Raw genomic sequence first — 44,764 nt, 5'->3', positions numbered from 1 at the left:
CCGCCGGCCGCCCGCCGGCCGCCCGCCGGCCGCCGGCCGCCCGCGCCGCGGCCAGGGCCTCGGATACCCAACGGGATCCATTGAGTTTGTCCCGGTAACCGGTGCGATGACCGGAGAGCCTCCACCAAGACCCCGCGATGACGTGCATTTTGTTACGTTCCGTCTTCGCAAAATCACTCCCAATACCCTTCAGAATCCGTTTTCATGGATCTCGTGACTCCCACACCGGCTCCGTGCCTGCCGACCGGCGCCCCACCCGGCCACGCCACCCTGCGCTGGGTCGAGGGCTGTCTCGGCAAGGGCGCCGAGGTGCGGATGGTCCGGCCGCTGCCCGGCGGCACCGCGCACGCCAACCACGCGCTCGTCGTCGAGACGCCGTCCGGCAGCGCGCACCGGCTCGTGCTGCGCCGCTGGACCGGCCGCGACACCGGCCTGGACGCGGGCCCCGGCCGCCGCTCCTACGGCGACACCGAGTTCTCCCCCGAGCGCGAGATCGCCGCGCTCGCGCTGCTCGCGGGCTGCGAGATCCCGACCCCCGAACTCGTCGCCGCCGACCCGTCCGGCGCGTACTGCGACGTCCCGGCGCTGCTGATCACCCGGCTGGTCGGCCACCCGCCCCGGCCGTCCCCCGACGACCTGCCCGAGTACCTCATCCAGCTCGCCGCCGCGCTGCTGCCGGTGCACGCGCTGAACGGCGCGTCCACGATGCCGCCGTACGTCCCCTACAACCGGCTCGACCTGCGGCTGCCGCCCAAGCACGCGCTCCGCCCGCGGCTGTGGGAGCGGGCCTTCGAGATCGCCGCCGGGCCCGCACCCGAGGCGCCCGCCCGGTTCGTCCACCGCGACTACCACCCCGACAACACGCTGTGGTCCTACGGCAAGCTGACCGGCGTCGTCGACTGGTCGGACGCCTCGTCCGGGCCGGTCGCCGTCGACGTCGCGCGCATGCGCCGCGGCCTCGCGCTGCGCTACGGCGTGCCCGTCGCCGACCGCTTCCTCGCCGCGTTCGACCAGGTCTCCGGCGGCCACGGGCACGACCCGTACTGGGACGTCCGCTGCCTGCTCGACCTGCTCCCCGAGGACGACGGCCGCATCCTCGACGAGGCAAAGGTCCCCCTCTTCGAGGACTACCTGGAGTCTCTGATCAGCCGCTGCTAGCCGACCCCACATGGGCGTCGCGATCGCGAGCGAAGCCAAGTTCGAGCTTGCGAGAACTTGATCGCGCAGCGAGCCCTGGGCGAGCCGGAGCGATGCAGCGATCGCACGCAGCGCCCGCCGAAGGGAAGGCGCCCTAGCGCCTGACCGCCAAGGGCACTGCCATCAGCGCAGCGTGACGGTCTCGATCGGGAGGCTGGAGTCGGCGGGGAGTTCCAGGTCGGACGGGGCGAGGCCGGAGGCGACGAGCTCGGAGCCGAGGGCGGCGACCATCGCGCCGTTGTCGGTGCACAGCTTCGGGCGCGGGACGCGCAGCCGGACGCCGGCGGCCTCGCAGCGCTCGGCGGCCAGGGCGCGCAGCCGGGAGTTCGCCGCGACGCCGCCGCCGATCAGCAGGTCGTGGACGCCGTTGTCCTTGCAGACCTTGAGGGCCTTCTGGGTGAGGACGTCCACGACGGCCTCCTGGAAGGACGCGGCGACGTCCGGGACCGGGACGGCCTCCCCCGCGCGCTCCTTCGCCTCGACCCAGCGGGCCACGGCGGTCTTCAGGCCGGAGAACGAGAAGTCGTAGGTGCCGTCCTTGTACTTGCCGCGCGGGAACGCGATCGCGGCGGGGTCGCCCTCGCGCGCCATCCGGTCGATCACCGGGCCGCCCGGGAAGCCGAGGCCGAGGACGCGCGCGACCTTGTCGAACGCCTCGCCCGCCGCGTCGTCGACGGTGCTGCCGAGCGAGCGGACGTCGCCCGCCACGTCCGGCACGAGCAGCAGCGAGGAGTGTCCGCCGGACACCAGCATCGCCACGCACGGCTTCGGCAGCGGGCCGTGCTCCAGCTGGTCGACGCAGACGTGCGCGGCGAGGTGGTTGACGCCGTACAGCGGCTTGCCGAGCGACAGCGCGTACGCCTTGGCGGCGGCGACGCCGACCATGAGCGCGCCGGGCAGGCCCGGGCCGGCGGTGACGGCGAACGCGTCGATGTCGTTGAACGTCACGCCCGCCTCGTTGAGGGCCCGCTCGACGGTCGGGCCCATCGCCTCCAGGTGGGCGCGGGACGCGACCTCGGGCACCACGCCGCCGAAGCGGGCGTGCTGCTCGACGCTGGAGGCGATCGCGTCGGCCAGCAGCGTGTGGCCGCGGACGATGCCGACGCCGGTCTCGTCGCACGAGGTCTCGATGCCGAGGACCAGCGGCTCTTCGCGGATCATTCGTTCCCCCTGGTGAAGCCCACCGGGCGGCGCTCCAGGCGGCGGCACATCACGACCGCGTCCACGTCGGCGGGCTGGTAGTAGCGCTTGCGGACGCCGACCTCGAAGAACCCGAACCGCTCGTAGAGCCGGCGGGCGGGCGGGTTGTCGGCGCGGACCTCCAGGAACACCGCCTCGGCGTTGCGGCGGGACGCCTCGTCGATCAGCGCGGTGAGCAGCGCCGCGCCGATCCCGGCGCCGCGGCGGTCGGCGCGGACCCCGATCGTCTGCACGTCGGCCTGCCCGCCGGCGGCGGCGAGGCCCGCGTAGCCGACGATCTCGCCGCCGGGCTCCTCGGCGACGACGTAGTGCCGGGTGCCGGGCTGCCCCGCGAGCTCCTCGGCGAGCATCTGCGGGCTCCACGCGTCGTCGGGGAACATCACCTGCTCCAGCAGGTGGACGGCGGGCAGGTCGGCCGGGGTCATCCCGCGCAGGACGACGCCGGTCACCATGTCGTTCACCGCGGTGTCACCTTCTTGCGCGGGCCGGGCTCCGTCGCGTCGGGCCTGCGCAGGTAGAGCGGCTCGGGCGGGAGCAGGTCGGGGCCCTTCTCGCCGGCGAGCCGCGCGACGGCCAGCTCCGCGATCGCGGACGCGGTCGGCAGCAGCGGCTCGTGGCCGCCCTCCCCGAGCACCTCCGCGTACAGGGCGGCGCCCTCACCGATGACGGGCAGCCCCTCCGGCGCGCCTTCGAGAACGTCGGACGCGGGGCCCACCGCAGGCTCGGTGGCGCGCGCGCGGGACGAGTCGTACCGCGCCCAGTACACCTCCTTGCGGCGGGCGTCCGTGGCGACGGCGAAGGGCTCGTCGCGTCCGGACGCCCAGGCGATCGCGTCGAGGGTGCAGACGCCGTGCACCGGGACGCCCAGGGACGCGCCCATGGCGCGCGCCGTGACCAGCCCGACCCGCAGGCCCGTGTAGGGGCCGGGGCCGACGCCGACGGCGATCGCGCTCAGGGTGTCGGGCGCCGCACCGGCCTCCGCCAGCACGGACTTGATCGCCGGGGTGAGCAGCTCGGTGTGCCGGCGCCGGTCGACCGCCTCGGCGCCGCCACGGCGCCGCGCGCCCTCGCCGGGTGTCCACTCATGAAGCGCCACCGTGATCGCGGCGGTCGCGGTGTCGAAAGCCAAGACCAGCACGGGTTGTAAGCCTAGTCCAGACTCGGACCCGGACAGGGCCCCATCTCGGACGACGCCGTCCGCAGGCCCGGGCGGAGGCCGCTCAGGCCTTGTCGAGCGCCTGCAGGACGGTCTTGGCCGCCTCGGTGGCGCCGTCCCCGGCGTCCTTGGACGACAGCGGGTCGCCGCTGTCGGAACCGGAGTAGTGGATCGTGATCAGGACGTTCGCGAGCCGCACGTTGGTGATCGCCTCGCCGGAGCCCTGCCCCTTGTCGACGCTGTAGACCAGGTAGCCCTCGTCGCCGACGCCCTTGAGGTCGCTCTTCTCGGTGAGCTTCTGGCCGCCGAGCAGCGACTTGCCGGACTCGTCGGCGCCGCGCTCGGAGGCGATCGTGCTCTGCGCGACGGCCGTCGGGGTCTGGCCGGACGTCCCGGCGATCGCGCGCAGCTCCACGGTGAGCTGGCGCTTGTCGTCGCCCGCGTAGGCGCCCCAGACGCAGCCGTTCTGCTGCTCGTTGTTCTGGTAGTTGTCGGCCGGGTTCTGCTCGGCGCCGGGGGCGAGCCGGTTGATCAGGTCGCCGCCGACGACGGAGCAGGAGTCGGGCACCTCGGTGCGCTCGCCGCTCGCGGTCGGGGAGCTGTCGGCGGCGCCGCCGACGGCCTTGCCCGTCTCGTGCTCGGAGCCGCCGCCGACGCCGTTCAGGATGACGAAGACGGCGAGCGCGCAGGCCGCCACGGCACCGCCCGCGGCCAGCAGGATCGCGCCGCGCCGCCCGCCGCGGCGCTCGCGGGCGACCCGGTGGCTGCCGCTGCCCGAGCGGTAGCCGCCGCTGCCGCCGGTCCGGTAGCCGCCGCTGCCGGACGCGTGGCCGCCGCCGCCCGATGCGTATTCGCCGCTGCCCGACGCGTAGCCGCCACTGCCGGAGGCATAGCCCCCGCTGCCTGTGCCGTAGCCGCCGCTGCCGGAGCGCCGTCCGCCGATCTCGGTGTCGTAGTCGCCGCTACCGGTCCGGTAGTCGCCGCTGTCCGCCTCGTAGCGGTCCCGCCGCGAGTAGCCGCCGCTGTCGGCCGGGTAGTTGCCGCTTCCGGACCCGGTCTCGTAGCTGCCGCCCGTCCGGTAGTCGCCGATCGGGTAGCTCCCGCTCTCGGACGGGTAGCCGCCCGAGGGGTAGCGGCCGCTTCCGGACGAGTAGGCGCCGCCGCTGGTCGAGTACCGTCCCGTCTCCGGCGGCCGGCCGCCGCTCTCGGAGGGGTAGGCGCCGCTCTCGGACGCCGGGTAGCCGCCGGTCGTCGAGTACCGGCCGCTACCGGCGGGTTGCCCGCCGCCCTGGACCGGGTAGCCGCCGGTCGAGGACTCGCCTGCCGGGTAGCCCCCGGCCGGGTAGCCGCCCGTGGAGTAGGCGCCCGTGGAGTACGCGCCGGAGCCGAGCTCGGACGGGTAGCCGCCGGAGCCGCTGTCGAGGCCCCCGGCGCCCGCCTGATGGCCGCCCGTGCCCGAGGCACTGCGGCCGTCCTGTCCCGGGTACGGCTCGTATCCGCCGTCCCCCGTACGGTTCTCGCCACTGCGATGGCTGCCACTCACCGGATCCCACTCCTGCTGTGAGGAAATCTCTGATTTGTCGCGAAGGTGAGGTTCGTTCCGGCAAAGAGTACGACATCTCACAGCAAAGTAGTCCGGCGGCACTTACCGAATATCGGAGAAGATCTCCGTTCCTTCTCAGAGCAGGTCGGCGGGCAGGTCGCGCCAGCGATCACCGACCCCTTCGATCCTTACTTCGCGCGTCTCGCCGGGCCCCTCCCCGCGCGAAATGATCACTTCCAGCCGGTCGTCGGCAAGGCCCTCCGCGAGCCCTTCTCCCCATTCCACGATCGTCACCGATTCCGCCACCGAGGCGTCCAGATCGAGATCGTCCAACTCGGCGAAACCGCCCAGCCGGTAGGCGTCCACGTGCACCAGCGGCGGCCCGCCCGCCAGCGACGGGTGCACCCGCGCGATGACGAACGTCGGCGACGTGATCGGCCCGCGGACCTTCAGCCCCTCGCCGATCCCCTGCGTCAGCGTCGTCTTGCCCGCGCCGAGGTGCCCCGTCATCACCAGCAGGTCGCCGGCCCGCAGCAGGCCGGCCAGCCGGATCCCCAGCTCGCGCATGTCCCGGTCGGTCGGGACGGTCACGGTCATGCCGTTCGCGCGCGCTCCGGCCGGGCGGCCGTCCGCCCGGTTCGCTTCGCTCATGCCGTGCGCTCCTCCTCGTGCTCGTCGCGGCCGGGACGGACGCGCTCCACCAGCCGGCGCAGCCCCCCGGTGACCACGCCCGGGTACTCCAGCGGCAGCACGTGCCCGGCCTCGTCCACCTCTACCAGTTCGGCGTCCGGCAGCGCCGCCGCGATGCGGCGGCCGTGCTCCGGCGGGGTCAGCCGGTCCTGCCCGCCCACCAGCACCAGCGCGGGCACCCGGCCCAGCGTCTCCAGCGCGTCCAGCTTGTCGTGCACCATCAGCGCCGGATAGAACTCCGCGATCACGTCGATCGGCGTCGCCCTGATCATCTGCTCCAGGAAGTCCACCACCGTCGGGCTGACGTGCTTGTCGGCGAACGCCATCTTCCGGGTGACGACGAACGCCAGGTCGGCGCCCAGCCCGCGCGCCCGGTCCACCAGGTCGGCGCGCCGGCCGAGGCCGCGCAGCGTGCGCGGCGCCAGCGGCCGGACGACCTTCGCCAGCAGCAGCGGCAGCCCCAGCGTCATCTCCGCGAGGTCCCCGCAGGAGGTGTTCACCAGCGCCACGCCGACCACCCGCGGCCCGAACAGCTCCGGGTGCGCGTCCGCCAGCGCCATGATCGACATGCCGCCCATCGAGTGCCCGACGAGGATCACCGGCCCCTGCGGGACCGTCGCCTCCAGCACCGCGTACAGGTCCTCGCCGGTCTGCTCGATCGTCGCGTCCGCCGGGTCGCTGCGCCCGGACCGGCCGTGGCTGCGCTGGTCCCAGAACACCGTCCGCAGCCGTCCGCGCAGGTCGCGGCGCTGGTAGTGCCAGGAGTCGCGGTTCAGGCAGTAGCCGTGGCAGAACACCACGGTGAGATCGGCGTCGTCCGGGCCGTCCACCTCGGCGTGCAGCTCCAGGCCGTCGCTCGCGCGGACGGTCAGCTCCCGGCCGCGCAGCTCGCCGAACGGCTCGCCCGCGTCCGGGTCGGGACGCAGCCGCACCCGGCCCACCGCCAGGTGCCGCAGCCCGACCGCCGCGCCCACCCCCGCCGCGCCGACGCCCGCGACGACCCCGGCCACGCCGATCCGCCGCTTGTTCCTCGCGTCCATGCTCACGCCCCCCGCCGCCCCCGGTACGCCCTCGGCACCCGGGACCCGATGCGGGTGACGATCTCATACGAGATGGTGCCGAGCGCCTCCGCCCATTCCTGCGCGGTCGGCTCGCCCCGGTCGCCCGGCCCGAACAGCACGATCTCCTCCCCCGGCGCCAGCTCGTCGTCCCCGAGGTCGATGACGAACTGGTCCATGCAGACCCGCCCGGCGATCGTCCGGCGGCGCCCGGCCGCGAGGACCTCCAGCACGTTCGACCCGTGCCGCGGGATCCCGTCCCCGTATCCGGCGGGCACCACCGCCAGGTTCGTCTCCCGCGCCGTGAAGTAGGTGTGCCCGTAGGACACGCCGCTGCCCGCCGGCACCCGCTTGACCAGCGCCGCGTCGGCGACCAGCGTCATCGCGGGCCGCAGTCCGAAGGTACCGAGGGACGGCACCGGCGTCAGCCCGTACGTCGCGATACCCGGCCGTACGAGGTCGAAGCGCGCCTCCGGCAGCGTCAGCGCCGCCGCCGAGTTCGCCAGATGCCGGACTTCGAGCTGTGCGCCCGCCTTCTCCGCGTGCTCCACCATCTCGGTGAAGGCACCGATCTGCGTGCCGATGGACGGATGGCCCGGCTCGTCCGCGCAGGCGAAGTGCGACATCGCCCCGACCACCCGCAGGTGCCCGGCCGCCTCCGCCTTCAGCGCGGCGTCCACCAGGTCATGCCAGTCCTGCCCGCGCGCCCCGCCCCGCGTCATGCCCGTGTCGGCCTTCAGGTGCACCCGGGCGGGGCGGCCGGCCCGTTCCGCCGCCTGGACCAGCTCGTCCACCAGCCACAACGCGCCCACGGTCAGGTCGACGTCGCGCGCCACGGCCTGCTCGTACGGCTCGCCGGGCACGCCCAGGCACACCAGCGTCCGGACGTCCACACCCGCGTCCCGCAGCGCCAGCGCCTCCGCCAGCTTCGCGACGCCCAGCCACGTCGCGCCCCCGGCGAGCGCCGCGCGCCCCGCCTCCACCAGGCCGTGCCCGTACGCCTCCGCCTTCACCATCGCCATCACCTCGGCGCCGCCCGCACGCTCGCGCAGCAGCCCGACGTTCCCCGCAATGGCCCCCAGATCGACCCGCGCCTCCGCTGGAACCCTCATGCCTGCAAGTCTGCCCTCCCCGGCCCGGTGCGTGGCGCAGGTGCCCGGTCAGGGCAGGCTGCGGAACGCCTCGGGAAGGGCGGCGACGACGTCCTGGGCACTGATCGGGGCCTCGGCGGCGTCGGGGTGGGGCGCGGACGCCAGGCGGGCGGCGAGGCCGTGCAGGTAGGCGCCGGCGGCGGCCGCGTCCAGCGCGGGCAGGCCCCCGGCGAGCAGGGCGCCGATCAGCCCGGACAGGACGTCGCCGGTGCCGGCGGTGGCCAGCCGCGGGGTGCCGGTCGGGTTCACGCGGACCGGACGGTCCTGCTCGGCGATCAGCGTCGTCGAGCCCTTGAGCAGCACGGTCGCGGACAGTTCGGCGGCGGCGCGGCGGACGTGCTCCAGGCGGCGCGCCTCGATGTCCTCGCGCGGCGCGCCGATGAGCCGGGAAAGCTCGCCCGCGTGCGGGGTGAGGACGGTCGGCGCGGGGCGCAGCAGCAGGTCGCGGCGGCGGGCGAGGACGGTGAGGCCGTCGGCGTCGACCAGCACGGGCACGTCGGTGGACAGCACGGCCTCCAGCAGCGACTCGGCGGCGTCGCCGGTGCCGAGCCCGGGCCCGGCGACCCAGGCCTGCACGCGTCCGATGCGTTCGAGGACCTTCGCGTCGTGCGTTCCGGGCTCGATCACCGTGGTGACGACCTCGGGCCAGTGCTGCCGGACGAGCTCGACGGGGTGCGCGACGGACGCGAAGCGGACCATTCCGGCGCCGCCGTGGACGGCGCCGCCGGTGCTGAGGACGGCGGCCCCGGTGTACTCGTCGCCGCCGGCGAGGACGCCGACGACGCCGCGCCGGTACTTGTCGGACTCGGGGCCCGGTTCGGGCGGCCGGACGTCGGCGGGGCGGGCGGCGACCACGTCGGGGTCGGGCAGGTCGTCGCCGAGCCCGATGTCGACCAGCTCGACGACGCCGCAGTGCGACGCGCCGGGGTCGATGAGCAGGCCGGGCTTGTGGGTGCCGAAGGTGACGGTGACGTCGGCGTGGACCGCCTCGCCCGCCACCTCGCCGGTGCCGGCGTCGACGCCGCTCGGGACGTCGCAGGCGATGACGAGCCCGGGCGCCTCGGACGCGAGCGCGGCGAGCCGGGCGTGGGGTTCGCGGAGGGCGCCGGTGCCGCCGATGCCGGTGAGCCCGTCCACGATGAGGTCCGCGCCGGCGATCGCGTCCGCCGGATCGCCGGCCGCCGGCCGCCCGCCCGCGGCGAGCAGCGCGGCGAATCCGCCCTCGTGGATCTTGGAGCCGGCCTGGACCACGTGCACCCGCGCGCCGCGGCGCGCGAGCCGGGCGCCCGCGTACAGGGCGTCGCCGCCGTTGTCGCCGCCGCCCACCAGCAGGACGACGCGGGACCCGTAGACGGCGGGCAGGACGCGGGCGCAGACGGACGCCAGCCCGGCGGCGGCGCGCTGCATCAGCGCGCCCTCGGGCAGCCTCGCCATCAGCGCCCGCTCCGCCGCCCGCACCTTGCCGACCCCGTGCGCGTACCTCATCCGCCGCTCCCCAAGCGCGCCGTCCCGACGATCACAAGCCTTAGCCTGCCACGCACGGGCCTTCCGTAACCGGACGGAGCCGCACGGCAATCGCGCAATGGGCGCTTCCGCCCGGCCCGGTTCATGGTGCCCTGCACGAAAGGTGGGTTAGCGTGTGATTTCGCGGAACTCTCAGTGCGGCGCGGCCGCGGAAAAACCCGTAAAATGATCAGCCAACGTGCAGCGCCGGGCGGCTCCGATGCGGCACACTGCGACGGGGCCGCTCCCCGGACGTGAAGGGGGTCGGAACGGTGGTCGCGTCTCGGGGTGCGTCCGGGGACATGAGCCCGTTCCGGGGTCCCACCGTCCGGCAGCGCCGGCTCGCCGCCGAACTCCGGCGGCTCAGGGAACAGAAGGGACTCACCGGAGACGATGTCGCCGAGCGGCTGGCCTGGTCGACCGCCAAGGTGAGCCGGCTGGAGAACGCGCGTACCGGCGCGAAGATCGACGACATCCACGCGCTCATCGACCTTTACGATATCGCCGATTCCCACCGATCCGAGCTGATCGCCCTCGCACACGATGCGGCCGAGAAGGGCTGGTGGGAGGGTTACCGGGAACTGCCCGGCGGCTACTCCGCACTGATCGCACTGGAAGACGAAGCGAACAAGATCACGCAATGGGAGACCTACATCGTTCCGGGCCTCCTGCAAACCGAGGCGTACGCACGGGCGACGATCTCCGGGCTGCATCTTTTCGACACCGTTCCGCCGCGGGAGATCGACCGAAGGGTCGAGGTACGGACGCGCCGCCAGGGGATCCTGCACAGAGCAGAACCCGTCGAATACACCGTCCTGCTGGACGAGTCCGTGCTGCAGCGCCTCGTCGGCGATCCCGCGGTCATGCGAGCGCAGCTCGACCATCTCTGCGCGATCGCGGAACTGCCGAACGTGACTCTGCGCGTGCTGCGGCTGGACATCGCCCATCCTCTGATGGAGGCGTCGTTCCAGCTGCTGGAGTTCGACCCGGTTCACGACGTCGTCTTTCCGGACATGGTTCACACGGAAAGTCTCACGGTCAGCCAGTTCATCGACGAGAAGATCACGCACATGTATCGGCTCGCGTTCGAGGGAATGGCACGGGTCGCGCTCGGCACCGCCGAGTCCATCGAATTCATCGCGCGGGCGCGGGCCGTCTGGCGTTGACACCGCATACCGCGGTGCATAGTCCAGGAAAGGCCACCACGTGTCCTCGTTCGAAATGACGACCGAATCCATCGCGGCCGCGGCCACCGGCTGGCGCAAGGGCTCGCGCTGCGCGGGCAACGGCGCCTGCGTCGAGGTCGGCGCGCTCCGCGGCGGCGCGGTCGCCGCCCGCGACGCCTACGACGGCGACGCGGGTCCGGTGCTGACGTTCTCCGCCGCGCAGTGGCGGGCGTTCACCACCGCCGCGAAGGCCGGCCGGTACGACCTGGCCGGCTGACCCGGGGGACCCGGGCAGGAGGATCGAGGGCCCGCGTCGGCGACCGCCGGGGCGGGCCGTCATTGCGCCGGGGCCGCGGCCGGCGGGCGGCCGGCGGAACGGCACCGCGGGCGGCCGGCTGATCATCGGCATTTCCATGGAACCTTGTTACCTTGTTCTTGGCATCGGCAGCGTCGCCGTGAACAGAATGCGTCCCCGATTCGGGAGCCAGGATGAGTTTCCATGCCATGCCGTGCCCGCGCTGGAGGAAGAGCAGTCGGTGCGGGGCGAACGGCACCTGCGTCGAAGTGGCCGGACACGACGACGGAATCGTCTTCGTACGCGACGGTGGAGCCGACGATACGTGTCTGGACTTCACCGCCGGGGAATGGCGTCGGTTCGTCGCCGCGGTCCGGCGGGGAACCTTCGACTTGCACTGAAACTTGCATTTACTGAGATTCTCAGAAAACCGGATGGCACCGTTCCGCGCGTCCAACGCCGGGCGCGCGAACGCAAAGGGCGGAGGAGGCGATCGCCTCCTCCGCCCTTTGGCGACGGCTACTCGACCGTGACGGACTTGGCGAGGTTGCGCGGCTGGTCGACGTCGTGGCCCTTCGCGGTGGCCAGTTCGCACGCGAACACCTGCAGCGGGACGGTCGTCACGAGCGGCTGCAGCAGCGTCGGGACGGCCGGGACGCTGATCAGCGTGTCCGCGTACGGCTGCACCGACTCGTCGCCCTCCTCCGCGATCACGATGGTGCGGGCACCGCGGGCGCGGATCTCCTGGATGTTGGAGACGATCTTGTCGTGCAGGACGTCCCGGGCGCGCGGCGGGACGACCACCACGACCGGCAGGCCCTGCTCGATCAGCGCGATCGGGCCGTGCTTCAGCTCGCCCGCCGCGAACCCCTCGGCGTGCATGTACGCCAGCTCCTTGAGCTTCAGCGCGCCTTCGAGCGCCACCGGGAAGCCGACGTGCCGGCCGAGGAACAGCACGCACCGCTCGTCCGCCAGGGACCGGGCCAGCTCGCGGACCGGCTCCATGGTCTCCAGGACCTTGTCGACCTTCTCCGGCATCCGCTCCAGCAGCTGCACCATCGCGAACACCTCGTCGCCCCACTTGGTGCCGCGCACCTGCGCGAGGTAGAGCGCGATCAGGTACACCGCGACGAGCTGGGTCAGGAACGCCTTGGTCGAGGCGACCGCGATCTCCGGCCCCGCGTGCGTGTAGAGCACGCCGTCGCACTCGCGCGGCAGCGTCGAGCCGTTGACGTTGCAGATGCCGAGCAGCTTGGCCTTCTGCTCGCGGGCGTGCCGGACCGCCATCAGCGCGTCCATCGTCTCGCCGGACTGGGAGATCGCGATGACCAGCGTCGTCGGCGACAGGATCGAGTCCCGGTAGCGGAACTCGCTGGCCAGCTCCACCTCGCAGGGCAGCCCGGCCCAGTGCTCGATCGCGTACTTGGCGATCAGCCCGGCGTGGTACGACGTGCCGCACGCCACGATGATGATCTTGTCGACCTCGCGGAGCTCCCGGTCCGAGATGCGCATCTCGTCCAGGTGCAGGCGCCCGTCCGCGCCGATCCGGCCGAGCAGCGTGTCGGCGACGGCGCGCGGCTGCTCGGCGATCTCCTTGAGCATGAAGTAGTCGTAGCCGCCCTTCTCCGCGGCCGACACGTCCCAGTCGACGTGGTACTCCTTCACGTCGGCGGGCCGGCCTTCGAAGTCGGTGACCGTCACCCCGCCCGACCGCAGCTCCACGACCTGGTCCTGGCCGAGCTCGATCGCGTCCCGGGTGTGCTCGATGAACGCCGCGACGTCGCTGGCGAGGAAGTTCTCGCCCTGCCCGACGCCGACCACCAGCGGGGAGTTGCGGCGCGCCCCGACGACCAGGTCGGCGTCGCCGGTGTGCACGGCGACCAGCGTGAACGCGCCCTGCAGCCGGCGGCACACCCGGCGCATCGCCTCCGCGAGGCCGCCCTGGGCGTTGCCGTCCACCGCGGCCAGCTCGTTCTCCAGCAGGTGCGCGACGGCCTCGGTGTCGGTGTCGGACTTCAGCTTGTGCCCGCCGTCCTCCAGCTCGGCGCGCAGCTCGGCGAAGTTCTCGATGATCCCGTTGTGGATCACCGCGACGGTGCCGGTGCAGTCGGTGTGCGGGTGCGCGTTGCGGTCGTTCGGCGGCCCGTGCGTCGCCCACCGCGTGTGCCCCATGCCGAGCGTCCCGGCGGGCGGCGGCTCCTCGGCGAGCGCCTCCCGCAGGTTCACCAGCTTGCCCGCCCGCTTCGCCGTCGCCAGCCGTCCGTCGGCCAGCACGGCCACCCCGGCCGAGTCGTAGCCGCGGTACTCCAGCCTGGCCAGCCCGTCGACGACGACGTCGAGAGCGGGCCGGCCGCCTACGTACCCCACGATTCCGCACATGGCGGCAACTCTATTCGGTGTGCCCCACCGGACCTACCTGCCAGGGGCGCCGAGGGGTGGCGCTAGGTTGGACGCCCGGTGAAAACCCGGAGACCGGCCTGAACGAACGATTACCGTTCAGGCCATGACGAGCGGATGGGACAGCGTGCCGACCCCTTACGTGGAACTCTCCCGCGAGGCCTGGCGGGCCATGCGCGAGAACACCCCGCTGCCCCTCACCCCCGGTGAGCTGGACGCCCTGCGCGGCCTGCGGGACCCGATCGACATCACCGAGGTCGAGGAGGTCTACCTGCCGCTGTCGCGGCTGCTGAACCTGTTCTTCCAGTCCGACGGGCGGCTGCGCGACACCGTCAGCGGTTTCCTCGGCGGCGAGGTCGCCCCCACCCCGTTCATCATCGGCGTCGCGGGCAGCGTCGCGGTCGGCAAGTCCACCACGTCGCGGCTGCTGCGCACCCTGCTGGCCCGCTGGCCCGAGCACCCGAGCGTGGAGCTCGTCACGACCGACAGTTTCCTGTATCCGAACGCGATCCTTAACGAGCGCGGGATCATGGAAAGGAAGGGTTTCCCCGAGTCCTACGACCGGCGCGCGCTGGTCCGGTTCGTCTCGTCGATCAAGGCGGGCGCCGAGTCGGCGGAGATCCCCGTCTACTCCCATCTGGAGTACGACATCGTCCCGGACGCGACGCAGACCGTCCGGCGGCCCGACATCCTGATCGTCGAGGGCCTCAACGTGCTGCAGGCGCCGCCGCCCGGCACCCTCGGCGTGTCCGACTTCTTCGACTTCTCGATCTACGTGGACGCCCGGGTCGAGGACATCATGCAGTGGTACGTCGAGCGGCTGTTCGCGCTGCGCCGCACCGCGTTCACCGATCCCCGCTCGTACTTCCACAAGTACGCCCACGAGCTGGACGAGGACGAGACCGCCGCGTTCGCCAAGCGGGTCTGGCGGGACGTCAACGAGATCAACCTCGTGTCCAACATCCTGCCGACCCGCGCCCGCGCCACCCTCGTCCTGCACAAGGACCGCGACCACGCCGTCCAGCGCGTCCGCCTACGCCGGATCTGACACAGGCGGATCCGACACGGCCGGATCTGACACGGCCGGATCCGGCACGGCAGGACCCTGCACCGCCGGGCCCGGCGCCGCCGGCGGCTGAGCGGCGGCGGCCGCCAGCCGGACGGCCTGGGCCTCCTGGGCCCGCGTGAGGCGCCACACCACCAGCGCGCCGAGGACGGCGGCCGCGGCCCCGTCCACCGCGACCGGCAGGTAGAGCTCGAGCCGGTCCTTGATCTGCGAGCTCGTGCCGGTGAGGTCCAGGTCCGCCACCCGGGCGCCGATCAGGTAGATGACCCAGGTCGCCCACCAGGCGTTGACCAGCCCGAGCGACGTGCCCGGGGCGCTGGTGCGCCACACGGTCCCGACGATGGCGCGCGGGACCCGGAAGTTGAGGATCGGCACGATCCAGCCGAAGATCACCCATGGCCGGCCCCAGCCGTCCGGCAGGTCGATGACGTCGGCGTTGGTGCGCGCCCGCCAGAGCCAGACGATCACCGCGACCGCGGTCAGCAGGGTCAGCGCGATATGGGCGAGGGCTCCGAGCATCAGCCCGTCGCGCAGCTCGCGGGTCTGCGACGTGAGGCCGCCCGGGTCCAGGAGCATCAGCGTCCAGAGGCCGACCCCGGCCATGACCAGCAGCAATGCCGCGTTCGCGGCCAGCCCGGCGATCGCCAGGCCCGCCGCGGTGCGCGGCGGCTTGATGATCTCGGGCGCGTGAGTGTACGAGTACATGTCGCCTCCGCGGAAAACCGAAACCCGATCTTTTCGGAAGCCCCCGGTCCGCGGAAGCGAACGGTGATCACAACACGGTGACGGCCGGTTCAGGCCACCCGAGCTCGTAGTACCGCAGCTCGTCGTCCTCGGCGACCAGCCGCATCCCCGCCGCGGCCATGACGCGCTGGGACGCGACGTTGCCGCGGTCGGTGTCGCCCTTCACCCGGGCGGCGCCGGCGGCACGGGCGAAGCGGAGCAGCTCCCGGAGCGTCTCGGCGGCGTACCCGTGTCCCCGCGCCGCCTCGATGAGCCCGTACCCGATCGTGACGGCGCCCTCGTCGTCCGGTGCCCCGTGGAAGCCCGCCCCGCCGATGGCCCGCCCGTCGGCCCGTACCCGGACCTCGAACGCGCCGAACGGCCGCGGATCACCGTCGCGGGCGCACACCTCCAGGTAGCGGCGGGCGCCCGCCACGTCCATGGCCGTGGGGTAGCCGCCCTCCGGCGCCGCCCCGGCCGCCACCAGCCGCTCCGCCTCGGCGACGGTGAACGGGTGCAGCACGAGACGCTCGGTCAAGAGATCTTCCATGCCTCGAAGCTGTACCAGGCGGACGCGCGGAAGCACACGTGGTTTTCCGCGCGCCGCCCGGGCGCCCCGCTACTCGGCGCTGGCTATGGTCAGCGAGCGCAGGCGGAACGCCGCCAGCAGCGTCGCGCCGACCGTGACGGCGATGAGCAGCGGGATCGCCACGCCGAGGTCGACCGACGACGTGACGGGCGAGGCCGGGGTCAGGGCGTCGGTGACCGACAGCGCCCACTGCTGGATCGACGCCGACTTCGCGCCCGGCGCGAAGCTGCCGAGCAGCGACTCCCAGACCAGCGCGTACAGCAGCCCGATCGTGACCGCGTTGCGGCTCAGCACCGCGAGCGCGACGAACACCGCGCTGTAGGCGACGCCGCCGACCAGCACCCCGACCGTGAAGGCGGGCACCAGCTGCGCGGTCGTCCCGGCCAGCACCAGCCCGGCCAGCAGCGTCGGGACGACCGAGAACGCCGCGACCAGCACGATCGCGACCGCCAGCTTCGTCAGCACGATCACCTGCCGCGGGATCGGCTTGGTCAGCACGTACATGATCTGGCCGTCGTCGATCTCGGGGCCGATCACGCCGGTGCCGGCGATCAGCGCGAGCAGCGGCAGCAGGGTCGCCAGCCCGAACTTCTGCAGCACGTTCGCCGAGACGTCCAGGTCGTTGTTGCCCGTCCAGCGCAGCACGACCGCCAGCAGGATCAGCAGCGCCGGCAGGGCCAGCAGGAGCAGCGCGCGCCGCCGGCCGAGCATCGCCCGGAAGGTGATCATCGCAATGGTCGCGTTCATCGGGCCACCAGGTAGGAGAAGACGCTTTCGAGGGACTCGTCGGCCGGGGAGACCTCCCACAGCCGGACGCCGGCGTCCCGCGACACCTGCGGGAGCAGCCAGGTGAAGCGCTGGAAGTCGACCGCCTCGACGCGCAGCCCCTTGTCGGTGAGCTGGACGCTGCGGGCCGACCCGTCGGCGATGACGGCGGCGGCGAGGCCCCGGTCGTCGGACGAGCGGACGAGGAAGATGTGCGGCCGGTCGGTCATCAGCCGGCGGATCTTGCGGAAGTCGCCGGACGCGGCGTGCCGGCCCGCGACGATCACCTCGATGTGCCCGGCGAGCCGCTCGACCTCCTCCAGGATGTGCGAGGAGAACAGGATGGTGCGGCCCTCGTCCGCCATCCGGGTGATCAGGTCCATCAGCTGGAGGCGCTGGCGGGGGTCCATGCCGTTGAACGGCTCGTCCAGCAGCAGGACGGGCGGGTCGTGCACGAGCGCGGACGCCATCTTGATCCGCTGCTTCATGCCCTTGGAGTAGTTGCCGATCGTCCGGCTCGCCGCGTACCCCATCTCGACGCGGTCGATGGCCTGGCGCGCGGCGGCCTTCGGGTCGGGCAGCTTGTGCAGCTTCGCCATGGACAGCACGAACTGCTCGCCGGTGAGGAAGTCGTAGGCGGACTCGCGTTCGGGGACGAGCCCGAGCCGCCGGTAGATGCCGGGGTTCTGCCAGATCGGCTCGCCGTCCAGCGTGATCGTCCCGGACGAGGGCGCGAGGAACCCGCCCATCATGTGGATGAGCGTGGACTTCCCGGCGCCGTTCGGGCCGAGGAGCCCGGTGACGCCCGGGCCGATGGTCATCGAGACGCCGTTGACGGCGACGACGTTGCCGTACCAGCGGGAGACCTTCTCCAGCCTGATCTCGCTCAAGAGAGTCCCGCCTTCCGGAACCGGCGGTACACGACCGCGACCGAGCCGACGACGATCACCACGCACAGCGCGAGCGCGACGACGCCGCTGAGCGTGCCGGACGGGACGTCCACCGCGGACTTCGCCTGACCGAGCAGCCGCACCTGGACGATGTCGACGAGGTTGAACGGGGCGAGGAGCCCGATCCAGCCGGCCAGCGTGAAGTTCGTCGTGTGCTCGGCGATGCCCTGGATGATCAGCGTGAACGTGCTGGTGATCATGTAGACGGCGATGACGGCGGCGACGCCGAGGCCGCGCCGCGGGGTGAACGCGGCGACGACCGTCCCGATCGCGGCGAGCACCAGCGCGAACAGCACGCAGCCGGCGAGGCCCGCGAGGTAGTGCAGGAACTGGTGCCAGGAGTCCGGCACCTTGGTCACCAGGCCGCCGATGTACAGCACGGTGACGGGCACGGCCATCAGCGCGAACAGCGCGGTGGCGAGCGCGCCGAGCTTGGCCAGCACGAAGTCGAGGTGGCCGACCGGGCGGGAGAAGTACAGCGGCACGACGTGGAAGCGGATCTCCCGGGACGCCAGCACCGGCGCCTGCGTGGCCAGGAAGATCGCGATGATGACCTGGAGGGTGACCGCGTACGAGGAGTAGCGCATCAGCGCCTCGGGCCGCTTGGCGACCGCGACGACCGCGACGGACCCGGCGGCGGGCAGCAGCATGATCGCGGCGAGCAGGAACGGCATGACCTTCGCGCGGGCGGGGCGGCCGAGGCCGAACGCGGCGCGCAGGTTGTGCACGTACAGCGACCGCAGCACGTACGCGCGGCCGCTGCGGCGGCCCTCGTAGTGGCGGTAGCCGATGTCGTGGATGGTGCTGGTGCTCATCGCGGGCCTCCCTGCGGCGCGCCGGGCGGCATCGGGACGGGCGGGCCCCCCGGCGGGACGGGCGGAGCCCCCGGCGGGACGGGCGGCGGTACACCCGGGGCGCCCGGCGGAACGGTCTGGGGTGGGGCGGTCTGGAAGACCTCCTCGATGTGGTGGCGGCGCTGCTCCATCCGGATCAGCCGCAGCCCGAGCTCGGCGACGCCGTCCCGGACGAGGTCGTAGGTCGCCTCCCCCGCGATGTCGACGACCAGGAACCGCCCCTCCGGGTGCACGGACACGCCCTGGTCGTACAGGTGCTGCCCGAGCGTGTCGCGGCCCTCGTCCACCTCGACGGTGAGCACGCCGCTCTCGGTGGTGTACGCCTCGACGGCCTGGGAGCGCAGCAGCTTCCCGCCGTCGATGATGACCACGTGGTCGCAGACGCGTTCCAGCTCGCCGAGCAGGTGCGAGGTGACCAGCACGCTGATCCCGAACTCGGCGCCGATGCGCCGGATCAGGTCGAGCATCTCGTCGCGCCCGGCCGGGTCGAGGCCGTTGGTGGGCTCGTCGAGGAAGACCAGCTTCGGGTCGTGCACGAGGGCCTGGGCCAGCTTCACCCGCTGCCGCATGCCGGTCGAGTAGCCGCCGATGGGCCGGTAGCGCTCCTCGTACAGCCCGACGTGGCGCAGGGTGTCGGCGGCGCGCTCGCGCGCGGCGGTCGGCGGCAGCCCGCACATCCGCGCCATGTGCACGACGAACTCCGTCGCGGACACGTCCGGCGGGAGGCACTCGTACTCCGGCATGAACCCGACGCTCTCGCGGATCCGCACGCCCTCGCGGGCGATGTCCATGCCGAGCACGGTCGCGGTGCCGGCGGAAGGGGGCTGCAGGCCGAGCAGGATCTTGATCAGCGTGGACTTGCCGGCGCCGTTGGCGCCGACCAGCCCGACGACGCCGGGCTCGACGGCCACCGTCAGGTCGTCCAGGGCGGTCACCCGGGGGAACCTCATCGTCAGGCCCTGGGTGGCGATAATCGGCATGGCCCCGAACCTAGTGGCTGCGCGCGGCCGCGGCGTCCCCCTCAGGGGCTACCCGGGTCGTACCTCAGGTCGACCGTCTGGCCGCCGCCCGGCCCCGCTGGCGCAGGACCGCGTTCCACACCGCGCGCTGGAGGAACAGCGTCGCCGTCCCCGCGATGATCATCCCGGCGAAGTTCACGCCGAGCTGCTCCAGCGAGCCGGTGATCTCGCTGCGGTGCTTCAGCGCGAGCGCGTCCGCGAGGTTCCCGGCGGCCGGCACCGTGGTGACCGAGATGAAGACGCCGACCAGCGCCGAGGACTTCCCGGCCGTCAGCGACAGCACCCCCGCGGCGCCGGCCAGCAGCGCGACGATGAACGACCAGCGGTCGGGGCTGTAGATGAACGCGGTGAGCGGCCGGTGCGCCGGCAGCCGGTCCGTCTCGATCACGCCGGTCCACTTGCTGAACAGCGCGCACACGTAGGTGATCGCGATCGCGACGGCGAACCCGATGACCAGCGCCCGGACGGCCTGCCAGATCCGCACCGGCTGCCGCCGGAAGATCCCGTAGCAGATCGCCGCGACCGCGGCGAACTCCGGGCCGAGCACCATCGCGCCGACCACCAGGACCGGCGAGTCGATCAGCGCGGCGATCGCGGCCAGCTGCGTCGCCAGCGCGAGGAACGCGATGAACGACCAGGTCAGGATCGTCCCCTCGGTGACCTGCCGGTCGAACTCGTCCCACACGACCGCGTCGTCGCCGTGGCCGGGCGCGCGCCGCTCGGCCCGCTCGGCGACCGCCGACATCGACAGGTCGATCTTCTCCATCGCGATGGAGCCGTCCTGGTCGATGCCCAGCCGCCGCAGCGCGGCGAGGACCTCGTTGGCGGACTCGCGGGCCACGTCGGCCTGGACGAGGTCGCCTTGCGGGGACCGCGCGGCTCCGGGGAGGACGACGACGTTCGTGGCGCCGGCGCACTCCGACAGCGCCGCGCAGACGGCGTCGGTGCGGTCCGGCGGGACGATCGCTCTGAGGTGCAGCACCCGCCACATGCTGCCGTAAAAGCCCGGTGAACGTGGCGCCGACGCGAGTCCGTACGATTTGATCGTTTATTTACCCGCTTCTGGGTGAAAGACGACAGAAAACTCAGGGTGGTGAGGGCATGACGCGGCGCAACGGGCTGCGACGGGAACGCGCGCTCCGACGGGAGCGGACCCTGCCGCGGGAACGGACCCCGCTGCGGGCACGGACCCGGGGCCGGACGGCCGCCGCGGCGGCGGCGCTCGCGCTGACCGTCCCGCTCCTGGCCTCCGGCTGCAAGACGGACGCGACCGGGTCGACCGGATCGGGCGGCGGGTCCGGGCCGTCCGCCAACGACGGGCACGCCGTCAGCCCCCTCGACAACCCGGACGGCACCAAGCCCGGCCTCGCCGCCATCACCTCGTCCGGCGACCTCGCCAAGGCCCGCGCCCTCATCAAGAAGGTCGACACCAAGGGACGCGGCCCCAAGACCGGCTACGAGCGCGACAAGTTCGGCTACGCGTGGATGGACAACGCCCCGAACGTCCCGTTCGCGCACAACGGCTGCGACACCCGCAACGACCTGCTGAAGCGCGACGGCGAGGACGTGAAGTACCGGTCCGGGTCCAACTGCGTGATCATCTCCCTCACGCTGGACGACCCGTACTCCGGCAAGACCATCCACTGGACGAAGTCGCACGCGACCGCCATCCAGATCGACCACGTCATGCCGCTGTCCTACGACTGGCAGATGGGCGCGTCGCGGTGGACGAAGGACAAGCGCGAGTCCATCGCCAACGACCCGCTGAACCTCATCCCGGTCGACGGCCCGCTCAACGGCGCCAAGAGCGACTCCGGGCCCGCGTCCTGGCTCCCGCCGAACAAGCGCATCCGGTGCTCCTACGGCGTCCGCATCGCGCAGGTGTCGCTCAAGTACGAGCTGCCGGTGACCTCCGCGGACAAGCAGAAGATGCTCGAACTCTGCGGCGGCTGAGGGCCGCGGCGCCCGAATATGCTCATCGGATGAGCAACGAACCCGACGACGCCCAGGGCACCGAGGCCGCCGACCGACCCCGCGTCCGCACCGAACGCGGGGTCGGTGCTGTGTTCTCACAAGCCCGGCCCAGGGTGCTCGCCTGGCGGCTCGCACCCTGACCGTTCTTGGGCGAGCGCGACCTCGCTTCGCGAGCTTCCCGGTGTGGCTCGCCTCCGGCGTCGCCTCACCGGTCAGATAACGCGCTCGCGCGACGGCTGAGGCGTAGGGCGGAAACCTCCGCCACACCGCACCGCAACAGGACACGTCCGCGGCAGCCGAGGCGTTCGAAGAGCTGCCGGCATGGCGCCCGGCCGGCTAGCCGAGCAGGTCGCGGACGACGCCGGCCAGGCGCTCGGCGACGGCCTGCGCCTGGTCGTGCGACGCCGCCTCCACCATCACCCGCACCATCGGCTCGGTGCCGGACGGCCGGATCAGCACCCGGCCCGTCTCGCCCAGTTCGGCCTCCGCGTCGGCGACCGCCGACGCCAGGCCCGGGTCGGTCTTCGCGCGGCCCTTGTCGACGTCCTTGACGTTGATCAGCACCTGCGGCAGCCGGGTCATCACCTTCGCCAGCTCGTCCAGCGGGCGGCCCCGCCGCGCCATCGCGGCCAGCAGGTGCAGGCCGGTCAGCACGCCGTCGCCGGTCGTCGCGTGGTCCAGCATGATCACGTGGCCGGACTGCTCGCCGCCGAAGCCGAACCCGCCGTCCTTCATCGCCTCCAGCACGTACCGGTCGCCGACCGCGGTCTCCACCACCGCGATCCCCGCCTCCCGCATCGCCAGCTTGAAGCCCAGGTTCGACATCACCGTCGCGACCACGGTGTCGGACGCGAGCGCGCCCGCCTCCCGCAGGTCCAGCGCCAGGATCGCCATGATCTGGTCGCCGTCCACCACCTCGCCCGACGCGGTCACCGCCAGGCACCGGTCGGCGTCCCCGTCGTTGGCGATCCCCGCGTCCGCGCCGTGCTCGCGCACCGCCGCGCACAGCGCGTCCAGGTGCGTGGAACCGCAGCCGGAGTTGATGTTCAGCCCGTCCGGCGCCGTCCCGATGGTGATCACCTCGGCGCCGGCGCGGCGCAGCGCCTCCGGCGCCACCTCGCTGGACGCGCCGTTCGCGCAGTCCACCACCACGCGCAGCCCGTCCAGCGACACCGGCAGCGTCCCCAGCAGGTGCGCGACGTACTGCTCGACCGCGCCGTGCGCCTCCCGGACCCGGCCGACGCCCGCGCCCGTCGGCGGCTCCCACGCCGCGCCGAGCCGCGCCTCGATCCGGTCCTCGATCTCGTCCGGCAGCTTGTAGCCGCTGCGGTCGAAGAACTTGATGCCGTTGTCGGGCGCGGGGTTGTGCGACGCCGACAGCATCACGCCGAGGTCGGCGGCCAGCTCGTGCGTCAGGTGCGCGACCGCCGGCGTCGGCAGCACCCCGAGCCGCAGCACGTCCACGCCGGAGCTCGCGAGGCCGGCCACCACCGCCGCCTCCAGGAACTCGCCCGAGGCCCGCGGGTCGCGCCCGACCACCGCCATCGGCCGGTGCCCCCGGAACGCGCCCTGCTCACCGAGGACCCGCGCCGCCGCGACGGACAGGTCCATGGCCAGCGGGGCGGTCAGGTCGCGGTTGGCGAGCCCTCGCACGCCGTCGGTCCCGAACAGACGAGCCACAGTTCAACTCCCGGAAAGACGAAAAGACCGCGCGGGCGGCCGGGAGCGGGTGCGCGCCCCGTCCGCCCATGCGGTCAAATCTAGTGGGCCAGGCCCTGCGAACACGGACGAGCCGCCGCACCCGGTGCGCCGCCCTTGCGGGGCGGCCGCGGAAGAGTCCACGGGGTGCGGCGGCTCGTGCCGTCGATCAGCGCTTGCTGTACTGCGGAGCCTTGCGGGCCTTCTTGAGGCCGGCCTTCTTGCGCTCCGGCACCCGCGCGTCGCGGGTGAGGAACCCGGCCTTCTTCAGCGCCGGGCGGTGCTCGATGTTCGCGAACTGCAGCGCGCGGGAGATCCCGAGGCGCAGCGCGCCGGCCTGGCCGGTGGTGCCGCCGCCGTTGACGCGCGCGAGCACGTCGAACTGGCCCTCCAGGCCGAGCAGCACGAACGGCTCGTTCACGATCTGCTGGTGGACCTTGTTCGGGAAGTACTGGTCCAGGGTGCGGCCGTTGATCTTCCACTGGCCGGTGCCCGGGACGATCCGGACCCGCGCGATGGCCTGCTTGCGGCGGCCGGTGCCCGCGGCCGGGCCGGTGGCGACCGGCTGGCCGAGGTAGCCCTCGCCGGCGGTCTCGGGGGTCTCGGTGCTGTACTCGGACGGAGCGTCCTCGTAGGAGTCGAGGTCGACGCCCTCGGCGGGCGTCTCGGTGGACTCGGTCACGCTTCTCCTCAGGTGTTCTGGCCAGGGCGGCAGGCCCGGTGTCCCGGGTGCCCCGGCGGCCGCTGCGGGCGCGCGCGGTCGCGCGTCCGCGTCACTTGCCGGTCTGGCTGATCTGGGTGATCTCGAACGGGACGGGCTTCTGCGCCTGGTGCGGGTGCTCCGGACCGGCGTAGACCTTCACCTTCGAGAACATCTTCCGGCCGAGGGTGTTCTTGGGCAGCATGCCCTTGATCGCCTTCTCGACCGCCCGCTCGGGGTGCTTGGCCAGCAGGTCGCCGTAGGCCACCGAGCGCAGACCGCCCGGGTAGCCCGAGTGCCGGTAGGCCTTCTTCTGCTCCAGCTTGTTGCCCGACAGCGCCACCTTGTCGGCGTTCACGATGACCACGAAGTCACCGGTGTCGATGTGCGGGGCGTAGATGGGCTTGTGCTTACCCCGAAGCAGCTGCGCGACCTGACTGGCGAGACGGCCAAGCACGACATCGGTCGCGTCGATGACGTACCACTGACGCTGTACGTCAGCGGGCTTAGGGGTGTACGTGCGCACGGTCGTCAGCCTTCGTTTCTCGTCGACTTCACAGCGGATATCCTGCTCGCGCCGATCAGGACACTTGGATCTCCGACCTGGCGCTCCGGGAGGCCGGGGCCCGTTAGTGCGCGCATCCATCCTTGGGACGGACACGCTTGGGGCACACCGACACGTCGTTGCGATTCGTCTCCCGCCCGGACAGGCGTCGACGCATACAACAAACCCGCAGGATACCCGTGCTCGCGCGCGCAGGTCAAAATACGGATCGCTGTGGCAGTCTCCCAGCCACCGTCCAGTATGCAGCATGGTCAGGGGGGCGTCCGCCGCGAGGCCCCGGCGCGCCCGGCAGGCCGTTTCGGACGATCTTGGGGTTCGGCCCGCCATGGCGGGATATGGTGCCGCCGACCGGTCCACGCCGCCACCGCCGGCCCGCACCCGGGAGCCCCCGCTGTCCCGTCCCCGCAGATCCGGCCGGCCCGCCGGACGCCACCAGGCCCGGCACTCCGGCGAGCAGGCCCGGCACTCCGGCGAGCCCGCGGCACGCGGCCCCGCTCCCGCGGCACGGCCCGGCCGGCTCGTGGCCGGCGGACGGCGGCGGCGCGCACGGCGGAGCCGGTCCGGCGCCCGGCCGCTGATCGCGATCGCGGCGACGCTCGGCGCGTCGGCGCTCGCCATCGGCACGGGGCTCGCGCTCGACCGGCTCGTCCTCCCCCAGCTGCGGTCCGAGCCGATCGCCGCGTCCGACCGCGGCGGCACGCCTACCGAGCCCGGCCCCTCGTCAGGACAGGACGAGCGCAACACCGGCGCCGGTCCCGGGCGCGGCGCGCGCACCGCGCCCGCCGACGCCCCAGCCGCCGGTATAGAGACGCCGACGCCGGAAGCGGTGCCTTCTTCCCCGTCCTCCAAGCCGCCGGAGGCGAAGACGACGCCGCCGTCCACGCAGGACGGAGAGCCGCCGGCGGGCGGTTCGACCGCGGCGCCCGGCCCGTCCGGCGCCGCGAGCGCCGTCGTCGCGCTCACCAACGCCGAGCGCGCGAAAGCGGGGTGCAAGCCGCTCCGCGTCGACCAGCGACTCGCCACCGCCGCCCGCAGGCACTCCACCGACATGGCCGCGCACGGCTACTTCGACCACGACTCACTCAACGGCGACAGCCCCTGGACGCGGATGCTGGACGCCGGCTACCCGAGCCCCGGCGCGGAGAACATCGCCAAGGGGTACGCGACCGCCGCCGCGGTCGTCGGCGGCTGGATGGACAGCCCCGGGCACCGCGCGAACCTCCTCAACTGCGGGCTGCGCGCCATCGGCGTCGGCATGGCCGCGGGCCCGGACGGACCGCTGTGGACCCAGGATTTCGGCTGGACGTGACGGCCGGCCGTGACGGCCCGGGCCCGGACGGTGACCTTCCGCAAAGCACCGGCGTCCGGTTCGCCCCCATGTCATGGTGGGTGTTCCGAAGGTCCAGAGCCCTGAACGAGGAACGGTAAGGTCCAGAGCCATGGGTTATCCGGGCGATCAAGGCAGGCCCGGCGGCTGGCCGTCCGGGCCGTCGCCGCAGGCGCCGTACGGCTCCGGAGCCGAGGCGCCACCGTACGGCAACGACAATGACGAGGCCCCCGCCCCGCGCGGCGAGGGGTCCGGCGCGCGCCCGTTCGGCGGCGAGTCCTTCGGGACCGGGCCGCTGGACGCGGAGCCGTTCGGGCCGCCGTCCGCCGCGGCCGAGCCCCCGGGCGGGGCGGCGGGTTCGCCGGCCCTGTGGGGCGAGCCGCCGTCCGCGGGAGGCCAGGACGCGTTCCCGCAGAGCGACTTCGGCCCGGCGGGGCAGGACCGGTTCGGGCAGCCTCCGGCCGCCGATCGGTTCGGCCAGGGGCAGGGCGACCAGTTCGGGCAGGGCGACCAGTTCGGGCAGGGCGACCAGTTCGGGCAGGGCGACCAGTTCGGGCAGGGCCAGGCCGACCAGTTCGGGCACGAGCAGCAGTTCGGGCAGGAGCAGCAGTTCGGGCAGGTCCCGGGCGGCCCCGGGGACGACCCCTACGGCGCCCCGATGCCCGGCGGCTACCCGCAGGGCGACTTCGACGGCGCGCCCCCCGGGCCGTCCGGCGAGGACGGGTCGTCCGGGCGCCGCCGCGGCCTCCCGCTGATCATCGGCGGCGCGGTCGTCGCCGGGCTCGTCCTCATCGGCGGCGGCGTCGGCGTCGCGTCGATGATGAAGGGCGACGACAAGCCCGCGAAGAAGGCGCCGCCCGCCGCCGCGTCCACCAAGCCGTCGGCCCCGGCGTCGCCGACCGTCCCGCCCCTGCAGGCGGTGAAGCTGCAGAGCCGCGCCACCGACCCGGTGAAGCTGTCGCTGTCGGAGGTGTTCGGCAAGTCGTCGTTCAAGGCCGCCGGCGGCAAGTACGTGCGGACCGCCGCCGCCTCCACGACGAAGTGCGGCGCCGTCGTCGGCGGCACCGCGCTGGCGAAGGCGCTCAAGAAGGGCGCCTGCTCGCAGGCGCTGCGCGCCACCTACGCGCTCAGCAGCGGCTCGCTCATCGGCACCATCGGCGTGCTGAACCTCAAGTCCGCGGACGCCGCGAAGCAGGCCCTGAAGGCCGCGTCCGCCAAGGACGCGTTCCTGCAGGCCCTGCCCGGCAAGGGCGTCACCAAGAAGGCCGGCAAGGGCCTCGCCCTCGGCACCTCGCAGGTGCGCGGCCACTACCTCGTCATGACCTGGGTGCAGCGGCCCGACGGCAAGGCCATCGCCTCGAAGTACCATAAGGCGGTCAGCGTGTTCGGCGCCGAGCTCTACAAGGGCAGCGACCTCGCCCTCGCCCTGCACTACAGGGAAACCGAAGGCAAACCCCTCAAGAAATGACCGGTTTGAATACCCTGTCTGCTTATGTCTGGACCTAGAGACACCCGGGAGACCGCCGAGGAGGCGGGGGCGGCGACCGCCCCCGCCGCTTCGGCGCCCCCCAGCTTCGGTGCGGTCCCTCCCGCGGGAGGCTCCGCCGGCACCGAGGCCGCTCCCGCCCCCCAGGCCCCGATCGACGAGTCCGCCGCGCCCGCCACCGCGGGCGGCGCGGCCCCGGCCGACGAGGCAACGTCCGCGTCCTCCCTCCGGCTCCCCGCGTTCGGCCTGCAGACCCCCTGGTGGGCCTCCGAGCCCGCCGGCGAACCGGCCGAGGCCGCGACCCCGGCGGCCCCCGAGGCCGAACGGCCCGCGGCGGCCGCGCCCGCCGGCCCGGCCGGCGAGCCGCCCGCCGGGACGCTCGTCGCCGGGATCGGCGTCCCGAGCGTGGACTCCCGCCGCGCCGTCCCGTCCGAGCCGCTGCGCAAGCGGCCCCTGGCCTTCGGCGACACCGACCCGGACGGCTTCGCCGCCGTCCGCGACGGCGTGGAACCGGCCGCGGACGCCCCGGGCGCCGGCACGACGACCGGGCCGATGGGCATCGCACCGCCGCTTCCCCCGAAGGACGGCGAGCCCGCGGCGCCCGCGCCCGCCGAACCCGCGCCCGCGCCGGCGCAGAACACCACCGAGCAGGCCGCGCAGGCCGAGCCCACCGAGGAGACCCGGCCCGTGCAGGAGCCCCCCTCCCCGCCGCGCGGCAGTGCGGACGGGACGTCGCCGTTCGAGAAGGCCATGGAGGCCGAGAAGGCGTCCGCGGCGGTCGCCCCCGTCCTGGTCCCGGACGCGATCCTGCCGCCCGGCGTCCTGCCGCCCACCGGCAGCGGCCCGTACCCGCAGAACGACGCGGGCGCCGCGACCGCCACGGCCGAGCAGCCCGCCATGGCCCCCGTGATCACGCCCGTCTACCACTCCGACGGCGGCGTCCCGCTCGACCAGCCCGGTCCGGCGGGCCCCGGCGGCCCCGGCGCGCCGCCCGCGCCCGGCGGCGGGCCGCGCGGAGGCGGCGGCAAGGGCCGCCTCGTCCTCATCGGCGGCGGCGCCGCGGTCGTGCTCGCGGCCGTCGCCGCGCTGTTCGCCCTCGGCACGACGGGCTCCAAGAGCGACGGCGCCACCCGCAAGGACGCCGAGCCCAGCCGCGCCGCGTCGGCGCCGCCGAAGGCGAGCACCCCGCCCAAGCCGCGGCCCGTCGACATCAACGACGAGAAGACCGACCCGAAGGACCTGTCGTTCACCGAGGCCTTCCCGGAGACGACCGTCACGCTCGGCAGCCGCACCTTCGCTCGCGACCGCTGGTCCATCAACGAGAACCTCGGCTACGCGGCGCGCGGCTCCATGCTGAAGACCCTGCAGCGGGAGAGCTGCCGCAAGGTCGTTCGCGCCACCTTCGTCAACAAGATCAAGACGTGGGCGGTGACGACCGGGATCGCGGTCATGCCGAACCGGGCGGCGGCGCTGCGGGTCAGCCGCGCCGGCGACCCCGGCAAGTACGAGTGGTTCCGCGGCATGTCCGGCAAGCAGGCCAAGGACGTCGACCGGGCCGGCGGGTACGCGGCCGTCACCGTCCGCGGCCGGTACGTGATCTACGCCTACGTCCAGGACCCGGGCGGCGACCCGGTCAAGCCCGGTGACAAGCTGGCCAAGCAGATCGCGCAGGAGTTCCTCGGCTACGACGCCCGGCCGATCGAGGCCCGCGCGCACGGCTGACGCACCACGTACGACTGAACCACCACGTACGACTGAACCACCACGTACGGCTCACGAACCGCGAAACGGCGGCGGCCGAGGGGAGCGCTCCCCTCGGCCGCCGCCGTTCTCGGCCGGTCTAGGACGCGCCGCCGGGCTGCTCCGCGTTCGCGGCGTTCGCCGCGTGCTCCGCCGCCGCAGCAGCGGCGTTCAGCGTCCGGACCCGCCGCGTCTCCTGCGCGCGCTTGGCGAGGCTGTCGTCGTCCGGGTACCGGATCTCCTCCAGCGACAGGCCGTGCGCCGGCGCGACGTTCACGCCCGAGTCGCGGACCCGAGCCGCCAGCACCTGCGCGGGCCACTCCACGTCGCGGCGCCCGTCCCCGACCATCAGCATCGCGCCCACCAGCGCGCGGACCATCGAATGGCAGAACGCGTCCGCCTCGACCGTCGCGAGCGCCAGATGCGGGTCGCGGTCGTCGCGCGCCCACTCGTAGCGCAGCAGCTCGCGGATCGTCGTCGCGCCCTCCCGCTTGCGGCAGTACGCGGCGAAGTCGTTCTCGCCCACCAGCAGCCGCGCGGCCTCGTTCATCCGGTTCAGGTTCAGCGGACGCGGATGCCACAGGACGTCATGGCGGCGCAGCGGCTCCACGCCCACCGGGTTGTCGCACACCCGGTACACATAGCGGCGCGCCAGCGCCGAGAACCGGGCGTCGAACCCCTCCGGAGCCACCGACACCCGCCACACCCGCACGTCCGGCGGCAGCAGCCCCGCCAGCCGGCGCGGCATCGTCCCGTTGATCGCCGAATACGCGGCGACCGGCACCACCAGATGCGCCACCTGCGCGCGCGCGTGCACGCCCGCGTCCGTGCGGCCCGCGACCGTCAGCATCGGCGGCGGATCCAGCCGCAGCATCCGCGCCAGGGCGTCCTCGATCACCCCCTGGACGGTGCGCTGGTTCGGCTGCCGGGCCCAGCCCGCGAAGTCCGTCCCGTCGTATCCGATGTCGAGGCGGAGTCGTACCAGTGCGGTCATGTCAGGTGGACTGTCCTTCGCCACTGCTGCCCGTCCGTTCCCCCCGATGAGCCCGTGGTTTCATCGGGTCCTTCATCGACACGCTCCCCCGCCGTCCGCAGCCGCCTGACCTGACCATGCCATCAAGTCTGGCAAAGATCAGGCCCACCGTCGCGTTCCCGACGGTGGGCCTGTTCATGTCTTGCGACCTGCGGTAGCAGAGGTTACTTTTCGTCGCCCTCGGCCTTGGCCTCGGCGTCCGCGTCGGTGGCCTCCGCGGTCGCCGGCGCCTCGGTCTCCGCGGCGGCGGTCTCCTCGGCGGGGGCCTCGGCCGGCTCGGCCTCGGTCGCCGGGGCGGCCTGCGCGGTCGCCGGAGCGCCCGACAGCTGCTCCTGCACCAGCTCGATCACGGCCATCGGGGCGTTGTCGCCCTTGCGCGGCCCGAGCTTGGTGATGCGGGTGTAGCCGCCGGGACGGTTCTCGAAGCGCGGCGCGATCTCGGTGAAGAGCTCGTGCACGACGCCCTTGTCGCGGATCGTCCGGGCCACCAGGCGACGGTTGTGCAGGTCGCCCTTCTTGGCCTTGGTGATCAGCTTCTCCGCGAGCGGGCGCACCCGCCGGGCCTTGGCCTCGGTGGTGGTGATGCGGCCGTGCTCGAACAGCGACGTCGCCAGGTTCGCCAGGATCAGCTTCTGGTGCGCGGCGCTGCCGCCGAGGCGGGGACCCTTGGTGGGCTTCGGCATGGTTCTTCCTTCCTGCACCGGCCGTGTCAGGTACCGGTGTCAGCTGGTTCCGGACGGCCGGGGAACACGCCCCGGCCGCCGGAATCGGGTTGCTAGTACTGCTCGGTCTCGGCGTAGCTCTGGTCGTCGTCGCCGTAGTTGTCGGCCGCCGCGCTCGGGTCGAACCCGGGCGGGGAGTCCTTCAGCGACAGGCCCATGTCGTTGAGCTTCTGCTTGACCTCTTCGATCGACTTGGCGCCGAAATTCCTTATGTCGAGGAGGTCCTGCTCGCTGCGGGCCACGAGCTCGCCCACCGAGTGGATGCCCTCGCGCTTCAGGCAGTTGTAGGAGCGGACCGTGAGGTTCAGCTCCTCGATCGGCAGGGCCAGGTCCGCGGCGAGCGCGGCGTCCGTCGGGGACGGGCCCATGTCGATGCCCTCGGCCTCGACGTTGAGCTCCCGGGCCAACCCGAACAGCTCGACGAGGGTCTTGCCGGCGGAGGCGACCGCGTCGCGCGGCAGCATCGCCTGCTTGGTCTCCACGTCCAGGATGAGGCGGTCGAAGTCGGTGCGCTGCTCGACTCGGGTGGCCTCGACCTTGTAGGTGACCTTGAGCACGGGCGAGTAGATGGAGTCGATCGGGATCCGGCCGATCTCCTGGCCCGGCTGCTTGTTCTGCGCGGCCGAGACGTAGCCGCGGCCGCGCTCGACCGTCAGCTCCATCTCCAGCTTGGCCTTGTTGTTCAGGGTGGCGATGTGCAGGTCCGGGTTGTGGACCTCGACGCCCGCCGGCGGCGCGATGTCGGCCGCGGTGACCTCGCCCGGGCCCTGCTTGCGCAGGTACATCACCACGGGCTCGTCGTGCTCGGAGGAGACCACCAGCTCCTTGAGGTTCAGGATGATGTCGGTGACATCCTCCTTGACCCCGGGGACGGTGGAGAACTCGTGGAGCACGCCCTCGATCCGGATGCTGGTGACGGCCGCACCGGGGATCGAGGAGAGCAGCGTACGGCGCAGCGAGTTGCCGATCGTGTAGCCGAAGCCCGGCTCCAGCGGCTCGATGGTGAACCGCGACCGGAACTCGTCGACCTGCTCTTCGGTGAGAGTTGGACGCTGAGCGATGAGCATGTTGGTGCCTTCTTCCCGCGGTGCCCGCTATTTGACGACCGCGTACTGGAATGTTCCCCGTCCCACCAGGATGCCACGCGGAGCGCGGCATCCCGGTGGAACGAGGTGTACTGCGTGACGAGCCGCTACTTGGAGTAGAGCTCGACGATCAGCTGCTCCTGGACGGGAGCGTCGATCTGCTGCCGCACGGGCAGCGCGTGCACGAGGATCCGCATCTTCTCGCCGTCGATCCCGAGCCACGCCGGAACCTGGCGCTCGCCGACCTCGGCCTTGGCGACCTGGAACGGCGTCATCTCGAGCGACTTGCCCTTGACGTCGACGATGTCGGCCTCGCTGACCAGGAAGGACGGGATGTTGACCTTCCGGCCGTTGACCCGGATGTGGCCGTGGCGAATGAGCTGGCGGGCCATGTCGCGGGACTTGGCGAAGCCCGCGCGGTAGACCACGTTGTCGAGCCGGCGCTCGAGCAGGCGCAGCAGGTTCTCACCCGTCTTGCCGCCCTGGCGGTTCGCCTCGACGTAGTAGTTGCTGAACTGCCGCTCAAGCACGCCGTAGATGCGCTTGGCCTTCTGCTTCTCGCGCAGCTGCAGCAGGTACTCGGTCTCCTTCGGCCGACCGCGCCCGTGCTCACCCGGCGGGTAGGGACGGATCTCGATCGGGCACTTCGGGCCCTCGCACTTGCTGCCCTTGAGGAACAGCTTCATCTTCTCGCGGCGGCAGAGCTTGCAGTCCGCACCGGTGTAACGAGCCATTTTCTGTGATCTCCCCTACGGCCTCAGACGCGGCGGCGCTTGGGCGGCCGGCAGCCGTTGTGCGGAACGGGCGTGACGTCCTGGATGGAGCCCACCTCCAGGCCGGTGGCCTGGAGCGAGCGGATCGCGGTCTCGCGACCGGAGCCGGGGCCCTTGACGAAGACGTCGACCTTGCGCATGCCGTGCTCCATCGCGCGCCGGGCGGCGGCCTCGGCGGCCTGCTGCGCGGCGAACGGGGTCGACTTGCGCGAGCCCTTGAAGCCCACGTGGCCCGAGGAGGCCCAGGAGATCACGTTGCCGTTGGGGTCGGTGATCGAGACGATCGTGTTGTTGAACGTGCTCTTGATGTGGGCGTGCCCGTGAGCGACGTTCTTCTTCTCCTTGCGGCGCACCTTCTTGGCGCCGACACGGCTCTTAGGAGGCATCTGCTCTCTCTACTCTCGAGGTCATCGATCCGGAGGACCGACTCCGGACTACTTCTTGCCGGCCTTCTTCTTGCCGGCCACGGTCTTCTTCTTGCCCTTGCGGGTGCGCGCGTTGGTCTGCGTGCGCTGGCCGTGGACGGGCAGGCCGCGACGGTGCCGGATGCCCTGGTAGCACCCGATCTCGATCTTGCGGCGGATGTCCGCCTGGATCTCGCGGCGAAGATCGCCCTCGATCTTGTAGTTCTGCTCGATCCAGTCGCGGAGCTTGACCAGCTCGTCGTCGCCGAGCTGGTGCACCCGCAGGTCACCGCTGATGCCGGTGCCCTCCAGGGTCGCCAGGGCCCGGGTCCGGCCGATGCCGAAGATGTAGGTCAGAGCGACCTCGAGGCGCTTTTCGCGCGGGAGGTCGACGCCGAGGAGGCGTGCCATCTTGGGCAGTTCCCTTCATTTCGCGGAGGTATGGACGCACCGCGCCCGCACACACCCTGCCCGGGTGGCGGCCTCGGCCTCCGTCGTCCGAGGGTCTCCCTTCACACAGTGGTGCCGTACGACCCGGTCCCCTGGGGTGTCGGGGGTCCGGGGGTCGCTCCCCGGAGGACACGAGAGTCCGGGGAGGAAGCCTCGGATTCCGACCAGGGGGCGGCGGACCGTACGGCGACCTGTGCGAAGGCTGCGATGCGCTTGCTGTTGTGAGCGTTCCGGCGGGTGCCGGTCAGCCCTGACGCTGCTTGTGGCGCGGGTCGGAGCAGATCACCATGACCCGGCCGTGCCGGCGGATGACGCGGCACTTGTTGCAGATCTTCTTGACGCTCGGCTTGACCTTCACTGGGTCTCCTAGAGATAAGGGTCACCCCCGCGCCGCCACGCACGGGGAAGGCAACCCCAGTGGGATTACTTGTAGCGGTAGACGATCCGACCGCGCGTGAGGTCGTAGGGGCTCAGCTCCACAACGACGCGGTCGTCCGGCAGGATCCGGATGTAGTGCATCCGCATCTTGCCGCTGATGTGGGCGAGCACCTTGTGCCCGTTGTCGAGCTCCACCCGGAACATGGCGTTCGGGAGGGACTCGATGACGGTGCCCTCGATCTCGATGGCCCCTTCTTTCTTGGGCATGTCCTCCGCGCTTCGCTGATCGGCTCATTGGACCCGGCCCGTCGACCCTGCTAGGGGCACGGCCGCGCCCGAGCCACGACGCGGACGCATCGAGAACAAGGGGAACAGGCGGCCGAGAACGGACCGGCACAGCAGTCTACGTCACCGAACCGCCCAATGCGAAATCAACGCATGATATGGGTCCGGAGACTGCTTCCGAGTCAAGCATACCCCGCTCGCGCGTTGTACCTTTCAGGAGAGATACGTCGGAGGAGGGTCAGCATGCCGAGCTATGACTTCGCGCTGATCCTGAGCCGTCCCCTGTACGAGGACGAGCTGGACCCGCTGTTCGACCGGACGCACGGGGCCGTCACCGTGTCCATCATCAGCGAGCCGCAGCACGCCGACCGCCCGGGCAACGCCTCCTGCGCCTGGCAGGGCGCGACCCTCGCCGCCGCGATCATGGAGGTGGTCGAGCACGTCGAGGCCAGCGCCGAGGGCCTGCACGTGCTGCAGGTGGAGGCCGACCCGCTGCTGACGATCCGCGACATCGCCGACCGCGTCGGCAGGTCCGCGGACTCGGTCCGGCACGCGATCACCGGCGCCCGCGGCGCCACCGGGTTCCCCGCGTCCGAGATCTCCACGGCGGGCCACCGGCTGTGGCGCTGGTCGAAGGTCGCCGCCTGGTACGGCGTCGACGACCCGCAGCTCGTCGAGGCCAAGCCGACCGTGCAGGCGATCAACGGCTGGCTGGCCCTGCGCGACGTCGTCCCCGACGTGGCGCCCGCCCCGGAGGACGTCACCTCGGCCCTCTCCCTGGTCATCCCGCACGTCGCCTGACCCGGGACGGCACGAACGGCACTCCCGGGGCGTTGCCCACAGGGCGGGCCGCGGCGCGGCGGCGCCGGTTCGACAGGGAGGCGCGGGGACGCGAAGATCGTCAGCGGCCCGGGGCCGGGGGCGCCCCGGACGCGGGGCCGTGATGTGCTGGGACGTGCTCCGGCGAGGGGAGGATCAATGGCGATCATCGCGCAGCTGAGCGACATCCACCTGGCCGCCGGACGTGACGGCGAGGTGGACGACGGGTCGGGCCCGGTGCGGGCCCTGCGCGCGGCGGTGTCGAGCCTGCTGGCGCTGCCGGCGCGGCCCGACGCGGTGGTGCTGACCGGCGACCTCGCCGACGGGGGCCTGCCCGAGGAGTACGCCCGGCTGCACGCGCTGCTGTCGCCGCTGCCGATGGCGGTGTACCCGATGCCCGGCAACCATGACGACCGCGACGCGCTGCGCACCGCGTTCGCGGACCATCCGGCGGTGGTCGCCACCGGGATCTCGCCGCAGGCGCCCGTCCAGTACGCGGTGGACGTGGCGGGCGTGCGGCTCGTGTGCTGCGACACGACGGTGGACGGGCATCCGCACGGGCACATGAGCGAGGAGCGGCTCGCCTGGCTGGACAAGACGCTCGCGGCCGCGCCGGAGGCGCCGACGGTCGTCGCGACGCACCATCCGCCGTTCCCGATCGGGATCAGGTTCATCGACGACATGCGGTTCGTGGACCCGGCGGGGTTCGGGCAGGTGATCGCCCGGCATCCGCAGGTGGTGCGGATCATCTCGGGGCACGTGCACCGCGGGTCGGTGGGGTCGCTGGCGGGGACGGTCAGCACGACGTGCCCGAGCACCTACCGGCAGCTGTTCCTGGACCTGACGCACCCGGGGCGGGCCGCGGTGACCGGGGAGCCCGCGGGGTTCGCGGTGCATCTGGTGTCCGGGGAGGGCGCGGCGACGACGCACTTCGTCCCGACGGGGAACTACCGCCCGCTGATGGACGTGGAGTAGCCGCCCGCAGGGCTCAGGGGCGGCGCTTCGGGCCGAAGACCGTGCCCATCAGCAGCACGGCGCCCCACGGCCCCGCCACCCAGATCCACCACGGGTAGACGACGTTGCCGGTGACCGCGAGCGCCAGCCACACCACGAAGTTGATCGCGCTGACGGTCGCCCAGGTCGCCCAGACGGCGCGGCCGCCCTGCCGGTACAGGTCGCCGCCCGAGCGCTTGACGGCCGGGCTCGCGGTGCTGTTGGGGCGCGACGCCGGGATCGGGTGCTGGAACAGGTCCTCCTCCGGCAGGTCGGAGGTGATCTCCTGGAGGTCGCCGAAGGTCTTGGCCGCGTACGTGGACTCCAGACGCTCCTGCATCTCGTCCATCGTGATGCGGCCCTCGGCGCAGTGCTCCCGCAGGCTCGCCGCCACCCGGTCGCGGTCGGCGTCCGAGGCCCGGATGTCAGGGTTCGGCGCCATCGATGCCCTCCCGCTCTTCACGACACGGCCCGTCTACAGCTCAGCCTACTTCCAGCTTGGCGAACCCCTCCCGGCCTTCGTCAAGTGCCGTGAGGACGCGCGGGCCGTCAGGGGTGACGGCGAAGGTGTGCTCGAAGTGCGCGGACGACCGGCCGTCGGTGGTGATCACGGTCCAGCCGTCCTCGAGCTCCAGGGTCTCCTTGGTGCCGAGGTTGACCATCGGCTCGACCGCGAAGCACATCCCGACCTCCAGCTCCGGGCCGTGCCCGGGCGCGCCGTGGTTCGGGATCAGCGGGTCCATGTGCATCTCGGTGCCGATGCCGTGCCCGCCGTAGCCCTCGACGATGCCGTAGGGGCCCTGAGAGCGGATGTAAGACTCGATCGCGTGCGACATGTCCGTGAGGCGCGCCCCGGCCTTCCCGGCCGCCAGGCCGTGCCACAGGGACGTCTCGGTGACCTCCAGCAGCCGCCGCAGCCCGTCGGCGACCTCGCCCACCGGGACGGTGATCGCCGCGTCGCCGTGCCAGCCGTCCACGATCGCGCCGCAGTCGAGGGAGATGACGTCGCCGTCCCGCAGGATCTTGTCCGGCCGCGGGATGCCGTGCACGATCTCCTCGTTGATCGACGCGCAGATCGTCCCGGTGAAGCCGTGGTAGCCGAGGAACGACGGCACGCCGCCGTGGTCGCGGATGTGCTCCTCGGCGATCACGTCGAGGTCCTTGGTGCTGATCCCCGCCTTGACCGCCCCGCGCAGCACCTCGAGGGTGCGGCCGACGAGCAGCCCCGCCGCGCGCATCGCCTCGATCTGCTCGGGCGTCTTCATCTGGATGGCGGGCCTGCGCCGTTTGAACATCTCTCCCCCTCAAAGACGTCGCCGGGACCGCCTCGGGCGGTCCCGGCGTCGAATCGCTCGTCCCGCCTCACGCGGTGCCGGCGAACGGGCGCGGGCCGCCTGCGCGGCCCGCGGCCTTGCCTCAGTTCTCCAGTGGCCGCAGCGCGGTGAGAGCGCGCTTGGTGACCTCCTCGACCGGGCCGGTCGCGTCGATGCCGACCAGGATGCTCTCGTCCGCGTAGAACTGCACCAGCGGCGCGGTGTCGTGCCGGTACACCTCCAGCCGGTGCATGACGACCTCTTCCTTGTCGTCGTCGCGCTGGAAGAGCCGGCCGCCGCAGTCGTCGCAGATGTCGTCCTGCTTGTCGTCGAAGTCGACGTGCCAGATCCGGCCGCACTTGTCGCAGGTGCGCCGGCCCGACAGCCGCCGGACGACCTCGTCCTCGTCGACGACCAGTTCCAGGACGATGTCCAGGCGGGTGTCCCACTCGGCGAGGATCTTCTTCAGCGTCTCCGCCTGCGGGACGTTGCGCGGGAACCCGTCGAGCAGGAACCCGTCGCGCGCGTCGTCCTCGCCGAGCCGGTCGCGGACCATCGCGATGGTCACCTCGTCGGGGACGAGGTCGCCGCGGTCCATGTACTCCTTGGCCTGCCGGCCGAGCTCGGTGCCGCCGCTCACGTTGGCGCGGAAGATGTCACCTGTCGAGATCTTCGGGATGGACAGATGAGATGCGATGAACTGGGCCTGCGTCCCCTTGCCCGCTCCCGGGGGGCCCACCAGCACGATACGCACTACCGGAGGAAGCCCTCGTAGTTGCGCTGCTGTAGCTGACTCTCGATCTGCTTCACGGTATCCAGTCCGACGCCGACGACGATGAGGATGCTCGTGCCGCCGAAGGGGAAGTTCTGGGTCGCGTTCAGGAGTGCGAACGCCACCATGGGGATCAGGGCGACGAGCCCCAGGTAAAGCGCACCGGGTGTGGTGATCCGGGTCAGCACGTAGTCGAGGTACTCGGCGGTCGGCCGGCCAGGACGGATACCTGGGATGAATCCACCATACTTCTTCATGTTGTCGGCCACTTCAGTGGGGTTGAAGGTGATCGCCACATAGAAGTACGTGAAGAAGATGATGAAGACGAAGAAGATCCCCATGTGCCAGGGGTTGTCCTGCTGCAGGTAGGGCTGGACCTTCTGCAGCCACTTCGTGTTCGGCCACAGCTGCGTCGCGAGCACCGGCAGGTACAGCAGCGATGAGGCGAAGATCACCGGGATGATGCCCGCCTGGTTGACCTTCAGCGGGATGTAGGTGGACGTGCCGCCGTACATCCGCCGGCCCACCATCCGCTTGGCGTACTGCACCGGGATCCGGCGCTGCGCCTGCTCGACGAAGACCACGCCCGCCATGATCGCCAGGCCGACGATGATCACCAGCGCGAAGACGAACCCGTTCTTGGCCTTGTAGATGCTCCAGAACTGGGACGGGAAGACCGCCACCACCTGCGTGAAGATCAGGATCGACATGCCGTTGCCGACGCCGCGGTCGGTCATCAGCTCGCCCAGCCACATGATCACCGAGGTGCCCGCCACCATGCAGATCACCATGGTGATGATCGGGAACACGCCGGTGTCGTAGAGGATGTTGTCGCTGCCCGACTGCCCCTGGAACAGCTGCCCGGTGCTCGCCATCGCCACGATGCCGGTCGCCTGCAGGATGCCCAGCCCGATCGTCAGGTACCGGGTGTACTGCGTGATCTTCGTGGTGCCGGCCTGGCCCTCCTTCTTGAGGGCCTCCAGCCGCGGGATCACCACCGTCAGCAGCTGCAGGATGATGCTCGCCGTGATGTACGGCATGATGCCCAGCGCGAACACCGACAGCTTCAGCAGCGCGCCGCCGCTGAACAGGTCGACGAGCCCGTAGAGCTGGTTGCTCTTCTTCGCCGCGTCCGCGGTCGACTTCAGCACGCTCACGTTGACGTTGGGCGTCGGAAGGGTCGCCCCGATCCGGAACACCAGGATCATGAACAACGTGAACAACAGCTTCTTACGCAGGTCGGGCGTACGGAAAGCCCGAGTGAACGCGGTCAGCACCATTCCTCCTGCGCGACTGGCGAGATCATGGCCGCCGAGGGGCCGGTTACAGGTCCATGAGGTCCGGCGGGGACGAAGATCGTGGGGAATCTCACGCGCGTCGCTCCCGCCGGTGTGACTCTAACAGCAGATGAGACCGGGGCCGCCCCGCCCGCCCCGCGGGCCCCACGGCCCGCGGCGCAAGGCGAAGACGGCCCCGGCATCGAAGGTGTCGCCCTACAGCTCGTCGGCGGTCCCGCCGGCGGCGGCGATCTTCTCCTTGGCGGCGCCGGAGAAGGCGTGCGCCTTCACCTGGACCGCCACGGAGATCTCGCCGGTGCCGAGGATCTTCACCGGCCGGCCGCGGCGCACCGCGCCCTTGGCCGCCAGGTCCTCGGCGGTCACCTCGCCGCCCTCGGGGTAGAGCGCGGCGAGCTTGTCCAGGTTCACCACCTGGAATTCGACCCGGTTCGGGTTCTTGAAGCCCTTCAGCTTCGGCACCCGGCGGATCAGCGGCATCTGCCCGCCCTCGAACCCGACCGGTACCGTGCTGCGGGCCTTGGTGCCCTTGGTACCGCGGCCCGCCGTCTTGCCCTTGGACGCCTCGCCGCGACCCTTGCGGATCTTGGCCTTGTTGGCGCCGGGGGCCGGACGCAGGTCGTGGATCTTGAGCGGCGTGCCGTCCTTCTCCAGATCGGCGGCCATGTCAGTCGACCTCCTCGACGGTGACCAGGTGGGCCACCGTCCGGATCATGCCGAGCACCTCGGGGCGGTCCTCGCGGACGACGCTCTGCCCGATCTTCTTCAGGCCGAGGGTGCGCAGCGTGTCACGCTGGTTCTGCTTCTCACTGATCACGGACTTGGTCTGCGTGATCTTCAGGTTGCTCATGAGGTCGCGGCCTCCGCCCTCGGCTCGCTGCCCGCCGCGCGGGCCCGCAGCATGGCCGCCGGGGCGACGTCCTCGATCGGCAGGCCGCGCTTGGCCGCGATCTCCTCCGGACGCTTCAGCGCCTTCAGCCCCGCGATCGTGGCGTGCACGATGTTGATGGCGTTGTCGCTGCCCAGCGACTTGCTCAGCACGTCGTGGATGCCCGCGCACTCCAGGACCGCGCGCACCGGGCCACCGGCGATGACGCCGGTACCGGGGGCGGCCGGGCGCAGCAGGACCTCGCCCGCCGCGTCCCGCTCCTGGACCAGGTGCGGGATGGTGCCCTGGATCCGCGGCACCTTGAAGAAGTGCTTCTTGGCCTCCTCGACGCCCTTGGCGATCGCCGCGGGCACCTCCTTGGCCTTGCCGTAGCCGACGCCGACGGTGCCGTTGCCGTCACCGACGATCACCAGGGCGGTGAAGCTGAACCGGCGACCGCCCTTGACGACCTTGGCGACACGGTTGATCGCCACGACCTTCTCGATGTACGACTGGCCCTTGTCGGCGCCACCGCGGCGGTCGTCGCGGCGGCCGTCGCGACGGTCGCCACCCTGACCGCCACCACGCCTCTGCGCTGCCATCAGTGGTTCCTCTCGTTTGCCTCGTTCAGGGCCATCAGAGCTCCAGGCCCCCCTCGCGCGCACCGTCCGCGACAGCGGCGATGCGGCCGTGGTACTTGTTGCCGCCGCGGTCGAACACGACCGCGGAGACCCCGGCCTCCTTGGCCCGCCGGGCGACGAGCTCGCCGACCTTGCGGGACTTGGCCGTCTTGTCGCCGGAGTCGGCGCGCAGGTCCGCCTCCATCGTCGAGGCGTAGGCCAGCGTGTGGCCCTTGCTGTCGTCGATGACCTGGACGAACACGTGCCTGGTGGAGCGGGTCACGACCAGGCGAGGCCGCGCGGCGCTGCCCACGACCTTCTTGCGGACCCGCAGGTGCCGGCGCTTGCGGGACTTGGCCCGCGCCGACGTGGCCTTGGCGGCCAGGGCCTTGGTGCCTGCCATGACTACTTACCAGCCTTTCCGACCTTGCGGCGGATCTGCTCACCCTCGTACCGCACGCCCTTGCCCTTGTACGGGTCGGGCTTGCGCAGCTTGCGGATGTTCGCGGCGATCTCGCCGACCTTCTGCTTGTCGATGCCCTCGACCGTCAGCTGGGTCGGCCGCTCGACGGTGAAGGTGATGCCCTCCGGGGGCTCGACCGTGATCGGGTGGCTGTACCCGAGCGAGAACTCGAGGTTCTTGCCCTTGGCCACCACACGGTAGCCGACGCCCTGGATGACCAGGGTCTTCTTGTAGCCCTCGGTGACACCGACGACCATGTTGTTGATCAGCGAGCGGGTGAGCCCGTGCAGGGCGCGCACCGTGTTGATGTCGTTCGGCCGGGTCACGGTGACCTGGCCGTCCTCCATCGACACCTCGATCGGCTCGGCGACCGTGTGCGACAGCGTGCCCTTCGGCCCCTTGACGGTGACCTCCCGGCCGTCGAGGTTCACCTCGACGCCGCTGGGCACGGTGATGGGGAGACGTCCGATTCGCGACATTGTTAGAGCCCTCCCCTCACCAGACGTAGGCGAGGACTTCGCCGCCCACGCCGCGCTTGCCCGCCTGCCGGTCGGTCATCAGGCCGGCGGACGTCGAGATGATCGCGACGCCCAGCCCGCCCAGCACCTTCGGCAGGTTGTCCTTCTTCGCGTACACGCGCAGACCCGGCTTCGAGACGCGCTTGATGCCGGCGATCGAACGCTCGCGGGTCGGTCCGAACTTCAGCTCGATCGTGAGCTTCTTGCCGACCTCGGCGTCCTCCACAGCCCAGCCCGAGATGTAGCCCTCCTGCTGGAGGATCTCGGCGATGTGCGCCTTGATCTTCGAGTACGGCATCGCCACCGAGTCGTGGTACGCCGAATTCGCGTTCCGCAGACGCGTCAGCATGTCTGCGATCGGGTCGGTCATCGTCATGGCCTGCTGGCCCTCCCTCGCCACGGTTTCCTCGGGGTGATGTCGTCCCGTGGACCTTTGGCGTGGTCGTGGGCACCCGTGCGGGTGCCCGGTGGTTGATACACGCCGGCGGGCTCCCCCCGTCGCCGGGGGGAGGCTCCTACCAGCTGGACTTGGTGATGCCCGGCAGCTCGCCGCGGTGGGCCATCTCCCGGAAGCACACGCGGCACAGGCCGAACTTCCGGTAGACCGAACGCGGACGCCCGCAGCGCGAGCAACGAGTGTACGCGCGCACGCCGAACTTCGGCTTCCGCGCCGCCTTGGCGATCAGCGACTTCTTCGCCATCTGCTCAGTTCTCCTTGAAGGGGAAGCCCAGGAGCTTGAGCAGCGCCCGGCCCTCGTCGTCGGTCTTCGCGGTCGTCACGACCGTGATGTCCATGCCCCGCGTCCGGTCGATCTTGTCCGGGTCGACCTCGTGGAACATGACCTGCTCGGTCAGCCCGAAGGTGTAGTTGCCGTTGCCGTCGAACTGCTTCGGCGACAGGCCGCGGAAGTCGCGGATACGGGGCAGCGCGGTGGCGAGCAGCCGGTCGAGGAACTCCCACATCCGGTCGCCGCGCAGCGTGGCGTGCGCGCCGATCGGCATGCCCTCGCGCAGCTTGAACTGCGCGATGGACTTGCGGGCCCGGTTCACGGCCGGCTTCTGCCCGGTGATCTGGGAGAGGTCGCGGATCGCGCCCTCGATCAGCTTGGCGTCCTTCGCCGCGTCGCCGACGCCCATGTTGACCACGATCTTGGTCAGCCCGGGGATCTGCATGACGTTGGCGTAGCCGAACTGCTCCTGCATCTGCTTCGCGATCTCCTCGCGGTAGCGGAGCTTGAGCCTCGGCTGCGGGACGGGACGCTCGGTGACGGTCTCGGTCATCGGTCTCAGATCTCCTTACCGCTGCGGCGCGAGATCCGAACCTTCGTGCCGTCCTCGTCGATGCGGTAACCGACCCGGACCGGCTTGCCGTCCTCGGCGAGCGCGACGTTGCTGACGTGCAGCGGCGCCTCGACCGTCACCCGGCCGCTCTCCTTGCCGGCGCGCTGCTGGTCGGCCTTGATGTTCTTGGTGATGAGGTTGACGCCCTCGACGACCACGCGGTCCTCGCGCGGGAGGACGCGCAGGACCTTGCCCGTGGCGCCCTTGTCCTTGCCGGCGATGACGACGACCTCGTCGCCCTTGCGGATCTTCATCACAGCACCTCCGGCGCGAGCGAGATGATGCGCATGAACTTCTTCTCGCGCAGTTCGCGGCCCACCGGGCCGAAGATGCGGGTGCCGCGCGGGTCCCCGCCGTCCTTGATCAGCACGGCGGCGTTCTCGTCGAAGCGGATGTAGGAGCCGTCCGGGCGCCGGCGCTCCTTGCGGGTGCGCACGACGACCGCCTTGACGACGTCACCCTTCTTCACGCCCGCGCCGGGAAGGGCGTCCTTCACCGTCGCGACGATGATGTCGCCGACTCCCGCGTAGCGCCGACCCGAGCCGCCGAGAACGCGGATGCAAAGGATCTCCTTCGCACCCGTGTTGTCGGCGACCTTGAGTCGCGACTCCTGCTGGATCACGTCAACTCCTGTTCGTCACACCGGTTCTCTCTCGGACCTCGTCCGAGGAGCCTGGTGGAACCATCGGTGTTCAATGCGGGACTCGCGTCCCGCGAGAGCCTTGCGGCTCCTACTTGGCCTTCTCCAGGATCTCCACCACGCGCCAGCGCTTGCTCGCCGACAGCGGGCGGGTCTCCATGAGACGGACGCGGTCGCCGACGCCACACTCGTTGGCCTCGTCGTGCGCCTTGTAGTTCTTCGTGCGGCGGATGACCTTGTGGTACTTGGCGTGCTTCACGCGGTCCTCGACGGACACGACCACGGTCTTGTCCATCTTGTCGCTGACCACGAGGCCCTCCAGGACCTTGCGGCTGCTCCGCGCCTGCGTCTGCTCGGTCATTCGGTGCCCTCCACGGCGTCCTGGTCGCCCGTGACGATGCCGAGCTCGCGCTCCTGCATCACGGTGTAGATGCGGGCGATCTCGCGCTTGACGGTGCGCAGCCGCCCGTGGCTCTCAAGCTGGCCGGTCGCGGCCTGGAAGCGGAGGTTGAACAGCTCCTCCTTGGCCTCCTTGAGCTTGGTGACCAGGACGTCCTGGGGCTCGGTCCGCAGGTCGTCGGCGGTAAGACCCTTGGCCATCAGGACTCACCCACCTCTCGCTTAACGATCTTGCACTTCATCGGAAGCTTGTGGATCGCGCGGGTCAGCGCCTCGCGGGCGACCTGCTCGTTCGGGTAGGAGATCTCGAACAGCACGCGGCCCGGCTTGATGTTGGCCACCCACCACTCCACGGAGCCCTTACCGGAGCCCATCCGGGTCTCCGCCGGCTTCTTGGTCAGCGGACGGTCCGGGAAGATGTTGATCCAGACCTTGCCGCCACGCTTGATGTGGCGGGTCATCGCGATACGCGCGGCCTCGATCTGCCGGTTCGTCACGTAGGCGGCCTCGACCGCCTGGATGCCGTACTCGCCGAACGTCACCTTGGTGCCGCCCTTGGCCATGCCGCGGCGCTTCGGGTGGTGCTGCTTGCGGTGCTTGACCTTGCGAGGGATCAGCATGGGTTACTCAGCTCCCCTCACCCTGCGGAGCAGCGTCGGCCGTCTGCGCCGGCTGCTCGGAACTCTGCTGCTGCTTCGGCGCCTCGGCGCCACCGCGGGCCTCGCCGCCGCGGGCGCCACCGCAGATCGGAAGAGCGGCGGGGAGGGAAGGAGGGGGGAGA

Annotated in this window: 56 protein-coding genes; 12 read left to right on the top strand and 44 right to left on the bottom strand. The window is 71.8% G+C overall.

The window, feature by feature from the left end:
- Nucleotides 1-204 precede the first annotated feature (204 nt).
- Nucleotides 205-1,158, top strand: a complete 954-nt coding sequence (locus tag J4709_RS51790) for a phosphotransferase family protein (RefSeq protein WP_208252902.1) — start codon at nucleotides 205-207, stop codon at nucleotides 1,156-1,158.
- Between the two features lie 162 nt (nucleotides 1,159-1,320).
- Here J4709_RS51790 and tsaD read toward each other — a convergent pair whose 3' ends face one another.
- The 8 genes from tsaD to J4709_RS51750 all read right to left on the bottom strand — a co-directional run bounded on the left by tsaD (nucleotide 1,321) and on the right by J4709_RS51750 (nucleotide 9,480).
- Nucleotides 1,321-2,358, bottom strand: coding sequence for a tRNA (adenosine(37)-N6)-threonylcarbamoyltransferase complex transferase subunit TsaD (tsaD, locus tag J4709_RS51785; protein WP_208252901.1), 1,038 nt, complete (start codon nucleotides 2,356-2,358; stop codon nucleotides 1,321-1,323).
- On the bottom strand, nucleotides 2,355-2,849 hold the full coding sequence (gene rimI / locus J4709_RS51780; protein ID WP_208252906.1) for a ribosomal protein S18-alanine N-acetyltransferase: 495 nt from the start codon (nucleotides 2,847-2,849) through the stop codon (nucleotides 2,355-2,357). The genes tsaD and rimI overlap by 4 nt, the downstream gene beginning before the upstream one ends.
- A gap of 5 nt (nucleotides 2,850-2,854) precedes the next feature.
- Nucleotides 2,855-3,535 (bottom strand): tRNA (adenosine(37)-N6)-threonylcarbamoyltransferase complex dimerization subunit type 1 TsaB, encoded by a 681-nt coding sequence (gene tsaB, locus J4709_RS51775; RefSeq protein ID WP_208252900.1) that lies wholly within the window; start codon nucleotides 3,533-3,535, stop codon nucleotides 2,855-2,857.
- An 82-nt stretch (nucleotides 3,536-3,617) separates the two neighbouring features.
- Nucleotides 3,618-5,096 carry a hypothetical protein gene (locus J4709_RS51770; protein ID WP_208252899.1) on the bottom strand — a complete coding sequence of 493 codons (1,479 nt, stop codon included), beginning with the start codon at nucleotides 5,094-5,096 and terminating at the stop codon, nucleotides 3,618-3,620.
- 135 nt (nucleotides 5,097-5,231) lie between these two features.
- Nucleotides 5,232-5,693, bottom strand: a complete 462-nt coding sequence (tsaE, locus tag J4709_RS51765) for a tRNA (adenosine(37)-N6)-threonylcarbamoyltransferase complex ATPase subunit type 1 TsaE (protein ID WP_208252905.1) — start codon at nucleotides 5,691-5,693, stop codon at nucleotides 5,232-5,234.
- 50 nt (nucleotides 5,694-5,743) lie between these two features.
- The gene (locus J4709_RS51760; protein ID WP_208252898.1) at nucleotides 5,744-6,826 is read right to left on the bottom strand and encodes an alpha/beta fold hydrolase; all 1,083 of its coding nucleotides are present in this window, start codon (nucleotides 6,824-6,826) and stop codon (nucleotides 5,744-5,746) included.
- A gap of 2 nt (nucleotides 6,827-6,828) precedes the next feature.
- On the bottom strand, nucleotides 6,829-7,956 hold the full coding sequence (gene alr / locus J4709_RS51755) for an alanine racemase (protein WP_208252897.1): 1,128 nt from the start codon (nucleotides 7,954-7,956) through the stop codon (nucleotides 6,829-6,831).
- 48 nt (nucleotides 7,957-8,004) lie between these two features.
- The gene (locus J4709_RS51750; protein ID WP_208252896.1) at nucleotides 8,005-9,480 is read right to left on the bottom strand and encodes an NAD(P)H-hydrate dehydratase; all 1,476 of its coding nucleotides are present in this window, start codon (nucleotides 9,478-9,480) and stop codon (nucleotides 8,005-8,007) included.
- 320 nt (nucleotides 9,481-9,800) lie between these two features.
- Between J4709_RS51750 and J4709_RS51745 the strand changes: the two genes are divergently transcribed.
- From J4709_RS51745 to J4709_RS51735, 3 genes are all read left to right on the top strand, one after another.
- A complete protein-coding gene (locus J4709_RS51745; protein WP_208252895.1) occupies nucleotides 9,801-10,664 on the top strand; it encodes a helix-turn-helix domain-containing protein in 864 nt (287 codons plus the stop codon).
- 55 nt (nucleotides 10,665-10,719) lie between these two features.
- Complete coding sequence (locus J4709_RS51740) at nucleotides 10,720-10,941, top strand: DUF397 domain-containing protein (protein ID WP_173098602.1); 222 nt, start codon at nucleotides 10,720-10,722, stop codon at nucleotides 10,939-10,941.
- Nucleotides 10,942-11,153: 212 nt separating this feature from the next.
- Complete coding sequence (locus J4709_RS51735; protein ID WP_208252894.1) at nucleotides 11,154-11,360, top strand: DUF397 domain-containing protein; 207 nt, start codon at nucleotides 11,154-11,156, stop codon at nucleotides 11,358-11,360.
- A 118-nt stretch (nucleotides 11,361-11,478) separates the two neighbouring features.
- On the opposite strand, the gene glmS is transcribed toward J4709_RS51735, so the two are convergent.
- A complete protein-coding gene (glmS, locus tag J4709_RS51730) occupies nucleotides 11,479-13,338 on the bottom strand; it encodes a glutamine--fructose-6-phosphate transaminase (isomerizing) (RefSeq protein WP_208252893.1) in 1,860 nt (619 codons plus the stop codon).
- A gap of 124 nt (nucleotides 13,339-13,462) precedes the next feature.
- Here glmS and coaA point away from each other — a divergent pair, with 124 nt between their 5' ends.
- A complete protein-coding gene (coaA, locus tag J4709_RS51725) occupies nucleotides 13,463-14,404 on the top strand; it encodes a type I pantothenate kinase (RefSeq protein WP_208252892.1) in 942 nt (313 codons plus the stop codon).
- On the opposite strand, the gene J4709_RS51720 is transcribed toward coaA, so the two are convergent.
- The 7 genes from J4709_RS51720 to J4709_RS51690 form a co-directional block, all read right to left on the bottom strand.
- Nucleotides 14,390-15,127: a DUF4328 domain-containing protein gene (locus J4709_RS51720; protein ID WP_208252891.1), complete on the bottom strand. Its 738-nt coding sequence runs from the start codon at nucleotides 15,125-15,127 to the stop codon at nucleotides 14,390-14,392. The genes coaA and J4709_RS51720 overlap by 15 nt on opposite strands.
- A gap of 67 nt (nucleotides 15,128-15,194) precedes the next feature.
- Nucleotides 15,195-15,695, bottom strand: coding sequence for a GNAT family N-acetyltransferase (locus J4709_RS51715; protein WP_208252890.1), 501 nt, complete (start codon nucleotides 15,693-15,695; stop codon nucleotides 15,195-15,197).
- A 69-nt stretch (nucleotides 15,696-15,764) separates the two neighbouring features.
- Nucleotides 15,765-16,481 (bottom strand): ABC transporter permease, encoded by a 717-nt coding sequence (locus J4709_RS51710; protein WP_208252889.1) that lies wholly within the window; start codon nucleotides 16,479-16,481, stop codon nucleotides 15,765-15,767.
- On the bottom strand, nucleotides 16,478-17,389 hold the full coding sequence (locus J4709_RS51705; protein ID WP_208252888.1) for an ABC transporter ATP-binding protein: 912 nt from the start codon (nucleotides 17,387-17,389) through the stop codon (nucleotides 16,478-16,480). Before J4709_RS51705 ends, J4709_RS51710 begins: the two co-directional genes overlap by 4 nt.
- On the bottom strand, nucleotides 17,386-18,264 hold the full coding sequence (locus J4709_RS51700; RefSeq protein WP_208252887.1) for an ABC transporter permease: 879 nt from the start codon (nucleotides 18,262-18,264) through the stop codon (nucleotides 17,386-17,388). The genes J4709_RS51705 and J4709_RS51700 overlap by 4 nt, the downstream gene beginning before the upstream one ends.
- Nucleotides 18,261-19,283 (bottom strand): ABC transporter ATP-binding protein, encoded by a 1,023-nt coding sequence (locus tag J4709_RS51695; RefSeq protein ID WP_208252886.1) that lies wholly within the window; start codon nucleotides 19,281-19,283, stop codon nucleotides 18,261-18,263. Before J4709_RS51695 ends, J4709_RS51700 begins: the two co-directional genes overlap by 4 nt.
- A 64-nt stretch (nucleotides 19,284-19,347) precedes the next feature.
- On the bottom strand, nucleotides 19,348-20,304 hold the full coding sequence (locus tag J4709_RS51690) for a DUF389 domain-containing protein (RefSeq protein ID WP_208252885.1): 957 nt from the start codon (nucleotides 20,302-20,304) through the stop codon (nucleotides 19,348-19,350).
- Between the two features lie 119 nt (nucleotides 20,305-20,423).
- Here J4709_RS51690 and J4709_RS51685 point away from each other — a divergent pair, with 119 nt between their 5' ends.
- Both J4709_RS51685 and J4709_RS55325 read left to right on the top strand, forming a co-directional pair.
- The gene (locus tag J4709_RS51685; RefSeq protein ID WP_208252884.1) at nucleotides 20,424-21,275 is read left to right on the top strand and encodes an HNH endonuclease family protein; all 852 of its coding nucleotides are present in this window, start codon (nucleotides 20,424-20,426) and stop codon (nucleotides 21,273-21,275) included.
- Between the two features lie 29 nt (nucleotides 21,276-21,304).
- The gene (locus J4709_RS55325; RefSeq protein WP_269757702.1) at nucleotides 21,305-21,436 is read left to right on the top strand and encodes a hypothetical protein; all 132 of its coding nucleotides are present in this window, start codon (nucleotides 21,305-21,307) and stop codon (nucleotides 21,434-21,436) included.
- Between the two features lie 196 nt (nucleotides 21,437-21,632).
- On the opposite strand, the gene glmM is transcribed toward J4709_RS55325, so the two are convergent.
- From glmM to rplM, 3 genes are all read right to left on the bottom strand, one after another.
- Nucleotides 21,633-22,976, bottom strand: a complete 1,344-nt coding sequence (gene glmM, locus J4709_RS51680) for a phosphoglucosamine mutase (protein WP_208252883.1) — start codon at nucleotides 22,974-22,976, stop codon at nucleotides 21,633-21,635.
- Between the two features lie 187 nt (nucleotides 22,977-23,163).
- Entirely contained in the window at nucleotides 23,164-23,676 is a 513-nt protein-coding gene (rpsI, locus tag J4709_RS51675; RefSeq protein ID WP_208252882.1) for a 30S ribosomal protein S9, read from the bottom strand.
- 91 nt (nucleotides 23,677-23,767) lie between these two features.
- Nucleotides 23,768-24,220, bottom strand: coding sequence for a 50S ribosomal protein L13 (rplM, locus tag J4709_RS51670; protein WP_208252881.1), 453 nt, complete (start codon nucleotides 24,218-24,220; stop codon nucleotides 23,768-23,770).
- Between the two features lie 364 nt (nucleotides 24,221-24,584).
- Between rplM and J4709_RS51665 the strand changes: the two genes are divergently transcribed.
- The 3 genes from J4709_RS51665 to J4709_RS51655 all read left to right on the top strand — a co-directional run bounded on the left by J4709_RS51665 (nucleotide 24,585) and on the right by J4709_RS51655 (nucleotide 28,794).
- Nucleotides 24,585-25,568: a CAP domain-containing protein gene (locus J4709_RS51665; protein WP_208252880.1), complete on the top strand. Its 984-nt coding sequence runs from the start codon at nucleotides 24,585-24,587 to the stop codon at nucleotides 25,566-25,568.
- A gap of 130 nt (nucleotides 25,569-25,698) precedes the next feature.
- Nucleotides 25,699-27,054, top strand: a complete 1,356-nt coding sequence (locus tag J4709_RS51660) for a hypothetical protein (protein ID WP_208252879.1) — start codon at nucleotides 25,699-25,701, stop codon at nucleotides 27,052-27,054.
- Between the two features lie 24 nt (nucleotides 27,055-27,078).
- Nucleotides 27,079-28,794, top strand: a complete 1,716-nt coding sequence (locus J4709_RS51655; RefSeq protein ID WP_208252878.1) for a hypothetical protein — start codon at nucleotides 27,079-27,081, stop codon at nucleotides 28,792-28,794.
- A gap of 118 nt (nucleotides 28,795-28,912) precedes the next feature.
- On the opposite strand, the gene truA is transcribed toward J4709_RS51655, so the two are convergent.
- From truA to infA, 8 genes are all read right to left on the bottom strand, one after another.
- The gene (gene truA / locus J4709_RS51650; protein WP_208252877.1) at nucleotides 28,913-29,806 is read right to left on the bottom strand and encodes a tRNA pseudouridine(38-40) synthase TruA; all 894 of its coding nucleotides are present in this window, start codon (nucleotides 29,804-29,806) and stop codon (nucleotides 28,913-28,915) included.
- A gap of 203 nt (nucleotides 29,807-30,009) precedes the next feature.
- On the bottom strand, nucleotides 30,010-30,528 hold the full coding sequence (gene rplQ / locus J4709_RS51645; protein ID WP_208252876.1) for a 50S ribosomal protein L17: 519 nt from the start codon (nucleotides 30,526-30,528) through the stop codon (nucleotides 30,010-30,012).
- A gap of 92 nt (nucleotides 30,529-30,620) precedes the next feature.
- Nucleotides 30,621-31,634, bottom strand: a complete 1,014-nt coding sequence (locus tag J4709_RS51640; protein ID WP_208252875.1) for a DNA-directed RNA polymerase subunit alpha — start codon at nucleotides 31,632-31,634, stop codon at nucleotides 30,621-30,623.
- A gap of 125 nt (nucleotides 31,635-31,759) precedes the next feature.
- Nucleotides 31,760-32,386, bottom strand: coding sequence for a 30S ribosomal protein S4 (gene rpsD / locus J4709_RS51635; protein ID WP_208252874.1), 627 nt, complete (start codon nucleotides 32,384-32,386; stop codon nucleotides 31,760-31,762).
- Nucleotides 32,387-32,409: 23 nt separating this feature from the next.
- Nucleotides 32,410-32,811, bottom strand: coding sequence for a 30S ribosomal protein S11 (rpsK, locus tag J4709_RS51630; protein ID WP_021596710.1), 402 nt, complete (start codon nucleotides 32,809-32,811; stop codon nucleotides 32,410-32,412).
- 48 nt (nucleotides 32,812-32,859) lie between these two features.
- The gene (rpsM, locus tag J4709_RS51625) at nucleotides 32,860-33,240 is read right to left on the bottom strand and encodes a 30S ribosomal protein S13 (protein WP_173098583.1); all 381 of its coding nucleotides are present in this window, start codon (nucleotides 33,238-33,240) and stop codon (nucleotides 32,860-32,862) included.
- A 283-nt stretch (nucleotides 33,241-33,523) separates the two neighbouring features.
- Nucleotides 33,524-33,637, bottom strand: coding sequence for a 50S ribosomal protein L36 (gene rpmJ, locus J4709_RS51620; RefSeq protein ID WP_021596712.1), 114 nt, complete (start codon nucleotides 33,635-33,637; stop codon nucleotides 33,524-33,526).
- A 65-nt stretch (nucleotides 33,638-33,702) separates the two neighbouring features.
- Nucleotides 33,703-33,924, bottom strand: coding sequence for a translation initiation factor IF-1 (gene infA, locus J4709_RS51615; protein ID WP_018657567.1), 222 nt, complete (start codon nucleotides 33,922-33,924; stop codon nucleotides 33,703-33,705).
- A gap of 261 nt (nucleotides 33,925-34,185) precedes the next feature.
- Between infA and J4709_RS51610 the strand changes: the two genes are divergently transcribed.
- Together J4709_RS51610 and J4709_RS51605 are read left to right on the top strand one after the other, a co-directional pair.
- Nucleotides 34,186-34,743: a hypothetical protein gene (locus J4709_RS51610; protein WP_190862644.1), complete on the top strand. Its 558-nt coding sequence runs from the start codon at nucleotides 34,186-34,188 to the stop codon at nucleotides 34,741-34,743.
- A 177-nt stretch (nucleotides 34,744-34,920) separates the two neighbouring features.
- Complete coding sequence (locus J4709_RS51605) at nucleotides 34,921-35,736, top strand: phosphodiesterase (protein ID WP_208252873.1); 816 nt, start codon at nucleotides 34,921-34,923, stop codon at nucleotides 35,734-35,736.
- 13 nt (nucleotides 35,737-35,749) lie between these two features.
- Here J4709_RS51605 and J4709_RS51600 read toward each other — a convergent pair whose 3' ends face one another.
- From J4709_RS51600 to rplP, 17 genes are all read right to left on the bottom strand, one after another.
- Nucleotides 35,750-36,196 carry a DUF1707 SHOCT-like domain-containing protein gene (locus tag J4709_RS51600; protein WP_208252872.1) on the bottom strand — a complete coding sequence of 149 codons (447 nt, stop codon included), beginning with the start codon at nucleotides 36,194-36,196 and terminating at the stop codon, nucleotides 35,750-35,752.
- A 40-nt stretch (nucleotides 36,197-36,236) separates the two neighbouring features.
- Complete coding sequence (gene map / locus J4709_RS51595) at nucleotides 36,237-37,049, bottom strand: type I methionyl aminopeptidase (RefSeq protein ID WP_208252871.1); 813 nt, start codon at nucleotides 37,047-37,049, stop codon at nucleotides 36,237-36,239.
- Between the two features lie 121 nt (nucleotides 37,050-37,170).
- Nucleotides 37,171-37,821, bottom strand: a complete 651-nt coding sequence (locus tag J4709_RS51590; protein ID WP_208252870.1) for an adenylate kinase — start codon at nucleotides 37,819-37,821, stop codon at nucleotides 37,171-37,173.
- Complete coding sequence (gene secY, locus J4709_RS51585; protein ID WP_173101564.1) at nucleotides 37,821-39,116, bottom strand: preprotein translocase subunit SecY; 1,296 nt, start codon at nucleotides 39,114-39,116, stop codon at nucleotides 37,821-37,823. The genes J4709_RS51590 and secY overlap by 1 nt, the downstream gene beginning before the upstream one ends.
- A gap of 216 nt (nucleotides 39,117-39,332) precedes the next feature.
- Complete coding sequence (rplO, locus tag J4709_RS51580; RefSeq protein WP_208252869.1) at nucleotides 39,333-39,800, bottom strand: 50S ribosomal protein L15; 468 nt, start codon at nucleotides 39,798-39,800, stop codon at nucleotides 39,333-39,335.
- A gap of 1 nt (nucleotide 39,801) precedes the next feature.
- Nucleotides 39,802-39,984, bottom strand: coding sequence for a 50S ribosomal protein L30 (gene rpmD, locus J4709_RS51575; protein ID WP_021596720.1), 183 nt, complete (start codon nucleotides 39,982-39,984; stop codon nucleotides 39,802-39,804).
- Nucleotides 39,981-40,604 (bottom strand): 30S ribosomal protein S5, encoded by a 624-nt coding sequence (gene rpsE / locus J4709_RS51570; protein ID WP_372442255.1) that lies wholly within the window; start codon nucleotides 40,602-40,604, stop codon nucleotides 39,981-39,983. Before rpsE ends, rpmD begins: the two co-directional genes overlap by 4 nt.
- 34 nt (nucleotides 40,605-40,638) lie before the next feature.
- On the bottom strand, nucleotides 40,639-41,025 hold the full coding sequence (gene rplR, locus J4709_RS51565) for a 50S ribosomal protein L18 (RefSeq protein ID WP_173098575.1): 387 nt from the start codon (nucleotides 41,023-41,025) through the stop codon (nucleotides 40,639-40,641).
- A 2-nt stretch (nucleotides 41,026-41,027) separates the two neighbouring features.
- The gene (gene rplF / locus J4709_RS51560; RefSeq protein WP_208252868.1) at nucleotides 41,028-41,564 is read right to left on the bottom strand and encodes a 50S ribosomal protein L6; all 537 of its coding nucleotides are present in this window, start codon (nucleotides 41,562-41,564) and stop codon (nucleotides 41,028-41,030) included.
- A gap of 16 nt (nucleotides 41,565-41,580) precedes the next feature.
- Nucleotides 41,581-41,979: a 30S ribosomal protein S8 gene (gene rpsH / locus J4709_RS51555; protein ID WP_208252903.1), complete on the bottom strand. Its 399-nt coding sequence runs from the start codon at nucleotides 41,977-41,979 to the stop codon at nucleotides 41,581-41,583.
- Nucleotides 41,980-42,118: 139 nt separating this feature from the next.
- The gene (locus J4709_RS51550; RefSeq protein ID WP_018657585.1) at nucleotides 42,119-42,304 is read right to left on the bottom strand and encodes a type Z 30S ribosomal protein S14; all 186 of its coding nucleotides are present in this window, start codon (nucleotides 42,302-42,304) and stop codon (nucleotides 42,119-42,121) included.
- A gap of 4 nt (nucleotides 42,305-42,308) precedes the next feature.
- Nucleotides 42,309-42,884 carry a 50S ribosomal protein L5 gene (rplE, locus tag J4709_RS51545; RefSeq protein WP_151545531.1) on the bottom strand — a complete coding sequence of 192 codons (576 nt, stop codon included), beginning with the start codon at nucleotides 42,882-42,884 and terminating at the stop codon, nucleotides 42,309-42,311.
- Nucleotides 42,885-42,889: 5 nt separating this feature from the next.
- Nucleotides 42,890-43,198 carry a 50S ribosomal protein L24 gene (rplX, locus tag J4709_RS51540; RefSeq protein WP_173098573.1) on the bottom strand — a complete coding sequence of 103 codons (309 nt, stop codon included), beginning with the start codon at nucleotides 43,196-43,198 and terminating at the stop codon, nucleotides 42,890-42,892.
- Nucleotides 43,198-43,566 carry a 50S ribosomal protein L14 gene (gene rplN / locus J4709_RS51535; RefSeq protein WP_021596728.1) on the bottom strand — a complete coding sequence of 123 codons (369 nt, stop codon included), beginning with the start codon at nucleotides 43,564-43,566 and terminating at the stop codon, nucleotides 43,198-43,200. The genes rplX and rplN overlap by 1 nt, the downstream gene beginning before the upstream one ends.
- Nucleotides 43,567-43,675: 109 nt before the next feature.
- Nucleotides 43,676-43,945 (bottom strand): 30S ribosomal protein S17, encoded by a 270-nt coding sequence (rpsQ, locus tag J4709_RS51530; RefSeq protein WP_151545533.1) that lies wholly within the window; start codon nucleotides 43,943-43,945, stop codon nucleotides 43,676-43,678.
- A complete protein-coding gene (gene rpmC, locus J4709_RS51525; RefSeq protein WP_173098572.1) occupies nucleotides 43,942-44,184 on the bottom strand; it encodes a 50S ribosomal protein L29 in 243 nt (80 codons plus the stop codon). The genes rpsQ and rpmC overlap by 4 nt, the downstream gene beginning before the upstream one ends.
- Entirely contained in the window at nucleotides 44,184-44,603 is a 420-nt protein-coding gene (gene rplP / locus J4709_RS51520; protein ID WP_173098571.1) for a 50S ribosomal protein L16, read from the bottom strand. Before rplP ends, rpmC begins: the two co-directional genes overlap by 1 nt.
- Nucleotides 44,604-44,764 lie beyond the last annotated feature (161 nt).

The organism is Actinomadura violacea (genome assembly GCF_017573465.1).
GTDB lineage: Bacteria > Actinomycetota > Actinomycetes > Streptosporangiales > Streptosporangiaceae > Spirillospora > Spirillospora violacea.
Note: the sequence above shows the minus strand (reverse complement) of the source record. Positions and strands in the feature narration are given on the sequence as shown.

Coding starts and splice junctions, on each gene's coding strand:
- J4709_RS51790 (WP_208252902.1), top strand. CDS start 205: ATGGATCTCGTGACTCCCACACCGGCTCCGTGCCTGCCGACCGGCGCC.
- tsaD (WP_208252901.1), bottom strand. CDS start 2,358: ATGATCCGCGAAGAGCCGCTGGTCCTCGGCATCGAGACCTCGTGCGAC.
- rimI (WP_208252906.1), bottom strand. CDS start 2,849: ATGGTGACCGGCGTCGTCCTGCGCGGGATGACCCCGGCCGACCTGCCC.
- tsaE (WP_208252905.1), bottom strand. CDS start 5,693: ATGACCGTGACCGTCCCGACCGACCGGGACATGCGCGAGCTGGGGATC.
- J4709_RS51760 (WP_208252898.1), bottom strand. CDS start 6,826: ATGGACGCGAGGAACAAGCGGCGGATCGGCGTGGCCGGGGTCGTCGCG.
- alr (WP_208252897.1), bottom strand. CDS start 7,956: ATGAGGGTTCCAGCGGAGGCGCGGGTCGATCTGGGGGCCATTGCGGGG.
- J4709_RS51750 (WP_208252896.1), bottom strand. CDS start 9,480: ATGAGGTACGCGCACGGGGTCGGCAAGGTGCGGGCGGCGGAGCGGGCG.
- J4709_RS51745 (WP_208252895.1), top strand. CDS start 9,801: ATGAGCCCGTTCCGGGGTCCCACCGTCCGGCAGCGCCGGCTCGCCGCC.
- J4709_RS51740 (WP_173098602.1), top strand. CDS start 10,720: ATGACGACCGAATCCATCGCGGCCGCGGCCACCGGCTGGCGCAAGGGC.
- J4709_RS51735 (WP_208252894.1), top strand. CDS start 11,154: ATGAGTTTCCATGCCATGCCGTGCCCGCGCTGGAGGAAGAGCAGTCGG.
- glmS (WP_208252893.1), bottom strand. CDS start 13,338: ATGTGCGGAATCGTGGGGTACGTAGGCGGCCGGCCCGCTCTCGACGTC.
- coaA (WP_208252892.1), top strand. CDS start 13,463: ATGACGAGCGGATGGGACAGCGTGCCGACCCCTTACGTGGAACTCTCC.
- J4709_RS51720 (WP_208252891.1), bottom strand. CDS start 15,127: ATGTACTCGTACACTCACGCGCCCGAGATCATCAAGCCGCCGCGCACC.
- J4709_RS51715 (WP_208252890.1), bottom strand. CDS start 15,695: ATGGAAGATCTCTTGACCGAGCGTCTCGTGCTGCACCCGTTCACCGTC.
- J4709_RS51710 (WP_208252889.1), bottom strand. CDS start 16,481: ATGAACGCGACCATTGCGATGATCACCTTCCGGGCGATGCTCGGCCGG.
- J4709_RS51700 (WP_208252887.1), bottom strand. CDS start 18,264: ATGAGCACCAGCACCATCCACGACATCGGCTACCGCCACTACGAGGGC.
- J4709_RS51695 (WP_208252886.1), bottom strand. CDS start 19,283: ATGCCGATTATCGCCACCCAGGGCCTGACGATGAGGTTCCCCCGGGTG.
- J4709_RS51685 (WP_208252884.1), top strand. CDS start 20,424: ATGACGCGGCGCAACGGGCTGCGACGGGAACGCGCGCTCCGACGGGAG.
- J4709_RS55325 (WP_269757702.1), top strand. CDS start 21,305: ATGAGCAACGAACCCGACGACGCCCAGGGCACCGAGGCCGCCGACCGA.
- J4709_RS51665 (WP_208252880.1), top strand. CDS start 24,585: ATGGCGGGATATGGTGCCGCCGACCGGTCCACGCCGCCACCGCCGGCC.
- J4709_RS51660 (WP_208252879.1), top strand. CDS start 25,699: ATGGGTTATCCGGGCGATCAAGGCAGGCCCGGCGGCTGGCCGTCCGGG.
- J4709_RS51655 (WP_208252878.1), top strand. CDS start 27,079: ATGTCTGGACCTAGAGACACCCGGGAGACCGCCGAGGAGGCGGGGGCG.
- truA (WP_208252877.1), bottom strand. CDS start 29,806: ATGACCGCACTGGTACGACTCCGCCTCGACATCGGATACGACGGGACG.
- rplQ (WP_208252876.1), bottom strand. CDS start 30,528: ATGCCGAAGCCCACCAAGGGTCCCCGCCTCGGCGGCAGCGCCGCGCAC.
- J4709_RS51640 (WP_208252875.1), bottom strand. CDS start 31,634: ATGCTCATCGCTCAGCGTCCAACTCTCACCGAAGAGCAGGTCGACGAG.
- rpsD (WP_208252874.1), bottom strand. CDS start 32,386: ATGGCTCGTTACACCGGTGCGGACTGCAAGCTCTGCCGCCGCGAGAAG.
- rpsK (WP_021596710.1), bottom strand. CDS start 32,811: ATGCCTCCTAAGAGCCGTGTCGGCGCCAAGAAGGTGCGCCGCAAGGAG.
- rpsM (WP_173098583.1), bottom strand. CDS start 33,240: ATGGCACGCCTCCTCGGCGTCGACCTCCCGCGCGAAAAGCGCCTCGAG.
- infA (WP_018657567.1), bottom strand. CDS start 33,924: ATGCCCAAGAAAGAAGGGGCCATCGAGATCGAGGGCACCGTCATCGAG.
- J4709_RS51610 (WP_190862644.1), top strand. CDS start 34,186: ATGCCGAGCTATGACTTCGCGCTGATCCTGAGCCGTCCCCTGTACGAG.
- J4709_RS51605 (WP_208252873.1), top strand. CDS start 34,921: ATGGCGATCATCGCGCAGCTGAGCGACATCCACCTGGCCGCCGGACGT.
- J4709_RS51600 (WP_208252872.1), bottom strand. CDS start 36,196: ATGGCGCCGAACCCTGACATCCGGGCCTCGGACGCCGACCGCGACCGG.
- map (WP_208252871.1), bottom strand. CDS start 37,049: ATGTTCAAACGGCGCAGGCCCGCCATCCAGATGAAGACGCCCGAGCAG.
- rplO (WP_208252869.1), bottom strand. CDS start 39,800: ATGGCCGCCGATCTGGAGAAGGACGGCACGCCGCTCAAGATCCACGAC.
- rpmD (WP_021596720.1), bottom strand. CDS start 39,984: ATGAGCAACCTGAAGATCACGCAGACCAAGTCCGTGATCAGTGAGAAG.
- rpsE (WP_372442255.1), bottom strand. CDS start 40,604: ATGGCAGCGCAGAGGCGTGGTGGCGGTCAGGGTGGCGACCGTCGCGAC.
- rplR (WP_173098575.1), bottom strand. CDS start 41,025: ATGGCAGGCACCAAGGCCCTGGCCGCCAAGGCCACGTCGGCGCGGGCC.
- rplF (WP_208252868.1), bottom strand. CDS start 41,564: ATGTCGCGAATCGGACGTCTCCCCATCACCGTGCCCAGCGGCGTCGAG.
- rpsH (WP_208252903.1), bottom strand. CDS start 41,979: ATGACGATGACCGACCCGATCGCAGACATGCTGACGCGTCTGCGGAAC.
- J4709_RS51550 (WP_018657585.1), bottom strand. CDS start 42,304: ATGGCGAAGAAGTCGCTGATCGCCAAGGCGGCGCGGAAGCCGAAGTTC.
- rplE (WP_151545531.1), bottom strand. CDS start 42,884: ATGACCGAGACCGTCACCGAGCGTCCCGTCCCGCAGCCGAGGCTCAAG.
- rplX (WP_173098573.1), bottom strand. CDS start 43,198: ATGAAGATCCGCAAGGGCGACGAGGTCGTCGTCATCGCCGGCAAGGAC.
- rpsQ (WP_151545533.1), bottom strand. CDS start 43,945: ATGACCGAGCAGACGCAGGCGCGGAGCAGCCGCAAGGTCCTGGAGGGC.
- rpmC (WP_173098572.1), bottom strand. CDS start 44,184: ATGGCCAAGGGTCTTACCGCCGACGACCTGCGGACCGAGCCCCAGGAC.
- rplP (WP_173098571.1), bottom strand. CDS start 44,603: ATGCTGATCCCTCGCAAGGTCAAGCACCGCAAGCAGCACCACCCGAAG.